Source organism: Bacillus sp. ISL-45 (assembly GCF_018613195.1).
In the GTDB taxonomy this organism is placed as follows: domain Bacteria; phylum Bacillota; class Bacilli; order Bacillales; family Cytobacillaceae; genus Mesobacillus.
Genome location: NZ_JAGGQQ010000026.1, coordinates 1 through 42,806 on the forward strand (window position 1 = coordinate 1; position 42,806 = coordinate 42,806).

Annotated in this window: 48 protein-coding genes, 1 tRNA gene, 1 pseudogene and 1 riboswitch; of the genes and pseudogenes, 34 read left to right on the plus strand and 16 right to left on the minus strand. The window is 34.0% G+C overall.

All coding sequences use genetic code 11. From position 1 onward, the window contains the following. Positions 1 to 267 precede the first annotated feature (267 nt). On the minus strand, positions 268 to 1,176 hold the full coding sequence (locus J7E35_RS22885; RefSeq protein ID WP_214784627.1) for a nuclease-related domain-containing protein: 909 nt from the start codon (positions 1,174 to 1,176) through the stop codon (positions 268 to 270). 138 nt (positions 1,177 to 1,314) lie between these two features. Between J7E35_RS22885 and J7E35_RS22890 the strand changes: the two genes are divergently transcribed. Next, positions 1,315 to 1,536: a hypothetical protein gene (locus tag J7E35_RS22890; RefSeq protein ID WP_214784629.1), complete on the plus strand. Its 222-nt coding sequence runs from the start codon at positions 1,315 to 1,317 to the stop codon at positions 1,534 to 1,536. 27 nt (positions 1,537 to 1,563) lie between these two features. Here the strand turns inward: J7E35_RS22890 and J7E35_RS22895 are convergent, their stop codons facing one another. Then, a complete protein-coding gene (locus J7E35_RS22895) occupies positions 1,564 to 1,854 on the minus strand; it encodes a hypothetical protein (RefSeq protein ID WP_214784631.1) in 291 nt (96 codons plus the stop codon). A gap of 86 nt (positions 1,855 to 1,940) precedes the next feature. Between J7E35_RS22895 and J7E35_RS22900 the strand changes: the two genes are divergently transcribed. Next, complete coding sequence (locus tag J7E35_RS22900; protein ID WP_214784634.1) at positions 1,941 to 2,117, plus strand: hypothetical protein; 177 nt, start codon at positions 1,941 to 1,943, stop codon at positions 2,115 to 2,117. 19 nt (positions 2,118 to 2,136) lie between these two features. Next, on the plus strand, positions 2,137 to 2,658 hold the full coding sequence (locus J7E35_RS22905; RefSeq protein ID WP_214784637.1) for a P-loop NTPase family protein: 522 nt from the start codon (positions 2,137 to 2,139) through the stop codon (positions 2,656 to 2,658). Positions 2,659 to 2,690: 32 nt separating this feature from the next. Here J7E35_RS22905 and J7E35_RS22910 read toward each other — a convergent pair whose 3' ends face one another. Next, positions 2,691 to 3,122, minus strand: coding sequence for a DUF2621 domain-containing protein (locus J7E35_RS22910; RefSeq protein ID WP_214784640.1), 432 nt, complete (start codon positions 3,120 to 3,122; stop codon positions 2,691 to 2,693). 138 nt (positions 3,123 to 3,260) lie between these two features. On the opposite strand from J7E35_RS22910, the gene J7E35_RS22915 reads away from it, so the two are divergent. Continuing rightward, positions 3,261 to 3,357, plus strand: a tRNA-Sec gene (locus J7E35_RS22915). Between the two features lie 108 nt (positions 3,358 to 3,465). Here J7E35_RS22915 and J7E35_RS22920 read toward each other — a convergent pair. From J7E35_RS22920 to J7E35_RS22940, 5 genes are all read right to left on the minus strand, one after another. Then, entirely contained in the window at positions 3,466 to 4,584 is a 1,119-nt protein-coding gene (locus tag J7E35_RS22920; RefSeq protein WP_214784643.1) for a site-specific integrase, read from the minus strand. Between the two features lie 131 nt (positions 4,585 to 4,715). After that, positions 4,716 to 4,895, minus strand: a complete 180-nt coding sequence (locus J7E35_RS22925; protein ID WP_214784645.1) for a helix-turn-helix domain-containing protein — start codon at positions 4,893 to 4,895, stop codon at positions 4,716 to 4,718. 140 nt (positions 4,896 to 5,035) lie between these two features. Then, on the minus strand, positions 5,036 to 6,538 hold the full coding sequence (locus J7E35_RS22930; protein ID WP_214784648.1) for a hypothetical protein: 1,503 nt from the start codon (positions 6,536 to 6,538) through the stop codon (positions 5,036 to 5,038). Further along, positions 6,531 to 7,385, minus strand: a complete 855-nt coding sequence (locus tag J7E35_RS22935) for a bifunctional DNA primase/polymerase (protein ID WP_214784651.1) — start codon at positions 7,383 to 7,385, stop codon at positions 6,531 to 6,533. Before J7E35_RS22935 ends, J7E35_RS22930 begins: the two co-directional genes overlap by 8 nt. 29 nt (positions 7,386 to 7,414) lie before the next feature. Continuing rightward, positions 7,415 to 7,597, minus strand: coding sequence for a hypothetical protein (locus tag J7E35_RS22940; protein WP_214784654.1), 183 nt, complete (start codon positions 7,595 to 7,597; stop codon positions 7,415 to 7,417). A 565-nt stretch (positions 7,598 to 8,162) separates the two neighbouring features. Here J7E35_RS22940 and J7E35_RS22945 point away from each other — a divergent pair. Further along, a complete protein-coding gene (locus J7E35_RS22945) occupies positions 8,163 to 8,738 on the plus strand; it encodes a sce7726 family protein (protein WP_214784657.1) in 576 nt (191 codons plus the stop codon). Here the strand turns inward: J7E35_RS22945 and J7E35_RS22950 are convergent. After that, on the minus strand, positions 8,689 to 9,774 hold the full coding sequence (locus tag J7E35_RS22950; protein WP_214784761.1) for a beta family protein: 1,086 nt from the start codon (positions 9,772 to 9,774) through the stop codon (positions 8,689 to 8,691). The two genes, J7E35_RS22945 and J7E35_RS22950, sit on opposite strands and share 50 nt — an antisense overlap. A 668-nt stretch (positions 9,775 to 10,442) precedes the next feature. On the opposite strand from J7E35_RS22950, the gene J7E35_RS22955 reads away from it, so the two are divergent. From J7E35_RS22955 to J7E35_RS22970, 4 genes are all read left to right on the plus strand, one after another. Continuing rightward, a complete protein-coding gene (locus tag J7E35_RS22955; RefSeq protein WP_214784660.1) occupies positions 10,443 to 11,555 on the plus strand; it encodes a replication-relaxation family protein in 1,113 nt (370 codons plus the stop codon). Positions 11,556 to 11,657: 102 nt separating this feature from the next. Further along, positions 11,658 to 12,749 (plus strand): FtsZ/tubulin family protein, encoded by a 1,092-nt coding sequence (locus tag J7E35_RS22960; protein ID WP_214784663.1) that lies wholly within the window; start codon positions 11,658 to 11,660, stop codon positions 12,747 to 12,749. A 164-nt stretch (positions 12,750 to 12,913) separates the two neighbouring features. Next, positions 12,914 to 13,156, plus strand: a complete 243-nt coding sequence (locus tag J7E35_RS22965; RefSeq protein WP_214784666.1) for a hypothetical protein — start codon at positions 12,914 to 12,916, stop codon at positions 13,154 to 13,156. A 21-nt stretch (positions 13,157 to 13,177) separates the two neighbouring features. Further along, positions 13,178 to 13,366: a hypothetical protein gene (locus J7E35_RS22970; RefSeq protein ID WP_214784669.1), complete on the plus strand. Its 189-nt coding sequence runs from the start codon at positions 13,178 to 13,180 to the stop codon at positions 13,364 to 13,366. Between the two features lie 356 nt (positions 13,367 to 13,722). On the opposite strand, the gene J7E35_RS23815 is transcribed toward J7E35_RS22970, so the two are convergent. Further along, on the minus strand, positions 13,723 to 13,911 hold the full coding sequence (locus J7E35_RS23815) for a Spo0E family sporulation regulatory protein-aspartic acid phosphatase (RefSeq protein ID WP_353050394.1): 189 nt from the start codon (positions 13,909 to 13,911) through the stop codon (positions 13,723 to 13,725). Between the two features lie 483 nt (positions 13,912 to 14,394). Between J7E35_RS23815 and J7E35_RS22980 the strand changes: the two genes are divergently transcribed. The 11 genes from J7E35_RS22980 to J7E35_RS23030 all read left to right on the plus strand — a co-directional run bounded on the left by J7E35_RS22980 (position 14,395) and on the right by J7E35_RS23030 (position 26,508). Beyond that, positions 14,395 to 14,649: a hypothetical protein gene (locus tag J7E35_RS22980; protein ID WP_214784675.1), complete on the plus strand. Its 255-nt coding sequence runs from the start codon at positions 14,395 to 14,397 to the stop codon at positions 14,647 to 14,649. 1,436 nt (positions 14,650 to 16,085) lie between these two features. Next, positions 16,086 to 16,679: an EAL domain-containing protein gene (locus J7E35_RS22985; protein ID WP_214784678.1), complete on the plus strand. Its 594-nt coding sequence runs from the start codon at positions 16,086 to 16,088 to the stop codon at positions 16,677 to 16,679. A gap of 793 nt (positions 16,680 to 17,472) precedes the next feature. Further along, a complete protein-coding gene (locus J7E35_RS22990) occupies positions 17,473 to 17,790 on the plus strand; it encodes an STAS domain-containing protein (RefSeq protein WP_214784682.1) in 318 nt (105 codons plus the stop codon). Further along, a complete protein-coding gene (locus J7E35_RS22995; RefSeq protein WP_214784686.1) occupies positions 17,790 to 18,641 on the plus strand; it encodes a PP2C family protein-serine/threonine phosphatase in 852 nt (283 codons plus the stop codon). Before J7E35_RS22990 ends, J7E35_RS22995 begins: the two co-directional genes overlap by 1 nt. 5 nt (positions 18,642 to 18,646) lie before the next feature. Further along, positions 18,647 to 20,686 (plus strand): FapA family protein, encoded by a 2,040-nt coding sequence (locus tag J7E35_RS23000; protein WP_214784689.1) that lies wholly within the window; start codon positions 18,647 to 18,649, stop codon positions 20,684 to 20,686. Positions 20,687 to 20,706: 20 nt separating this feature from the next. Further along, positions 20,707 to 21,018: an STAS domain-containing protein gene (locus J7E35_RS23005; protein ID WP_214784694.1), complete on the plus strand. Its 312-nt coding sequence runs from the start codon at positions 20,707 to 20,709 to the stop codon at positions 21,016 to 21,018. Positions 21,019 to 21,159: 141 nt separating this feature from the next. Continuing rightward, positions 21,160 to 21,244: riboswitch (cyclic di-GMP riboswitch) on the plus strand. A gap of 297 nt (positions 21,245 to 21,541) precedes the next feature. Continuing rightward, a complete protein-coding gene (locus tag J7E35_RS23010; RefSeq protein ID WP_214784697.1) occupies positions 21,542 to 22,078 on the plus strand; it encodes a DUF5317 family protein in 537 nt (178 codons plus the stop codon). Continuing rightward, positions 22,065 to 24,092: an HD domain-containing phosphohydrolase gene (locus J7E35_RS23015; protein ID WP_214784700.1), complete on the plus strand. Its 2,028-nt coding sequence runs from the start codon at positions 22,065 to 22,067 to the stop codon at positions 24,090 to 24,092. Before J7E35_RS23010 ends, J7E35_RS23015 begins: the two co-directional genes overlap by 14 nt. Before the next feature lie 119 nt (positions 24,093 to 24,211). Continuing rightward, complete coding sequence (locus J7E35_RS23020) at positions 24,212 to 24,685, plus strand: DUF600 domain-containing protein (protein ID WP_214784703.1); 474 nt, start codon at positions 24,212 to 24,214, stop codon at positions 24,683 to 24,685. Between the two features lie 699 nt (positions 24,686 to 25,384). Continuing rightward, complete coding sequence (locus J7E35_RS23410; protein WP_483297675.1) at positions 25,385 to 25,696, plus strand: CbrC family protein; 312 nt, start codon at positions 25,385 to 25,387, stop codon at positions 25,694 to 25,696. 563 nt (positions 25,697 to 26,259) lie between these two features. After that, entirely contained in the window at positions 26,260 to 26,508 is a 249-nt protein-coding gene (locus J7E35_RS23030) for a hypothetical protein (RefSeq protein WP_214784706.1), read from the plus strand. Positions 26,509 to 26,847: 339 nt separating this feature from the next. Here J7E35_RS23030 and J7E35_RS23035 read toward each other — a convergent pair whose 3' ends face one another. Together J7E35_RS23035 and J7E35_RS23040 are read right to left on the minus strand one after the other, a co-directional pair. Beyond that, entirely contained in the window at positions 26,848 to 27,144 is a 297-nt protein-coding gene (locus J7E35_RS23035) for an AbrB/MazE/SpoVT family DNA-binding domain-containing protein (RefSeq protein ID WP_214784709.1), read from the minus strand. A 201-nt stretch (positions 27,145 to 27,345) separates the two neighbouring features. Continuing rightward, positions 27,346 to 27,603, minus strand: a complete 258-nt coding sequence (locus J7E35_RS23040; protein WP_214784712.1) for a hypothetical protein — start codon at positions 27,601 to 27,603, stop codon at positions 27,346 to 27,348. Between the two features lie 1,104 nt (positions 27,604 to 28,707). Between J7E35_RS23040 and J7E35_RS23045 the strand changes: the two genes are divergently transcribed. Continuing rightward, positions 28,708 to 29,256 (plus strand): recombinase family protein, encoded by a 549-nt coding sequence (locus J7E35_RS23045; protein WP_214784715.1) that lies wholly within the window; start codon positions 28,708 to 28,710, stop codon positions 29,254 to 29,256. A gap of 81 nt (positions 29,257 to 29,337) precedes the next feature. Here the strand turns inward: J7E35_RS23045 and J7E35_RS23050 are convergent, their stop codons facing one another. Both J7E35_RS23050 and J7E35_RS23055 read right to left on the minus strand, forming a co-directional pair. Beyond that, entirely contained in the window at positions 29,338 to 30,198 is an 861-nt protein-coding gene (locus J7E35_RS23050) for a hypothetical protein (protein ID WP_214784718.1), read from the minus strand. A 214-nt stretch (positions 30,199 to 30,412) separates the two neighbouring features. Beyond that, positions 30,413 to 31,045 carry a restriction endonuclease gene (locus tag J7E35_RS23055; RefSeq protein WP_251041197.1) on the minus strand — a complete coding sequence of 211 codons (633 nt, stop codon included), beginning with the start codon at positions 31,043 to 31,045 and terminating at the stop codon, positions 30,413 to 30,415. Between the two features lie 329 nt (positions 31,046 to 31,374). Between J7E35_RS23055 and J7E35_RS23060 the strand changes: the two genes are divergently transcribed. From J7E35_RS23060 to J7E35_RS23820, 5 genes are all read left to right on the plus strand, one after another. Continuing rightward, the gene (locus J7E35_RS23060; protein ID WP_214784721.1) at positions 31,375 to 31,668 is read left to right on the plus strand and encodes a hypothetical protein; all 294 of its coding nucleotides are present in this window, start codon (positions 31,375 to 31,377) and stop codon (positions 31,666 to 31,668) included. A gap of 8 nt (positions 31,669 to 31,676) precedes the next feature. Continuing rightward, positions 31,677 to 32,216, plus strand: a complete 540-nt coding sequence (locus J7E35_RS23065) for a hypothetical protein (RefSeq protein WP_214784724.1) — start codon at positions 31,677 to 31,679, stop codon at positions 32,214 to 32,216. Positions 32,217 to 32,245: 29 nt separating this feature from the next. Continuing rightward, positions 32,246 to 32,698, plus strand: a complete 453-nt coding sequence (locus J7E35_RS23070; protein ID WP_214784727.1) for a hypothetical protein — start codon at positions 32,246 to 32,248, stop codon at positions 32,696 to 32,698. Positions 32,699 to 32,994: 296 nt separating this feature from the next. Continuing rightward, complete coding sequence (locus J7E35_RS23075) at positions 32,995 to 33,201, plus strand: hypothetical protein (protein ID WP_214784730.1); 207 nt, start codon at positions 32,995 to 32,997, stop codon at positions 33,199 to 33,201. A gap of 390 nt (positions 33,202 to 33,591) precedes the next feature. Further along, complete coding sequence (locus tag J7E35_RS23820; protein ID WP_353050395.1) at positions 33,592 to 33,741, plus strand: recombinase family protein; 150 nt, start codon at positions 33,592 to 33,594, stop codon at positions 33,739 to 33,741. Positions 33,742 to 33,969: 228 nt separating this feature from the next. On the opposite strand, the gene J7E35_RS23085 is transcribed toward J7E35_RS23820, so the two are convergent. Continuing rightward, entirely contained in the window at positions 33,970 to 34,458 is a 489-nt protein-coding gene (locus tag J7E35_RS23085; RefSeq protein WP_214784734.1) for a JAB domain-containing protein, read from the minus strand. A 548-nt stretch (positions 34,459 to 35,006) separates the two neighbouring features. On the opposite strand from J7E35_RS23085, the gene J7E35_RS23090 reads away from it, so the two are divergent. The 8 genes from J7E35_RS23090 to J7E35_RS23125 all read left to right on the plus strand — a co-directional run bounded on the left by J7E35_RS23090 (position 35,007) and on the right by J7E35_RS23125 (position 41,820). Beyond that, positions 35,007 to 35,693: a hypothetical protein gene (locus J7E35_RS23090; RefSeq protein WP_214784737.1), complete on the plus strand. Its 687-nt coding sequence runs from the start codon at positions 35,007 to 35,009 to the stop codon at positions 35,691 to 35,693. Between the two features lie 13 nt (positions 35,694 to 35,706). Continuing rightward, positions 35,707 to 36,114, plus strand: a complete 408-nt coding sequence (locus J7E35_RS23095) for a hypothetical protein (RefSeq protein WP_214784740.1) — start codon at positions 35,707 to 35,709, stop codon at positions 36,112 to 36,114. Further along, a complete protein-coding gene (locus J7E35_RS23100; RefSeq protein WP_214784743.1) occupies positions 36,107 to 37,465 on the plus strand; it encodes a hypothetical protein in 1,359 nt (452 codons plus the stop codon). The genes J7E35_RS23095 and J7E35_RS23100 overlap by 8 nt, the downstream gene beginning before the upstream one ends. Before the next feature lie 700 nt (positions 37,466 to 38,165). After that, positions 38,166 to 38,756, plus strand: coding sequence for a hypothetical protein (locus J7E35_RS23105; RefSeq protein ID WP_214784746.1), 591 nt, complete (start codon positions 38,166 to 38,168; stop codon positions 38,754 to 38,756). A gap of 21 nt (positions 38,757 to 38,777) precedes the next feature. Next, on the plus strand, positions 38,778 to 39,086 hold the full coding sequence (locus tag J7E35_RS23110; protein ID WP_214784749.1) for a hypothetical protein: 309 nt from the start codon (positions 38,778 to 38,780) through the stop codon (positions 39,084 to 39,086). Positions 39,087 to 39,127: 41 nt separating this feature from the next. Further along, entirely contained in the window at positions 39,128 to 40,462 is a 1,335-nt protein-coding gene (locus J7E35_RS23115) for a cold-shock protein (RefSeq protein WP_214784752.1), read from the plus strand. A gap of 327 nt (positions 40,463 to 40,789) precedes the next feature. Next, the gene (locus J7E35_RS23120) at positions 40,790 to 41,389 is read left to right on the plus strand and encodes a recombinase family protein (RefSeq protein ID WP_214784755.1); all 600 of its coding nucleotides are present in this window, start codon (positions 40,790 to 40,792) and stop codon (positions 41,387 to 41,389) included. A 173-nt stretch (positions 41,390 to 41,562) separates the two neighbouring features. Next, a complete protein-coding gene (locus J7E35_RS23125; RefSeq protein ID WP_214784758.1) occupies positions 41,563 to 41,820 on the plus strand; it encodes a hypothetical protein in 258 nt (85 codons plus the stop codon). Between the two features lie 803 nt (positions 41,821 to 42,623). On the opposite strand, the pseudogene J7E35_RS23130 reads toward J7E35_RS23125, so the two are convergent. Further along, a pseudogene (locus J7E35_RS23130) lies at positions 42,624 to 42,806 on the minus strand (IS110 family transposase); the annotation flags it as partial.

Genomic DNA, 42,806 nt, shown 5'->3' on the forward strand with positions numbered 1-42,806 from the left:
ATCGGCCAAACGGAAGGGATGAAGCGAGAAAAGTGTCCGATAGAAGGGCTCTATCGGCCAAACGTGAGGGATGAAGCGAGAAAAGTGTCCGATAAAAGGGCTCTATCGGCCAAACGGAAGGGATGAAGCGAGAAAAGTGTCCGATAGAAGTGCTCTACCGGACTAACGGAAGGCGCGAAGAAAGAAAAGTGTCCGATAGAAGTGCTCTATCGGACAACCAGGACTGAAATATGAGATTTCACTATGCTCAGCCTAATGCAGTGTACTCTATCTATATTTTGTCCATTTCCTGGATCCGTCAATTGTAAGATGTTTTGTAAGTAATCTTCTAATCCTTTTACCATCCTTAATCACCACACAAAATTCCTGGATCGCTGAAGTAGTAATTGCTGTTTCTGGGGAAATTAATCTAAACTCCTTCACTGTTCGCATTACAGCTGATTCCAATGATTCTTTACTTCCACAAACATCACACACAAGAAACTTATGTGTGGCCCTCACCTCAAAAGACTCACACTCCGAACAGGTAATACCCTTCTTCAATTCATCGTAATGAAAGGCAGGTAGATTGTTATGGGATGAGTCAATCTTGTGGAGGGAGACTAGTTTGGCTGCGAGTTTGTAATGGTTGGTGGAAACGTTTCCCGGCTGGTTGTTGAGGTTGTCGTGGAGTCGATTAATCTGCGTAGGGAAAATGAATGGGAGGTCTGGATGTGCGTGATACAGGGTAAACTCGGGGTTTACAAAAACGACTGAAGCTTCGATTTTATGATTGTAGCCTAATTGATTTAATAGTTTCTTGAAAAGCAGCTTGGTTCGGTTGAGTTGGTCGAGGGGATTCTTGATTGTTACTCCAGTTGTTTTTGAGGTTAGACCTTCTTGTTTGTAGAGGTAATCACCCTGGTTTGTCTTTATCTCAAATAAATAAAATGTGCCGGAAAATATGATTAGAGTATCGATTTGAAAAGTTGTTCTTTCTACTTCGAGCAGCAACTCGTTCAGGATCAAACAGCTGCTTGTCAGTTTTTCCGTCATGGCATCGAATTGTAATTCGCCTTTATATCCCTTATCAAGATATGAAAAATACCTTTTTTCCTCGTCTGATAACTCAAGTCTTTTATTCAAGATTCTCAGTTTAGATAAAATAATAGGTTCAGTCCGTTCTTTAAAAGCCATGTGCATCATCCTCTTCAATAATTAGTCATGATAATCATACTATTTTACCGAATTAAAAATATTGAATTTTTTGTGAATTGTGGCAAGACTGCTTGAATACAATGATAAAACCACTCGATTCAGTCAGGAGGAGTAGGGATGTCATTGAAGGTTTATGCCATTATACTGAAAACCGCAGGTCTTGCCGTTTTCCTTGTACCGATGTTTATGAAGGGGATGGGATATATTGCGACCATTTCTCCAACGGTCATGTTTAGTTTAATCGCAATTGGAGTCGTTTTGTTGATCGTCGGGAATGTTTTTGAGGCAAAGGCCATGCGGAACGGCGCTTATGGTAGGCGAAGAGGATTTAGGAAATGAGGAACGAGTTTCAGCATCTGAAACTCGTTATTTTTTTAACGAAAGTATGAACCAAACAAGCAGGTAGAGATAACCCGCAATGGTGAAAATGGCCCATAATGCTCCTTGCTTGAACTCCCTCGCCAGAAATTCGAATTCATTCATCTCCAAAGGCCTTCCGATACTATTCATGAGGCTGACCATTGGCACCGAAATAATGACGAGGATTGCAATCATAGCAAGAGGAATTTGTTTTTTCTTTATCACACTATAAATAGCCCTGACAAAAATAGTCATTAACAACAAATAATAAATGATCCAAAATAAAACTTCACTCATAGAAATAACCTCCCTAAGGAATTCTATCATTTTTTTATCCCGGATGCCTGTTAGATTGTGGTAAAATTGCTTGAGAGGTGAGTATTTTGATAGTAATCAATATTTGGTTAATTGTCATTCTGGCCGTTGCCTTTCTCGCGGCAATTGGAGCCTGGCTTAATACTAGAATCATTTTAAAAGACTTGGCTACAATCAAAAACCATTTCGGTATCAAGGATGAGCGGTCGCCTTCTGTTTTTGATAATGACCTCGATAAAGATTAATTAACAGGGTGGAAGTACAGTGACGAAAATACATATAATTGGCGGTCCCGGAAGCGGGAAATCATACATAGCAGCGAAACTTTCAAAAATGCTCGGGCTTCCTAAGCATGAATTGGACAACTTCTTTTGGGATCACGAGTCCGAGTATTTCGGTTCGCAAACTCCTCCCGTAAAAAGGGCGGAAAAACTGGCGAGAGTGGTGTCGCAGGAAAAATGGATCATCGAGGGAGTCTATCATAGCTGGCTTGAAGAAAGCTTTCGCCAGGCAGATTATATATTCGTGCTCAAGACGAATGTCTATGTGCGTGACTGGAGAATACTGAAAAGGTTTGTACTAAGAAAGGTGAAACTGGCTTCTTCTCCGCAAAGAGAGAATGTGAAGTCACTGATTGACTTAATAAAATGGAACCATCAATATGACGGGAACAATCTGGTACAGGCGATCAAACTGATGAAGCCATACAAAGACAAAGTCATCATCCTCACGAAAAATGACGATGTCTTCAAGCTCTTCAAAAAGCGGAAAAAGAAGGTAGGCTAATATAGAAAAAACTGCCTTATCACAAGGCAGTTTTAGAACAAACTCTCATATGGTGCGGTGCTGATCTGTTTTTCAGCAAGCCGCTTTCGTAAAAATTTATGGTCACGCTTTGGTGTTGCCAGAATATAGCCCCGGATAACAAGCTCCTGAGTGATCCTGTCGGCTTTTTCCTTCAACGCAAGCTCGCCAATTTTGCCGGCAATCTTATGCCTGGCCACATCCCTGAACAATTCAGGTACCGGACTCACCAAATCCTCGAGCAATGCCTTCTGGTCATCCGGCCATAAATGCCTCGTTTGATTCACATAGTACTCTTCCCAGTCCATATCCGATTTGCCATCGTTCTTCGGAAGCTTTTTCAAAAACTTGCGGAACATGAAGAATCCGCCAATCGCGAATAAACCTACTAAAACAACGACCCAAAACAATATAAATAACAAAAACCAACCTTCAAGCTGATACATAACCCTTCACCCACGCATTTCTAATATCTTTTCTTATTATAGTATCAGCGGTCAAGGGAAGACAAGTCTTGTGACAATTTGAGTAACACACTTGTAAAATCGGCAGCTTGTAAGTATAATAGACCTTGTTCTCAAAACGGGGCTGAATGGGGTACTGGTGTCCCCCACGGTCTTCAAAACCGCTTGTGACCTGCGTGCCAGGTTAGCTGGGTTCGATTCCCAGGCGGTCCCGCCAACTCAATGATACCAAGGCTTTTAACTATCATTCATAGAGCAGGAGACCGAGTGAAGTCAGTCTCTTTTTATTAGGTGGTGCCCAATTTGGTGCCATTTGTCATATGGCTTATTCAAGCAATCCATTTAAGTGGTCGACAGCTATTCCTTCAATCGAATCAGTCAGGTGAGAATAGGTGTCCATCGTTACTTGAATTTTGGAGTGACCTAAACGGGCACTGACAATTTTGGGGTGGACATTCTCCTTCAGCAGGATTGTTGCGTGAGAATGCCTGAGGTCGTGAAACCGGATGTCTGGAAGGTTCGCTGCCTTTAAACACCTTTTGAGAGCTCTAGTTATTTCAGATGGTGCCATGATACTTCCCTTTGTGTTGCAAAAGACCAAATTATGAGGGTTATAAGAATCTCCCAGGATTTCTTCACGATGATCATTTTCATCCTTAATTCTTTTGAGAAGCTTGAGCAGTTCTAAAGTTAATCTTACTCCTCGGGGTTTTTCATTCTTGGGAATTGTATTGAAAAAATATTTCCCATTCGCTTCTGTAATGGTTTGTCGGATATAAACCTTACCTGTTGAGAAGTCGACATTTTCCCAAGAAAGTCCTATCAACTCGCTTTTTCGCATTCCGGTATGGGCAGCCGCATAGATCACTGGAAAGTATACCGGAGTTTTTTCCTTTGCCATTTTCAACAATACATTGATCTGTACAACATTTAAGGTCTTCATTTCCGACTTTACCGGTTTTGGTGGCTTCGCTCCCTTGGTAACGTTTTTGTTGATGAATTCCCAATCGATCGCATCATTCAGCGCCTTTGACAGAACGCGATGATGGTGTGTGACTGTTTGAGCGGACAAGGACGTTAATTTTTTCATATAATAGTTTTGTAGCTCTACAGGTTTTAATTCTTTCAATGGAATGTGACCTATAGAAGGGCAAAGATGAGTTTTGATGATTTTCTTGTATTCGGCAAACGTTTTAGGTTTAAGATTTGTCTTAGCGTAGTTTTCCAGCCAGTAGTCCAGATACTCTTCTACAGACAACTTCTTTTCAAATACCAAGTTGCCTTTTTGTATTTCGAGAATTAATTCGGCCATAGCGGCTTTTGCCTCGCTGATTTTTTTAAAGCCACGTCTTTTTATTCTTTTACGCTTGCCATACGAGTCTGTTCCAGCCTCCAAAACAAAATAATACGTACCGTTCTTATCTTTCTTAGGATAACCAGCCATTATTTTTCCTCCAAATATAGCTGGACACCAAGCAAATGCACCTATTAGTAATAATAATGGAAGTAGTGTTGGTTGCAAAGGGCATAGTGTCCTCAAATATATAAATCCATTTTCTGTGTTTAAGGATGTTGCTAGCTACCTTCAAACCAATCTAAAAACGACTTTTTTGAAATAAGGATTCTTTTACCTACATTTACAGCGTGAAATAGATTGGATTTTACTAATCTATAGGCTTGGCTTCGGCCAATTCCGAGATATTCTTGAATATCTTTTACCTCAAGTACTTCTGGTAATTCTCCTGTTTTTTTCATGAGACATTCCTTTCTTTTAAAATCTAAATTCAAGATGCAAAAATGGTGCATTCCAATTAAAAATCCGCATTGTAAAAAAAGCCTTGCAGTTTGCCGACATTATCGTCATATCGTCATATTTAATTAAAATTAATTAAGCCTTATAACTTTTCTAAAGAATGAATTCTACCTAAGTTATTTCGAATATAGACATAACTTATATTATTTGCTGTTAGAATAGGCTGAATACGAGTCAATTGGTCTTTCAGTTGATTTGGTGATTTAATCCATTGTTTAGAAGTCTGTGCATCTACAGAGATATACTTTCTAAGCCTTTCAAGTATAAATGTTGCAGTTCCTGAAATTTTTCTTTCTCTATCTAAGCAATCTATTATCGTTGACACTAACAAATCATGTTCCGCTGCTTCTTCAGCTGCTTCTTTACGATTGCGGATATATTCATTCATGAATGTACCTCTTTTGAAACCAAATCCAGTTTCAGCAGCAGTTGCTAATTTTGCAAAATCAGCCATTCGTGGTGTTGAGTCAAGCTTAACATTATGCAAATTTCCTAAAGCGATACTTAGTGCATCAAGTAGACCACCGAGTATTTTAGGCTTTAAATCCTCAAACTCCTTTAAAATCTCATCCTCTGATAAACGTTCATTACTATTGAAAGGTGAAAGATTGATAATAATCGCTCTATCAGCGAGATCAGGTCGTCTGGCAATATAATCAATCCCATTTAAAATAATTGGGCGGAGTGTAGATAAAACTACCTCTTCTGTATTTTCATAGAATTTTCTAGTGGAAAATCCGCCACCTGTTGAGAGTTTACATAACGAATCTGACATATTATTGCTGATACCAGATAAGTTATCAAATGCTAGTAAACGACTCTTCTGTGCGGAAATCATTAAATCTTCTTCATTTCTAGGTAATGAACGTATTGGAGCGAAAGTTGGATCAATAATACTTTTCATCAATCTACTAAAGAAGCTTTTTCCGGAACCTTGTGGACCTTGAACAATTAATATAGGATATGGTCCGGTAGGTGAAAGGCAACTTAGAAGAAATGAATAAACTAATATTCTATCCTGATCATTAATATTAATAAACTTGTCTAAATATTTTATTGATCCACCTTTAACAGGGATAGGGAGCGACCTATAAGTATTGGGTCTTACAAATTTAAGCGTAGTATTTTGAATAACTCGCCAGCTCTGGTTATCCACTTCAACAATTTCTCGGTCTGGAGTACCCAAGTCAAGATATATAGTAGACTTGTGTTTACCTACACGAATAAAGGTTTCTTGGAAATCTCGGAAATTAAACTCTTGAATAGCTACAATGGTTTCAATAGCTTCTGACAAGGGAGTTTTCCCGATTGGTTTATTAAAGAGCTGGTAATAATGCATCCTTATAAGTTTTTTGAATTTATCACTATTGACAGCAAAATGTTCATAATTTCCATCAATTTTGACAGAAGCAAAAACTTCCTCATTTTCTGTGATGAAAAAAGTAGCGTGTTGCTGGGCAATTTCAATAATAGCTTGAGAAACCGTCATATCTCCTTGTTCCACAAGTGTTTTCACTCGTTGTGTTGGAGATAGATCATTTGTGTTAACCAATTCCCCCATTTTTACTTTATTGCTATTAGACAATTAAATCTTCTCCTTTGATAACTTTAAGGGCTTGCTGAAAATTTATTTTATATAACGTTTGGACTGCGCTAAATCCATTTCCAGAACCGCAACCAGCAAAACATTTCCAAGCCCCATTTTTTATATTAAAACTAAATGAATTATGTTTATCTTGATGAAATGGACACTTAGAACTAAGCCACTCACTATTTCCTTTAATGTTGTTAGTAAACCGGCTATAAAAGTCTATCCAATCTACATTCTCTAACAGCATGTTAGCTGCATTGCTTTTTAAGTTGGTTCTTAATTTGTTTTCCATGGTGGAGGACTTCTCGAAAATACCAATCCTTCTGTTTTCAAAAATGTACTCAACTATCCAAAGGGGTAAATCTGCCTTTTCAACTTGTTTTGGCGACAATTCCCATCGATAAACTGTGCCCTTAGGATGAATGGAAGGAGGAGCTACTACTTGCTTTTTATCGGAAAGAATGTCAATGCTATCCCATAATTTCATGGAAGGAATATCCTGGTTGTACTTAAAATAAAGATGAATTCCTCTGTTGGAACGAACCCTCCAAGTCAAAGGTAAATCCCCCATCTTTTTTAATTTTGTTAAAGTCGACAGATCATCTATATCTAATACAATACAATCAGATACCGAGCCAGTTATTATCCCGATGTTTTTATTTTTGTAAGTTATTATTTTGTCATCTTGATCTACTATCCCGTTTATTATTTCAGTTGCTTGAATACGTTGATCCAAAAACCGACTGGGCCAGTTTTTTAGGATTGGTCTTTTACCAAGAAGAGGGATAGGTGTCAATCCATAATTCAACAATTGCAAAGCAGCTCCGATTGATTTATCCAAATAGTCATCTCTTTTCATAGGATAAGTGTTTACATTTCTTTTAGATTTTCAATTGCCTTTAAGATTCTGTCTTTTTGGGCATCTGATAGGTTATGTCTTAAGAGCCGGTATAATGTGTTCTCATGTATTTGCATTTCTTCTGCAACTTGCCAAAGATACAAATTAGCCTTCTTTATTTGAAGTTTTAAATCGAAATTTCTTTGTTGCACCATCAAATTCACCTCCTTTAGAGAAACAAAAAAACCCCTAGATTAAGAGAAGGTTAATTGTCTTTAACCTTTTCTAATCTAGGGGCTGTCCCTTTTGATATTAAATTAGATGACTGGCAACTACTACCACCATCATAAATGTAATCAAAGATTATAATACATTTTATCTATTGTCAAGGGACTATATGAAAAATTGAAAGTAATCCTTTTTTGATAATATAGTAAGGAAAGTCATGACGGTCATGTCGACATGATGAAAAGAATTAATTTGAAGGAAAAGGGTGAGGTATTTTAAAAAATCAAGAATTTATTAAATCAGTAGATATAAAAATGAATCACGTACCACACCACGTTTTAAGCTACATGTCTTCGAACCATCTGCCAAATATATTTGGTAACGATACACCAATATGGCTAAGAATGTGACTACCATATAATAGCAACAGTATAGAAAGCATTAATAGTTTTACTTTTTAGAAAAAGGATTAGGAATTTTTTTGTTGAACCTTATAAATATATATTTAGATATGTTAAATTATACAAGAGATAGCAGTAAGGGTGAAAAAACATGAGAAAGTTACGGGATAGTGACATACGGGAAGTCTTATTAGAAGAATTGTCTCTTAAGTATTCTAATGATTTGAATACAAAAATAGTAAATGAATTAGGAATATTACATGGTCAATCCAGAATAGACGTTGCAGTGGTAAATGGTATATTGCATAGGTATGAAATAAAGAGTGAGAGCGATAATTTATTACGGCTTCCTTCACAAGTAGAGGACTACAATAAAGTTTTTGATCGGATGACAATTGTTGTTCAAAGGAACTATTTAAATCAAGTTAGAGAAATTATTCCTAAATGGTGGGGAATTGCCTTAGTAACCCGTCAAAGCGGCCGATTAATTATTAAAGAAGTAAGAAAAGGGCGTCAAAATTCAAAGTTAGATCCCTTTTCACTGAGTCATTTTTTATGGAGAAATGAAGCGATTGATGTTTTAAAAGAAAAAGGCCTGCAAAAGGGATATTTAAGCAAGCCAAGACATGAATTATACGAGAAAATCTGCACTTCACTTTCCTTAGAAGAAATTAAGCTTACGGTGAACCAATGCTTAAAGATGCGTGAAAATTGGAGAGTTCATTAATTGCTAGAGTGAGGTGATGGTTGGTTCCGATTTTTCTCCACGTTTCGGCATTTCCAGTACTTTCTGTATCGTTTGCACAACCAAAAATATATTTATCTCCATATGAATAAAACACCCCCGAGTATTTCGGGTGTAAAACTATCCTTTGACAGAGCTCCTGTGTCTGCTTACATTTTCCATATTTTGGTGTTGTCACGGAATACCCTCTGAAAATTAAATACTCATTATCAGCTGTATAACGAATGTTTGCCGACATTCTCATTTTCCTGGGATCAAGTCGTGAGTATTCTGGATTGGAGATAATGTAATCCCCAAAGGATGGATATCTCGGTAATTTTTTATGAAGTAACTGTTGGTAAATCATCCACTCGCTTCTTGGTATGCTACCATCAGTCCCTGTTTTAATTTCTGAAAGGTTTTCAGGGAATGCAGTAGCTACAAATGTAAAAGTTCGCCAGCTATTAATATGGGGTATAGCCAAGATTGAGCCAACAATAAGATTAGTCATCCTATTTACTGGGTTTTTAGGATCAATATATCTATAGTCGATAATTAGGTCTATATCGGTTGGATCCACATTAAATGCTTCTAAAAAGCCTTGGATAATCCTATCTATATCGTCAAAATCTTCATCTAGAAGTCTAATAGCACAACCAGTTTGATAGTTGTTAACTATTGAATACACTGCTTTTTGATAGTTAACTGCTCTTGATGGACTTGTTACAGGGATTGCATTGAGGTTTTCACTTTTCAACATTGTAAATAAACTAATAAGTGGATGACTCCCATCTTCCATTAGTTCGTCGTCATCTGGGCAAATCTGATGGGCATCAATAAACACAGGATTATCATTGTTCCAACTTGTTTTAAGCTGTTCTTTGAAATTTTTCAAGTGGTCATCAAGTGATTTTTTGGGGCAATCGTTTTCAAAATCCCAATCAATAGGTGGTATTTCAATGACTGGTGTCATTAAGTCTTTTAAACTATGGTCCAAGACTTGTAATGCGCTTTGCTCACCTCTCTTCCATCTAATAATGGGTACGTAATGATCTGTTTAAACATAAAAGCCCTCCTCTGTAGTAAACGTATAGCTGCAGATCGTGTTTGTTATGATATATACAAAATTAAAATAGGAATGTTTCAAATTAATGGGTACTATTTCCTTTTATTTGGGTTTTATTTGGGTATTCAGAAAAATAAAATTAAAAAATATTGATAACTGTAGACTATTTTACTTATAATTAAGACAAAGATTTAACTCAGCCGTTTTGGTATGAGTATAAAATCAGTCTTAACGACTGGCGGATGACAGGGGAAACCCGAAAAAAATTCTTTACCTTTGGGTAATGGTGGCGCAAAGAAGCACAAAAAGGGATTGGGAGAAGTGTGTCCTTTTTAAAATAAATACTAGATATCCAACAAGCTGCTATAGTGGCTTGTTTTTTTGCGCTTAAATTTCGTTATGTATACATCCTATGTATAGCCTATAAGCTATTTACTTTTTATAAATATTTAGAGATGTAAATTTACTAAGTTGTCCCCTAGTACTATACATAAGTGATTCTTGCATAAAAATCTTCTCATCCATTGATACATCAGTGTTTTATGTGGTTTTTCTTTTTTTAAATTGACCGTGAGTAAATACCTTCTACGGCACCCCCATAATTCAGCTTATTTAATCTGAAAAAAGAAAGGATGTAAGTAATGATTTATTGGAGAAACACTGATATAACAGAAAAACAAGATCAAATTATCAAGCTACTTTACCAATATCGTGCATTAACCAATGAACATATTAGGCGTTTAATTTACGACCATCTTTCGTCACCAGCAAGTGGACAAAAAGCAAACATTTCTAGATTCACCGCAGATTTAAAGAAAAAGAAGCTTATTCAGTCATTTAGCTGCCACCCTTATAGTAAAGAATTGATTCATTGTTTAACACCAAAGGGGATTGATTACTATAAAGATCATGCACTAATAGATAAGGATGAACCATTAGCTGGATTTAAAGGGTACCCTCATGGAGATTTTGATTCAGGAATGTTAAAGCCTGGATTAAGGAATATTGAACATACAATGATGTACCTGGATTTTGCTATATGGTATAGCGATGTACTAGACATACGACATAATCTATACGCTGTAAAAAAGTATGTGTTTTATGATTTTGAAAATGCTTGGGGAAATTCAGTAAGTGGTCAAATGAAAAAGGTAAGACCTGACGGTGAAGTATTACGTCCGGAGGGGATTTATACCATAGAAATCGATTTGGCGACTGAACGCAAGAAAGTATTGACTGAAAAGTTTTTAAATTATTTCAGGTATTTAAATTCATGTGTAGAGAACGGGGAGGAACCACAGTGGGTTGGTATGTTAGTAGTTTGTAAAGACTCTCAAATTGAATTTAAAAATGACCAAAGATTACATACTATCCTAAAATCTGCATGCGAAGGTTTGAAGTATTATAGCTGGACTTTTCCAGTTCGTATTATTAATCGTAAGCAAAATGTTGATTTAAGGAATCTTTTAATAAATGATCCAGAAACGCTTGAATCCATCGGTATTTCTATTCCTACTACCGATAATCCTGTTCTAGAGGAAAGGATTTTAAAGGAAGAAAGAGAGCAGCAAGAGCTAGCGGAACGTGAACGTAGACAAGAGGAATATCGAAGGAGAGAAGCTGCAAGGAAAGAACAAGAAAGGTTGTTACAAGAGCGAAAGCAAAGAGAATTAATTGAGGAGAAAAAACGAGAAGCGATGGAAAGAGAAAAAAATAAAAGTGGTAACCGTCTGTTTGGTAAATTGTTTTCTTAGATATAAGGGTTTGGTTGTCTCCTCGGGATTAAATTGCGGAGTTTCTCCTATTCCTCTCTAATATTGAATAATATTCACTTTCTTGAAGAAAGGATGTTCTTTGTGAGAAGTTTAAATACGGTTAATGTTGATTTTGGTTTTGTAGGTTTGGGTTTGGCTGGAGGTAATGTTGCTGGGGCTTGTGTTAGTAAACATTCCTCGTATGGTGCATTGTTTATAAACACAAACAGCATGGATCAAAAAAGCTTAGCTAAAACGTATCCTTCCTATGGTCACTTCCTTATTGGAGGTGGATTAGGAACAGGAAGAAATATAAAAACCGCAGAAGAATTATATAAAGAAAATGTAGATGAAATCAAAGACGCTCTAGGATTATTCGCAAGGACTGAGTTTATATGGGTATGTGCAAGTTTAGGAGGTGCAACAGGTACCGGTTTCTTGCCTGGTGTCATAAATATACTGACTGAACAGGGTTTTGCTGGTCACATTGGCCTTATCTTAATTATTCCCCATAAAAATGAGGAATGGAATCTCGCAGGACATGCTGTTCCAATTTTCGGTTCTGATAACCAACTAATTAAACAACTTCCAATTATCTTAATAGATAATACTAAACAAGAGAATGATATTTCTGCAGAATATCGCTCAATCGGGTATAGAGATTATTTAAATAAATCAAATGAAATGGTAGCAAGTGTGATTCATAACAACAATCTATTATCTTCCAGTATTCCATACTATGGCGGAAGTAATTTTGATAGTTTGAATTACTTAGAATTTATCAAAACACCTGGTATTTTGGCGTTCAGTTCGTTTAAAATTGATTTAAATATGGATTCAGAACACTCAGAGATAAAGCGACTAAGCCACAAGATAGAGAAAAATATTATTCTATCAGATGGTTATGAATTAAATGATGCTAATATGATTCAAATTAGTTTCTTAACTGGTGATTCTAATGCTACACATGTATTTACAGTCGATTTTAAAAATATTGTTTTTAAAGAAATGGAATCAATTTTGTTTCCGAAAAAATCAATTTCATATTTGACTACTGAAACAGCAATGTCTGAAGTGCAAATTAGTATAATGTGTGCAGGTATTCCAGTCGAGAGAAATGAATTAGTAAAGGAATTAATTAAACGTGCAAAACAAGAAGAACTTATGATGATGTTAGAAGATCTGGAGATATAAAATTTACTTTAAACATCTATGTTGAGTTAAAAACACAATGTTAATGACTATCCTTTGATTAAGTTGACATTGTGTTTTTTATTTTAAGAAAACGAACACTTGTTTGATTTATTACAAAATTTGGTATATAATATACTTAACATAAAGGAAAAGGGGGGAGTTTTTTGAAAGAGGAGGGAATTATTGAATTTAAGACGTATAAAGAAATAATGAGTGATCAAAAAAGAAGAAAGGGAGAAATAGAAGAGAAACATAAGTCTTTAAAAAAACGTTCAAGGGTATTAATTAGGGAAATGGAGAGTTTTGATCTTAGAATAAAAGAATTACTAGGAGAAATTAAAGAAGGAGAACGAAAATTTGATGATTTATTAACTACTATTAAAAAAAATGTTCCCTTCGATAAATAACATTTAACAGGAGGTTAGAGTATGGCCAGCCTACGTGATGGTTTCCAGAAAACAAGATATGCAGATATCAATAAACTCCTTCTAGAAACGCACCTTTTGTTAAAGGAAACCGAAGAATTACGAAAAGAGATTAAAAAGGAATTGGAGTTTAATCCGGAAGAAGACTTAGTTTATTTTGAAGGGTACCTTTGGAAGAAGATTAGAATTTGAATTGAAGAAGAGAAGAGAGGGGGAAGGGAAATTGTTTCTGCTTTTGGGAGATAAAACTATAAATAAACTAAATACAGCTGTAGTAATTGTAGCTTTTCTTAATTTGATTGCAGCAATTGTGATGACCGTCATTAACCGTTTATAAGTTGATTAAGAAAGTTTCTATAATGACAATATTAGAAGTGTATTTTTATAGTTATGGTTTTTTAAAAAATGATATAGATGTATGGCTTGGAAGTTGGGCCAAATGAAGACCCTTCATAAGGGTTATTTATGGAGAATAGTCTAGCGTGTTAATCATTAATAATATTCGTTATATTCGTTCATTGATCTTATTAATGTATATAAGTTTCTAATCACTTATTAAGCTTTTGATATTTAAGTATTACCTTATCTAATTTTTGACTTAACAGAATTGTCTTAGTATTGTTATATCCTTCTGACGTTCCAACTTCGATTAGCTTCTTACGAAAATGTTCAATTATTAATAATAAACATTCTTTACGACATTTCATAATCAACCCCCCTTTTACAAAAATATACATATCTAAGTATAACAATCAAAAGGAGAGCCTGTCTATGACCCATTTAGTTACCGAAGAGTGGATCTGTTTTGAATGCAATAAAGTTATTTATGATGAAGCTGAATATATTGATAATGATGGAATTTGTGATGAATGTTATAGTCTTCCCATAAAAAAGCAACTAGGTATATTAAAAAGTTATTGATTAGGTTATGCAGCAAAATTCCCGTGAGTTTTACTACTTTCTAACATCGTTACAGTCCTGGCAGTTTAGGGTACTACTCCAAGTGAATTATTAATGAATCGTGAAGAAGAAATAGAAAAAGAATAACGAATTAAATGAGGCTTAATTGAAGAGAGGGAGGGTGGTAAATCTATGTCAGAAATAAAAGGTATTCTAAGTCCAAGAGAAAAGGATTTGTTTAACGATTATAATTCTGCAATATTAAATACTAATATAGAAGATTTAGATAGTGTTTTAAATATCAAGATTTAATCCTGAGTATGATCAGGAAAGCAAAAGAGCGATATTATGATGAAAACCCTATTATAGTTCCAATTAATAAAGAAGGATATACGAAAGTAAAAGAGAGTAAACATGTATTGAAAGTCAGTGACTTCTTCACAAAAGAAGAAGCCGAAGAAGTTGACTTTTTAAGATGGAGAATGACTAAGACAATTTTGCCGGGTTCTAGAAAGCGAAAGCAAAAGAAAATAGAAAAAATAATAGCTGAAGCAAAAAAACGGAATGGATATTAAGGTTTATTATAATTTTGTTCTTTTCAATTTGGTTAGTAATGAAGGTTATTTTGTTATATAGCGATCAATGTACCAGTCCCTGTCCCCACCATATAAATCCGGCTACATTGAAACTGGATATAGGTAATATATAGGGATCGGATCGGGAAAAGCCCTGCGGAGCCTATTTCGTTTATATGTAGTTGCAAGTGCTACCAGTTGTTGAGATTAGTAATGCGATGACTGGAACAAGGAAAGAGACTCGTAATCCCCCCTGCATCGGCTAAATGTGAGTGGAATTACTTCGTTTTACTGGTCTTCATGGAGCAGCTGTCCATTGAGAAGCCAGTGTTCTCTTAAACCATTTTTAAAAATTACTTTTATACCTAAATTATAAACATAATGTGAATTTAATAAAAGACTAGGAGAGAAATAATCAATAAGAATGATCCGGACATGCTTGAAAGAGATCAAATCAAATATATCAGTGCAATCCAAATTGTTATTAGAAATTTTAGAGATGCAAAATGAAATGACAAATGGCAATAAGCTTGCGATTCACTGCCATTTATTAATCGTTTGTACTTAAAAACGGGATGATTTTTTATGGGCCGCAACAAGTGGTAAGTTTGTAACCGGATTGTCAGATACTATGAATGGTTTTTTATAGTTAGGATATTTATAAACAATTTCTTCGTATGTGCCGCTATCTTTTATAAATTCTGGTTAAACATAAAACAATTAATATGTTGTATTTGTGTACCAAAAGTATCAGTATGTACTAAGTCTATCGAATTTCATAAATATTTTGGTAAAAAACACTAAATACATATTTGGAGAGCTAGAGGGAGTCCTTGGTTGTCCAATAAACAAAGTAGTTGCATATTATTAATGTTAAGAGCCTTTATTAAACAAACGCAGAAGTTATGTTGAACAAGGAAATTTTATTTTAGCTTAATGTTAACTACACTATGTACTACAAAGTGATTTTTATAAATAAAACAACTGTTATAAAAACAATTTTAATGTTTTTTAAGGAAAATCATTGATATTTATGTAAACCTTGCTATAATTTAGAAGTTATTAAAAAAAAGTAATATTTTTAGGTCTTTTAGTGGATATAGAATAGGAACCCTGTTACTAATTCACTTTTTGAGCTTATAAAAGACGGGACTTTTAGAACTTGGTAGCGCTCCTGCCATAATCCTAGAACACTTCCTTTTCTTGAATTTTATTCTTGATAAGTAAGTGTTTTTTTGTGTTTTAAACGAGGAAAGATAAGTTGAAAGGGAGTCAACAAAAGGGATTAGCTGAATTGAATATTTCAAGTATTATGAGACAGAGGTTATTCTTTCACGAGTATCAACCTTTATGGAGCACTGAAATGGAAGAAATTTTTGCTTATGAGGCTTTGATTAGAACTAAACCTCAAATAAGTCCAGTTTTAATCTTTCGATATGGGAGAGAACAAGGAGTTCTTTATGAATTTGATAAAATATCCATTACTAATGCACTTAAAGGATATTCTCAATCTTATTATGAGAAATACAACCCTTTTTACTAACATATTTCCTTCTACGCTCGTGCACCCTAATTTTCCTGAATTTATTAGAAGATTAGTTCAAGACTATCCAATTATAAAAGGGAGGGTTGTTTTTGAAATTAACGAAGAACCAATAGAGTTAGGGATTTGGGATGCAGATGCCTTTTTAGGAAGAATCAATCTATTAAAAGAAATGGACTTTCAAGTCGCTCTGGATGATTTAAAGCTTTCTTTAATTTCTGTGAAAAAAATTCTTAAATATAGTCCTGATTTCGTTAAATTGGACCGTTCCTGCTCAAAAAATCTTGCTCATTCAATAAACAAGCAAAATGCAATTCAATCTTTATTGTCAAAGTCTCAGAACAATGTTGTTATTGTGCTCGAGGGGATTGAAAAGGAAGAGAATTTATTAACAGCTTCTTATAGGAATCCCTGCAGTACAAGGATATTACATCTCGAGACCACATCTTTTATAAGCAAAAAGATCCAAAATATCATTAAGGATTAGTAACTCTAAATAAACTTTGATATGTACAGTTCTATAAATGAAAATGTTAAAAGGGCATTTATAATATTCAAAGCACATAAGGAAGAATATGGGATTGATATTAATAAGGTTAATTCCATAGAGTGAAACAGTGAAGTAACTATTCTACCTCAAGTCCCCGATTATAAGGTGGATATTGCAAAAATAAGAGAGAAAATTTCCCCTGGATATATGTTTTTGCCCACACAAAAATACCTCCGATAAATATAAATGTAGGAAGTGTTTTATACTGTCTCAAATGCATTAGTACACCTAATAGGAAGTGTTTCCTATTAGTTTTATAGATAAATAGGATTAAAAATAGGAGCTGTAGGTGATAGTCGGATAAAAACTGGTATTAGGAAATATAAATACAAGGAGCGCTAAATTTCAGATAAGACTGCCCCAGCTAATAGCTATGTGTCAAGAGTGAGCGCTGAGCAAAAGGTGCAATTTTAAGTGTGGAAGGTCAAAGTTAAAAATTCACTTCAGATTTTTAACTTAATTTTCCAGTAATAAAATACCAGGAATAGACGATATTTAATGTAAATAATATTCGAAAAAAGCACTTTTTAAAAGATAAAACCTCAAACAATCTAAAGCTTATTATAGCTATGATTGCCGGGTAACTGAAAAGATAACAGGGTTTCTGAATAGTTAAGCCCTTTTATTGCAAGCTCATAATTCTTTTTGGCGAATATTTCCCCTGTATGTTAAATCACAGTGAAATTAATTTATTTGTTTAATATTTCTTAATAGAATGGAGGTAACAAAAATGGGGTTAACTATTAATAGAGAAATTCATGAGACTACTATTATCTTAAAATTTAAAGGAATATTAGATATATCCACTGCAAATGTAATGGACCCATATTTAGATGAGATTCAAAAAATAAATACATTAGTTTTGGACTTTAGTGAATTGGAATTTATAGATTCTACTGGTATAGGTTCTATAATAAATTCAATTTACTTATCGCAGGAGAAAAATTTTTATCTTGAACTTAAGGGAATTAATGAACTAACACATCAAGTATTTGAAACAATTGGTGTATATCACATATTGAATTCAATTCAAAAGGAGGTTGTTTAATGTATCATGATAGCCTCACTTACAATTTTGAAAATAAAACACAAGAAAATCAAAGTGTTTTGGATAGTTCATTGCAAAGGGAAATTAATTTAGCCAGAAACATTCAGTCTCAATTATTGAACGGAAAGACTCCAATTTTCGAAGGGGGAGAAGTATCAGGATCCTCACTCCCTGCTAGGTTAATTGGTGGAGATTATTATGATTTTTATCCTTTAGTAGATGGAAAAATTAGAATAGTAATTGGTGATGTAATGGGTAAAGGTATTCCAGCTGCGATGTTAATGATTTTGACAAGAGGGGCGTTTCGCAGTGCAGCAGAAAGCACTCAAAGCCCTGCCGAAACTTTAACAGCGATGAATCAGGCAATTTATGAAGATCTTAGGATATTAAAATCATTTGTTACCCTTTTTTGTGCTGATTGGAATCCGAAAACTGGAATACTTACATATGCGAATGCAGGTCATAACCTTCCTATTTTTATAAAAGGTAATAGTGACAGTATTGAAGAACTTGCTAAGGTAAAAGGCATTATGGTAGGCGGGCTCCCAAACCAGGTCTATAAGGAAAATTTCGTTCAGCTTGAAAATAATGATACTATATTTTTTTATACAGATGGAATAGTCGAGGCTCAGAATAAAGAAGGTGAACGATATAAATTAGACCGATTAATTGCTGCGTTATTAGACTGTAAACATTTAGGTGTTGGGGAAATCGAGAAAAGCATCATGAATTCAATCAATAAATTTACCGAGGGAGTTTCACAAAAAGATGATATTACAATGGTTCTTTTAAAAATTACTCAAGAAAAGGCTGATATTACAAGTCTGAATTCTCCAGTACTAGGAGGTTAATGCAAATGCAAAGTATTTTATCTAAAGGGAATAGCATTAATGATGCCATAAGTATTGGACTGGAAATCCTGGGTACAACTAAAGAGAATGTAAACATTGAGATCATCGAGCATGGAACAAAAGGGATTTTAGGTATTGGATCAAAAAAGGCAATGGTGCGACTTACAAAGTTTGGAAAAACATCCTCCGGCCTGGATTTTGATATTTTATCAGATGAACTTGAGAAGGCTGTAATTGATTTGGAAATGAACAAGGGTTTAGAAGATAATAACCTTGATAATTTGGAATCAGAAAGGCATGAAGGAAAGGTCTGGATTAAGAATGGTAATATTTACTGCCTGTCCTCAGCCAGTCATTTTCCAACTGTAACGATCCAAAAGGGTGTACGTCTTTATAAAAATGGAATACCGGTAGAAGAAAAAACGACAATAATTACAGAGTTTGATGTGTATGAAATTAAAGCTGAAGACGAAGAGGCGGCATCTAACTGGAAAGTCTTTTTGGATGAGTACAAATTAAAAGCTTATTTACACATTGTGCCTGGTTATAAAATGGTTCGAACCATTCCTGATATGGAACCTGATAATCATATCAATCTTTCTGCTCTCGAGAGAAAAGAGCAAAGTAATTCACTAACCTATCTGGAAGTTATACAAAAACTTGATGAATTAAGGGTTAAACATGGTTTTAACCAGTCTGAAATCAATAAGGCAATGGAAGCTACGGAGACAGCAACTTTTGAAATTGCTACTGGAATACCAGCTAAACAAGGGAAAGATGGCTGGGTAGAGCTTAAAGTTGATGTAGATGTTCAGGAAGGACCGAAGGAAAGAAAAGATGGAAGTGTAGATTTCCGTGAAATTAAATCAATCCCCAAAGTAGAAAGAGGGCAGGTAATCGGTGTCATACACCCTCCTATTGTTGGGGAGCCAGGATATACGGTTACATATGAACCGCTTCCTGCAAAACAAGTCTTCCCTATCATTCTAAATGCAGGCCGGGGAGTACTCGAAGTAGACGGCAAAATAGTTGCGACCGAATCTGGGCGGCCTTCTATTGAACGGAGAGGACAGCTTTTAAAAGTCAGCATTGTTCAAAAGTTAACACATAAAGGCACTGTTGACTTAACTACAGGCAATATTCACTTTTTAGGTGATGTAGAAATATTAGGTGAAGTCGCAAACAATATGGTTGTTGAAGCTGAGGGAGATATTAATGTCCATAAAACAGTTAACAATGCATTACTTGCTTCTACAGGTGCGATTATTTCTTACGGAAGCATTATAGGTTCTGAATTATCAGCGGGTAAAAATAATATGCTTGTTACTGAATTGGGCCATCTTTTAAGGCTGATTAATAACCAGGTTGAAAAAATTATTTCTTTCATCAGCCAGTTGACTCAATCTCCGGGATTTAAATCCAGTGATTTTTCAAGAGGAGGCTTACAGCCTCTGATCCGGATATTGCTGGAAAAGAAATTTAAGAACTTCCCGCCACTTGTAAAAAAATATACAGAGGCTGTAAGAAGAGGAGAAAGATATCTAGAAGATGAGAAATGGGAAACGATAGGGACCTCTTTGTCTAATCTCTTTTTATCAATTCACAATGAAGCTGTATCACTTCAAAAAATTTATGATGTAACTGAAAAAATGAAGCATTTAATTGAATTTGCTGAAACTCCTGTAGAACCTGACTCATTTATAACCATTCCATATGCACTCAATAGTCAGCTTTATTGTAGTGGCAATATTTTAATTTTAGGACAAGGCAGCGTAAATACAAAAATACATGCTGGCGGAGTCCTTAAAATAACAGGTGTTTTACGTGGTGGTGAGGTCTATGGAAGAATGGGCGTTGAAGTTAATGAATCAGGTGCCGAAAGTGCCCCAGCTACAATGATCGCGGTTCCAGAGGATCAAAAAATACGGATAAAAAAAGCGATGGAAGGAACAATTATTAAGATAGGCACTTCTAAATTTACTTTTAAGGAAACTAGTTATAATATAAATGCTTATCTGGATAAGGATGGTAAAATCGTTTTGTAGAGATTGAAAGGGGCATGGAAATGATAGAAGTAAAGTTGAATCCTAATGGAGAATACCTTGAAGTAAGTATAATAGGCGATTTAGATATAGATAGCACTGAATTGGTTGAAGATGAACTGCTTCCGGAATTAGGGAAATATAAAATTATAAATCTTATTTTCAGCGATGTTCCTTTTGTCGATTCATCAGGTATGGGACTCCTAATAAACTTAGTGCAATCCCTAAGTGAAAAAGGAATAAAAGTAACGATATCAAATGTAAGAGATGATGTTATGGAAGTATTCGAACTGCTGCAATTGCCTGATATTTTAGGTGATCAGGTATTTGTGTAAATTCTATCTAAATTTCATAAACTGTTCTGAAAATAAAAAAAATTAATGATACGTATTTTTAAAATATTTACCCCCGTGTTCCTTTTACCTATTGATGAACTATTAAACTAGAATTTAAATTAAATTAAATAGAATTTATCTTAACGATAAAGGCAAACTTACCTAAAGGTGAGGACGCAAAGCCACGGGCCTAAAGCATTTTTGTCATGGTAGCCGGGTTACCGAAGAAGACGGAATATATACTTTTATCCGCCTTACTTCAAGGCGGATCTTTTTGTCTTCACTTAGGTATTTAAACACGTTTTCGGTCCTTGGAATTTTGTTATCGCATTCACTTTAACTTGAAAGGAGGTGAATAATATATGAAAGCACGCTTAAAAAGCTTTTTAGCAGTTGCAGCTGTAATCGCAGCAACATTTGGAGCAGTAATCGGCAAGCCTTGGTGGTAAGAAAATGGAGGACTCGGAGGATCATTGGAAAATCCGGGTCTTTTTAAATCAATTTTTTTAGGGGGATTCCTCGAGTGAAATATATTCTCTTATTTGCAATATTGCTTACACTATTAAAAGGGAGAAATGCCCTTTCTTTTATAAATAATGTGAAATTCAAGTGGTCCCTGGTCATATTAATTAGTTTTAGTGTCCAAATTGCACTTGTATTCATTACGATTGAATCAAAAGAAAAATTTGGGCTTATTCTTATTGTTACTTTTGTAGGGATTATTGCAGGTCTGTCAAGAAATAATAAAATTCCAGGTGTAAACTGGATCATCATTGGTGCTGTTTTGAATTTATTAGCTCTCCTTTTAAATGATGGACTGATGCCTGTTTCTGAAGAGGCATTAAATACGACAGGGCAACATTTGGAGTCTTTTGAAACAGACTCCCGCCATCAAGTGATGTCCCATTCTACAGATTTTTGGTTTTTAGGGGACTGGATACCCGTTGTAAAATACGTTATAAGTCCTGGTGACATCTTTGTAGCTATAGGCATAGTTTTGCTTATTTATATGAATTCTTCGAGTATGAAGCCAAAGGTGAGATTAAATGAAGGTGATTAACTGGTATACTATTTCCCTGATTTTAATCGGCTGTATATCATTTATTTTTTCTCTCAGCCATCTTGATTTTTCAATGGCAAAAATTTTAATTTTAATGACTTGCATAGTGATTGTTTTAGAAATATTCCCTGTTAAATTACCGAGTGGAGACACATATGCAGCGGGTAGCATCGGATATTTGTTTCTATTAATCAATGGCGGATTTTCTTATGCAGTGCTGGCTATTTTTATCGCAACCGGAACCTATTACTTAATAAGTTTGAGAAAGATTAGAATTCCTGTCATTCGTCTTTTGGTTACTATTGGGATGTATGTAACTTCCATGTTGGCAGCGTCGATTTCCTGGGAATTCGCTCAAAACGCAAATGTTTTTTTGGGAGTTGGGATGGTTGCGATTGTCTTTGAATTAGTGAACTTTTTTCTTTTGGAAGGAATAGAAGCAACTGTATTCAGAAAAAAGATGTTCAACAACATTTTACAAAAATTAACAGAATTGATTATACCAATCTTAATCAGTATACTTGTCATCTCCAGACTTGCCCTTGTTGAGTCAGAACCAGAATTAATGATATCAATATTATATACATTTTTCTTTTTACTGTTTCTCATTTACTTTTCCCATGAATTTACTTATCAATTTTTTCTTCGAAAATCAACTTCAAATGCTTTTATGAAAATATTGGAGGACAGTATAAATCCTCATTTTGCAGGCCATGGAAATCGGGTTGGAATGATTTGTGACCTCATTCTGGAGGATATAGGATATCCAAAAAGAAAAAGAAATAACTTGGTCCAGATAGCCTCCATTCATGATATTGGAAAAAGTTTACTTCCTTCATATATATTTAGAAAGCGTGGAGATTTAACATTATCAGAGGAACGTGAATACAAAAGTCATTCGGAAAAAGCTGTAGAGATTGTCAAAGCAATGTTTTCAAACGAGTCATTTCCAAAATGGGTTCTTCATCACCATGAACGGTGGGATGGAAAAGGTTTCCCAAGTGGTTTAAAGGGTGCGGAAATACCATTAGAATCAAGAATCATTGCATTGGCTAATGAGTTAGATCACATTTTAACTCGACATAAAGACCCTGAAACGATTTTAAAGTTATTAGAAGAAAGGTCCGGAACTTTGCTGGATCCAATTTTAGTTGGGAAGATAAAATCATTCCATATTGAAGCAATAATAGGAAATATGAATTTTCCTTTAGCTAATGATGAATTGCAACATGCAGCTGAATTGACTGAAGCCCAGTATAGTCAAAATGAGACCTATTCAAATATTGGGGAATCATTCTTTATCCAAGTAAAGGGTGGTAAAGTTTATTCACCAAAAAGCATTTTTTCAAATAGCCTTTTCCAATCACTTGCAGATTCAGCAATTGAGCGCCAGGAACTTGTGCATGATACTTTTATGCATGAAAATATTACTTTGGACCTCCATGCCCAGCAGCTACAAAATGGGGATGTGACAATTTTCGCCCATGACCTGACCCCATATTTGCATTTTAGGAAACAATTAGAATCTAGTATTTTAGAGTCTTATGCAGACATAATTAATAAACTGTCAGAAGAAAAAATAAGGTTGCATACTTCAAGGGAGACTTTGTTGAATCACCTAGGCGATAAATTGGCAGAAGTTGAAATAACTAAAAATTCTGATGTACCAAAAAGCAGGGGAATCATTAAAAGCATTCTTGAACAATATGCGCCCCACTTAGATTCTATGAAGGTTCAGGTGGCAGTAACAGAGGCAGTAACCAATGTATTAAAACATGCCATTGGAGGGAAGCTGTCCATTACTATAAAAGATAACCGTATGCAGTTCTTTATTTCGGATAAAGGATCCGGAATACCACTCCATGAAATTCCGAAAACGATTTTAGTTTCGGGATACTCCAGCAAAAAGTCCTTGGGGCAGGGCTTTAAAATGATCGCTAAATTCTGTGATGAGGTACAAATCCAAACGTCTTCTAATGGAACATTCGTCTTGATTGAATATAATTTACGATAGTCAGGTTGAAATTGTTATGTATATATTTAGAAAACTATGCAATATGGATATCTTCAATAAAAAGCATTTGGAAAAATAAACTAACGATTAGGAAAAAAACTTTGCTAGGAGACCCAAGAATGAAAAGTGAATTTGAGAATATTTTTTCAAAGTTGCAAAAAGATATGGTTGCCATTTGTTTAGAGTATGTTGACTTTAATGCAGAGGATGTTTTTATCTATTGTTCCTATGAATCTGGATTATATCAATTTGACGTTTTCTTTAAGATCAATGGGAAAATTGTCCATAAACATAAGCTGAATGATGCAATAAAAGAACTTAACAATCAAAACAACAAACGCGGTATAGACGTTTCAATAGAAAGACAGCGATTTTTATTAGAAGATGGAATAGCACACTTAAAACTCATTCATGAAAAATTCAAAGTCTCCAATCATAATATGCCAAGTGAGATAAAGTTACATTATAATGTTAAACAAAATAGGTTAAAAGAAAAATATAAATATGATTCCGTATATTCAAGTGATACCTATCTATTAAACCAAGCAAAATTTGATTTGTGGTTTAAAGAAGTCGAAAAAACAGTAATTTAGTGAAAGTAAAATGCAATAAAGCCCCAAAGAGATGTAAGGTTAAAATGACTTAAGAAACAACTTCAGGGGAAACACTTTTGTCTTAGTTTTCAAACATTAAGCTGGTAAAGAGGGAGATTATCATCGTGGTAGACCATTAGTAGATAGGAGCAGGTTTATAGTTCTTTGCTAGGTCTAAGTGTATGAAAGGATACGGGTTTAAAAAAAAGAAACTAGATTATGTTATATCCTATGCTTAGTAAGGCTATTAAGCCTGATATGACTGTTTTAACAGATTTTTCTAAGGAATTAGTTCAGAAAAATAAAACTATGGTTTGTTTGTATTGAAATTAGTATGTAGAAATTTCTAAGAAGGAATATATAATAGTGCAGATTTAGAACGTAACTTATCTTGGATTTATGTTCCGAAGGAAATAACCGAAATTGTTAAAAAAGTAGAGAATGTTTTAGAGATGAATAGGTTTGGACATCTGATTATAATCAAAGTGAAGAAGCGATAGATGTTGTTAATAATTTGTTGAAACGGTTCAATATATTTATAAGAAACTCAAGTTTAGTTATTGAAGTAAAGGCGCTTCTTTAACAGAAAAAATCAAGCGATTGCCCTAACCCATAGTAGAATTTATGTTTGATAAAACGAGGAGGACCTAAATTTTAAACTACCATATTTCAAATATAATCCCAACCCTATCCTATTAAATGTCATTAAAGAGTATAAAACATTATGCCGTGTATGCAATAAGAATAGGCCCTTTTTATTCAATTGAAGAAGTGGAAGGTATTTGTCCTTGGTGTATCTCTGATGGATCAGTAGCTAAAATCTTTGATGGGGAATTCCAAGATGTTGAGAGCTGTGATCGTGTAGGAAAAGATGAATATATTGATGAGCTTATATATAGAACTCCTGGATACTCAGGTTGGCAACAAGAATATTGGATAAGCCATAATGGAGATTTTTGTGCGATAAAAAGCTACATTGGTTGGGAAGATATTATAAATTTTAGCAGATGAGCTTTCTGGTGATATCCAAAGAATTTGTAATAGCTTTAAAATCACTGAAGAAATATTTGAAAATAGTCTGATTAATGGCGGGGACCATCAAGGTTATCTCTTTCAATGTGTTAAGTGTGGGAAACAGTCGTTTACATAGTGATTTATCATAGTTATAAAATAAAACCACCTCATTAAATCTCTTATCTTCTTCAACTAACGAGTGCAAGAGTTTTTAAATCGCGCTGCTTATATAGGAAGCACTTTGTTATTTGTTTAGCTTAGCAAGAAAAACATAAAGGAGATTTGAGACAAATAATTTAAATCACTTTCCTGAAATATACAAAGAAATTAAGCGAAGTGTAAATGTTAAGATCAATTAAACTTCAATAAAACAATATTAACCCACAATTTATATATATGTGTTACGAAATGTTGGCAAATGATTTTTGTATCATTGGGATAGATGAAATATGTTTAAACCCGGATAACAAAGAGGCTAAGAAATATTTCTTATTAAGCTGGAAAAAACTCAAGAATCGCTTTTACAAAAGTATGACTCACATGAAGTGGATTTTGTGACTATGAACAAATATAATAGATTACTTTTGGCAATTTTGAGTGACTCCGAGGAAATATCATGTTCATTAGCAAATCTACTGGGAGGTAGGCCGAGAGAAGAAAAGGAACACGTGCAACCTTTCATTAATAATGTAGGCTATGCAGTGAAATATCTTATTATAAAGGAAAATGAAAAGGCTGCTGAAACTATTGAAAATCTACATAATATAAATTTAACAAATGACGTGAAACAGTATAAAGATTATGTCTAGTTTTGAAAGCGATTCTTAAAAGAGATGAAAATGCTATCAACGAAGGTTTACGTAATTTAATCGAAAATCAAAAAAATAATGAACTCTTTAAAGATACTTCAGATGAGTTAATCAGTATTTTTGGGTTAGGGTTTGGCAAATTAGCTTAATTAAAAGGAGTCAAAATTCATATAGACGATGGAGTACCTCCTTCCATCTTTTTGAATAAGGACATAATCGACTATCCAAGTCTAGACTTAGGATTTACGTACTATCTTCATGAATAAAAGAAGTAGCATTCCAGTAATAAGCTAACTTTGTGAATAATTGTACTTAAATAAAACGTAGAGCTTCTTTAGTTTACATTGGTTTTATTATAAACCATTTATTATCCTTATCAACAAAAATACAGATTTCATCATGAGGTGTTATCCTCATTAGCTTTTTAAGTTCAGCTGGTATTGTTATAGTACCTTCACCTGAAACGACACGGGAGTTGTCAGTGCTTTTCGGGTTATGCTTTTTAACTATGATGGAATCCTGTTTATAAACAAGATCTACTAATTTGCCAGGTGTAAAATCGAATTGCCTTCTCCATTTACAAGGGAGCCTGACAATACCATATTTATTAAATTCCTTGCATTTATAAGGCTTCACAACTTCACACCTGCCTTAATGGTATTTTATGTACTTTTATCCTAAAAACGAACAATTTAACCAACATAAGTGAAAAGGGATTGCATTAAGATACATGAACAATGCAAGAAAGTTTTTTACAAGATGAAAAGAATGTAGTTTATTCAATTAACGAGTGCTTATGTTGAAGAAGGATTGTAAAAAGGACTTCCTGAATCCTTTTTATTTTGGTGTTTTTGTAATGGGAACATATCTGCCATTAGGGAGCTTTTCAACCAGTCCAAACTCGATGAGTTTTTTTAGAGAAAGGGTGCAATAAGAAGCTGCATCATATTTGTCTCGGCCTACCTTTACTCCAATCTGGGAAGGACCAAAACCTTGCTGTTGATAGTTGTTCTGCGGTGAGTTGTTAAGATCAAATAATGCTTCATATATCTTTCTATCTTTTTCTGTAATTTGTTTCTTAGTATGTTTTTTCAATGAATTCTCCTCCGATTATCTTTCTTAATAGGAATTTATAAAACTATAATGTAAAAGACAAGCCATTACTCTCCCGCTTTTCAAAAAGGGGTAGGATGGATTAGGGTCTTTAATTTAACTACTAAAAAAGTCCTCTAAAAAGAAGGGCATTGGGAATACTTTCAATAAAGTTATGAACAAACCTATAATGAACATTGTCTCTTAACCTATTTTTTTAAAACGTCTTATCCTATCCAAGCATGTACAGGACTAAACTTTTTAGCTATATTTCTCTTTATATAAGGTCAGTGACGTTTTCATTCCGCACAAGACCAAAAGTTATTTTTGTACCATATACCAGCCTGAGCATAGCGATCGACCATCTCTCTTGTTTTATGGCCCGTTTATTTCATAATAGCTATATCCGTTATCCCCATTACAGTTGCACTTGTCGATAAACCGCTTAGAATGCTACGACAGGATAATCTCCCTCGTCTAAACCTAATTGACTAATTTATTTCTTCACTATTAAGGCAATGGCCTTTGCACTTGGGGGCCCATTAACGTTACTGTGGAGATCGATAGATCTGTAAAGCTCCAGAGTCAATCTTTGCGATTTTAATCCGGGTTCAGCCGCTTTTACTGGACAGTATTCTTTATAAATATTAACAACATCTTTAACTAAACATCGTTACGGATTTTAGTTTCTTTGATTAGAACATCCATACCAAAATCATTCAGTTCAAAATCTTCGATATGCTTGTTACTACATTCCAATGTAAATAAAGTGGATAAAAAAGCAATTAGACTAACAGCCGGGGGAATTGGTGGATTTACAAGAGGAAGATGCCCCATTATATATACAAATTAGACCCACTAAATAGAGATTTGTTGATAATGGTATATAGCAGGGTTTAAGGAAAATAGGAAATACGGTATCTAATGTATACTTGGGTTCTTGTATATACTCCAAGTAGAAAGTCTAATAAACCCTCGTTTTATAGACAGTTAAAAGTTGAATGTAAAATAATATATATTTACTTGTTATCTGTCTATAAACTCGTCTATAATTTAAAGTATAGAAATATATGTTGAATCAGGTTTTATAGACTGGAGGAGTGTATTGTGACGAAAGTTGGTTATGCCAGAGTATCTACCCGGGAACAGAATCTCGATTTGCAAATCGATGCCTTGACGAATGCTGGCTGTGTAAAAATCTTTACTGAAAAGAGCAGTGGTAAAAAGACTGATAGAGAGCAATTACACAAATGTCTTGAATATTTAAGGGAAGGCGATACACTTACAGTTTATAAACTCGATAGATTAGGGAGAACCACCAAGCAGCTTATTGATTTAATTGAAGAATTACGGATAAAGGGTATACACTTCCAGGCAATCACAAATGGAATTGATACGACAACACCACAAGGTAAGTTCTTTTTTACTGTAATGGCAGGATTTGCAGAAATGGAAGCTGACTTAATAAAGGAAAGAACTAGAGCTGGGTTGGAAGCCGCTAGGGCAAGAGGTAGAAAAGGGGGAAGGCCCCCTATAGACCCTAAAGTGTTAGACAAAGCAATTAAACTATATAATAGCAAAACATACAGTATAAAGGAGATTACAGAAATTACTGGAGTCTCTAAAGCAAAAATATACCAGGAGTTAAAGAAATAAAAAGGCTTCCTATTGAAGCCTTTTTTGGTAGAACCCATCTCGTTGTGATGATACTGATTATCTAGAAAAAGCCACATGCTTTTAAAAGTCAAAAGACAATTGATTATCATTCTTTTTATCGAGTCTACCTTTTTTTAGTAACTCTTCTCCTCTAACACCTCTTTGATATCTTTTTTTAATGGTAGAGAATTGTAATCCTGCTTCTTTAGCCCATTGATTCATTGTTTTCTTTTCTCCATTTATTTCAAGAAGATCATGCTGGTAACCTATAGGTGCTAATAGGTTTTCTTCCTCACAACCAGTATAAATACGTCTCTGCAGAGTTTTATATGGTAATCCACTTAATTCTGCCCATTCAGCAACAGTTTTTGTAACGTTATTAATAGTTAAGTAATGATTGTTTCTTTTATTCCTCTGCTGCTCAACACCAGTGCTCCATTTGCAGTTACTAGGTTCGTAATTTCCATTTACATCTAATCGGTCTATTGACAAATTTTTTTGATATCCGTTTTCCTTTGCCCATTCTGCAAATACTTCAAAATCCATCCATTCCGTACATACCTTGATACCTCTGCCACCATATCTATCGTAATGATCTAGATTTTTATTGATACATCTTTGAATCATTTGAGTCCATATATTATATAATCGTGAATATCTCATTCCGTGTGTTTTATTTGTTTTATTCTTTTCAAGGAAAACACAATTTTTAGGGTAATACCCATCATCTTTATTTTTTCTAACTAACTCTAAACCTTCTTTATAACCATTTTGTTTGGCCCAACCCACAAAAGCTACAGGGTCATCTTTCCATTCTTCACAGATCCATAAATTCTTCCCTTTGTAGCGATTATCTATATTACTTCCATAACATTTTAATCTCATTGTTTTCCATACCTTATATATTTTTGTTTTGCTTAACCCGTGTTTTTGAACAAACATAATTAACACTTCCTATTATATTTATTACACTTACAACACATTAACTATCCTTTTACTAGATTCGTTGCTAAGTTCTGAAACCAAAACAGATAAAAAAAACATCCTATACATTCTAAGATGGTTTTCTTTTAAATAAATCTATGATACCAGGGTCACACTTGGTTGCCTATATATATTATTCGGTAAACAACTCTGATGGGAATAATTGACTTAATTAACTCCCAGAGGCCTTTTTGTTATTTACAATCATTTCTATTAACATTCCTCGATCAATAAGAAAAATATTGTTTTTTTCAGCAAGCTCATAGGCTGGCTTTGAAAATATATTATTAGTAACAATCCAAGCCTCAGTCGCACCATAGTAAGGTATAGATGAGTAAACTTCTTGAACAGCCCTAACTCCAACTGTTTTGTTATATCGTTTAACTTGCACAGCAATTTTCCTATAATCTTTTGTTAAAATTAAATCAGCTCCGAAATCGCCCGATGCAGAAGTCGTTTGTACGTTGTATCCCATAGCCTGAAATAGTGCCTCCAGGTAATATTCAAATTCAACTCCATCCATTACATCAATTTCCCCAATTCCTGACTGGAGTATTTTTTTTGCATTTTCCCTTTCTTCCTTACGCCTTTTAAAACGTAGGGGGATATATATAATTATGACAAAAAACATTCCTACCAATAACTCTGGAATAATAATAAAGGAACTTTCTAAAGGAAATGAAAAAAAGAAGAGTGCAGAAAATATAAATAAAAACCATACCACCATAAAATCTACCATTTGTACTGGACTTAACTTTGCCTTGTTTCCTCTTGTCCTATAAGTTTTTACTCTATAATGTGTCATTTTCTAATTATCCCTTCACCAAAAATTCCACTTAAAAAGGAATTCCTGAAAGTATACTATTCCCATATTATCTCAAAAAATACCCAATAACAATCCTTTCAATCCTCAATGGGATAGAGATGATTATAAATCTAAGCTTATTTTTTGGGGGTTTTAATGGCATAACTCATATGAGTATTAAAATAAAAAAAGGTTCTGATTATAAATTCCAAATTTAAATAGATGATAACAATCAATCAATATTAATTGAATTATAAATGGTAAAATTTGACAATTAATTATAAATAGATTATGATATTTATAAGTAGTATGACGAAAGGGTGATATTAATGGGGAAAAGAATTATTGGACCAGATATTAAAAAGGAACTTTTGAAGGATTTAAAGGTCGTAAAGAGTATTCTTACTAAATATGAATCTATACTAAATTCTAAGGAACATGAGAGTGAAAAATTACCCACACTTAGGGATATAATGAACACTGAAGAAAAGATAAAGGTCGACAGTTTGAAAGTTGAGTTACTCCATGCTTGGTCAGATTATGAGAGGAATCAAATTTTACTTGAAATTGAAAATATATTTGAAGAAGCAAAACACAGATATTATCTGAGTTTAAGAGAGTAGTGATTTCTATGTTAAAACTTATTATAGATAACACATATTTAGGACAGACCTGTCGCTTTAAATGTGATTTATTTGATGATATTACTGAACAATGTTCTATAAGAAAAACAAATCGTATAGATGATCCCGAAACTCTTTGTTCTTGTAAATACTTCATTCCAAAGGGATGGAGCGAAACTGAAAAGAATTATCTCCAAAATAATAAATTAGAGCAGTTACAGGATGGTTGTAATTTAGATTATAAACTCTATCCAGAAGAACCATTAGAGGAATCAAAAAGAGATGATGCTATATGGTATAAATCTTTATGCGGTAAATATGGATGTTGGATTATAAACCACTCTAGTAAAAAGTTTTTTGCTGTTTCCAATCTAAGCAATGGATTCGTATCGGGGAAAGGGAGGAGAGTCTACAAATCTCCCTTTCCACTGCATGATCATAAAGCACCATTAGTAATAGCTTCAAAAGTAGCTTGGTATGTAAACGAAGAGGGATATGGAAAGTATGTATTGCTAAACAACGGAGAAATAGTAAATTTTTCTAATTAAAAATAAAATATTTAGGGTGGAGAGATAAAATGCTCAATTTTTTATTTGGATATTTCTTAGGGAGCTCTTATAGTGAAAATGAGGGTAACGGGGTAGGGGGAGGAATTCTAGGGGTAATACTAATGATTGTATTAGGTATAATCGCATATAATATAATTTTATTTTATTATGGACATAGTGATATTAACACAGATTCAAAGTGGGTTGCGGTTGTAAAATACTATTTCTATCCTTCTATGTGGGATGTATATTATAACGTGGGGGTTGGTCATTCTGGAATAAAAGCCTGGTTAATGATTGTAAACTTTGTAGCCTCCGGTTTTGCTATTCTTCCAATAGTATTACCTATTACTTTTTTATTTTATAAACATGAAGAGTTGGGATTTAATATTGGATTGTTACTCGGGTCTGTATTAGCAATTCCAAACATGATTTGGGTTTTCTTGCGTTTTATTTACTATATAATTAAAGTGTTATTCTAAACAGAGGAGATAAATAACATTTGTCCATGGTTAGCATTTAGCACATTCATTATTTATGGGGATATGAGTTGCGTATAAGAAGTCCATTGATGGATTCAAAAAGATAATTTCGCAGCTGCTTCCTAACCTTGAGAACCTTTCTAAACCTCTACTTAAGAATCAAAGAATTTCTTGAGTGATTGTTTAAATTCAACAGTAAATACCTTATGAAAAACCTTACCTAAAAACAACCCAATTATCTGTTAGAAGTGAAAACCGTTATTAAAAGTAGGTAAAATATTGATAGGAGGAAAACGATGAGCAATGAAATTACAAATTATAAAGCTACAGATTCGGTTGTTTTAGTAAAATCAAGAGCGATATATAACGGAAAATTTGTTCCTGCGTCAAAAGACTTAGGGTTAGATTTCCTTTCTTCACTTAAGCAAACTATTGATTCAATTGATAAGGTTCTAAGGGAGTCCGAAAAGATCCTTCCAATGAAAAAAGTAAAAAATATATAAATGAAATAGTAGTTTTTTTATCAAACAGATTAACTACATATTAATTATAAATTCGATTATATTTAAACAACTTAGTCAGCACCCCTAAATATTTTATTTAATAAAAACCGATTTCCATATGGAATCGGCTTTTTGGATATTATTAAAATAGGTGGGTCATAACTCAAAAGTTTTGACACCAGTTTTTCAATCCGGAATATTCAAGGGATAAGTTCAGTGTCGTAACTTATAACCATATGTTAACTTCTGAAAAGGGACTGTTATTGATGAAGTACGGAAGTGCTCGGGTATTAATGATGGGTCAGGACTTCAAATGGATGCACTTGAAAGGGAAGCTTGAGAAAAGATTTATTCGGAAAAGTTAACAGGTACAAAAGCTGATAGGTCGTAATTCCAGGCGCTGTTAAAAACGTTGCAAGCGGTGACACGCTCGTCGTAACGAAGCCAAGTCGGTTTGCTAGACCGACCTTTGAAGAGCTGATGATTGTAAGACAGCTCTTTGAACAAGGAGTAAAGGTTATTAAATATGGGATTTATTAAAAACACGCTATCTTTAAGTATCGAAAAAATCGGGTATGATCGCAATGACAACGTAATAGACATTCGAATAGCTACTCTAGAACAGGACGCATAACAGGCGTTATTTTTTATACATATAAAGAAAATTGTACAATAGAATCTATAGTGTCTACAGGAAAGAGTATAATTGGTTAATGCTTTGGGATACATTAATGTATTAGAAAAACATATGGTAGTCTTCTAAAACAATTAATTCTTTCTTTCAACTCTTCTACGAACAACCCGATTTTCAAACATGTACCCTTCTTGTTTGAAACTAAAAAATTCTCCTCTTGAATTAACAATCAAGTGATCCATTAAAGGAATTTCATGGATTAATCCTGCTTTCAATAAAATTTCGGTTGTTTTAAAATCTTCTTTTGATAGTTTAATGTTTGTAGAAGGGTGGTTATGTGCCACAACGAAACTCCTAGCGTTATTTAAGATGCAAGCTTTGAAGATTTCTCGTGGTGAAACGGTTGTGTTTGAAAGCGTACCGATGTGGCTTCTGTGAACTGCAATAACTTGGTTCTTCGTGTTAAGGCAAATTACAAGAAAAACGTCCCGGTCATCTTCTCCAATGAAGTGATGTGCAATTTTGTTCGCATCTGAGGGATTGAAGATACCCTTTTTAAACTTTTTATTCTGGACTTCTAAGACGACTTGCTTAATTCTTGATACCTCATAAATGGTTTCCATATGAGCACCTTTTCCCGTATTGATAGTTACTTTGATATTACAACTATTACCTGTAGGTGTATATAGAAATAATTAAATGACCCGAATTGGTCAAAAAATAACTATATTAGATGGGCATTTAGGATTATTTTACCTAGGCGGTACGACTGTTAAAATGCAGCAAAGGGTGTAGAGTACCTTTATACTAGCTTATAATAAAGCTAAAACGAATGAAAATTCTGACATAACTCCGTGTTTACGGCGTTAAAGCAGTTCTTAAAGATAAATTTTACCCTCATAAAATACGCCATATTTTAGCGTTATTATTAGTAATGGCAGGAAGACCCGAAAATATTTTAGTGTATTGCGATAAAAGCTGACTCGCGGTTATATAAAGATGGCTAATCTGGATGTAATGACAAGCACGAATAGTTTGACTTGAATAATAGCATTTTTAAGAAATACGTAATAATAGCTTTCCTTTAAGGGTAGGCTTTTTTTATTTTCTAATCTATCAATTGGAAATATTTGATATACTATTAGTGATAATTACTTATGGAGGAGTTGCTATGAGTAAACCAGGAATCATGCAACATGGAGCTGTTAAAACGTTTTTAACTAGAGGTGCATTTAGTAGTGTATTTAAGCCGTTAATTTATAAAAAGGAAGACCACGTCCATCATGATTTTTTAAACGCCTTTTTACCGTTAATTGAAAACATAAACATGCAGGATAATAGTTTGCGATTTGTAACTTATTGGCTTTACCTTATACCGAAGGAACTATTCGAAGAAATATTTATTACCGATGAAAATGGCGAACGTTATTTAAATGCCGTTAAACATTCTGATTTAAAGAACGGTGCATTATGTTCTTATTATACGCAAGCTATGGCAGTATGGCATTTAGAGCAGTTGTTAAATAACAATGAAGAGTTGAGTAAGAATATTGGGATTACTATTAGCGATATTGAATATGTACTAATAAAGTTTTACGGTACAAAGAACCTTACATTACAGTATTTAAACGAAATTAGAGGAGAATTTGATTTATCAAAAATGAACGTAGACCCGAGGGATTGGGGCGTACATTACGTATACAGTATTTATGATCTGCTTATTAACGATGAACAGGTAAAATACCGAGCTTTAAAAGACTGGGATAATAACTTAGAAGAAGAGATCAATTTTATAACTTTCTTCATTCAGTTTTTTAGCGCTCAGAAGGAACAATCATTAGCGGTATTTTTCAATTAACGGGGGTAGAGTTATGACCAGGAAACAAAAAGCAACGTATTGGATGCTAGCTATTAACACCGTATTAGTTAACGTAATATTCTTCGCCTATTTCTATAAAGAGCCGTTACTATCATTGGATACATTATGGGCGATATTACTCGCAACGGGCTTTACCGCATTTGGGCATTTCTGTTTATTACAAGAACACGTATTTTTACAACACTTTATTCCGAGTAAAGAGCCGATGTTACATAGAATTGAAACGCCTGCATTTATGGACAGCGAACTATTTTATTATGACACCGATGGAACTATACGCTTAGGTGAAGATGCACCGCCAGAGCTAGTGAAAGAAGTTAACGATTATATAAAGAGTTATAACGTTTGGCTAGCAGAATGGCATCGGAATAATTATAAAGGAGGGAAGTTTGTTGGGTAAAAAGAATCCCCAAAATAAGAAAAAGAAGAAACAAACTAAAAAGAAAATTAAAGATAATTATAGTTTTAAAGAAATGGATACAACGGTTGAAGGGTTTACGGATATGCAATCATTGTATACGGTATCTAAACAATTAGGGTATAGGAATCAACAACTTGATGAGGCTTTTAAACAATTCGATGAGGCAAAAAGAAAGTATAAAACATATAAAATCGTACCCGATAGGTTCAATGATTTCTTCGCCAAAAAGGGTTGGATAGCTTATGAATCGTTAAGTTTTGACTTAATGGAGAACTGCGTAAAACTTGCCGAAGCAGGTAAGCCTAAAGAAGCCGAAGAAGCCCTTATTGAACATTTTACTGATAGAGAACGAATCTCATTTTTAATTATACGGCTTAAAAATGTAAAAGAGTTTAGGTCGCGTACACCTTTATTATTAAACGCCTTAGAGGACCATTTTAACGGTAGGTATCACGCAAGCGTACCGTTATTTTTAATGTTAATAGATGGCTTTGTTAACGACGTAGAACAAATTGGTTTCTTTGCGGATAAAGTGAAGCTAGACGTTTGGGATACGATTGCAGCTCATAGTAGCGGTTTAGTTGCAATACAAAAAATCTTTAATAAAAGCCGAAGGAAAACTACGAATGAGGAGATAAGTTTACCGTATAGAAACGGCATACTCCATGGCAGGGATTTAGGCTATGCTAACGTACAAGTATCTGTAAAGACGTTATCTACCTTACTAGCGCTAGGGGATTGGGCTATCGAAATAAATAAGGGCAAAAAGGACGTTGATAAAGAATATGTACCACCAACACCCGAAAAAACGATAGAACAGATCGCAAGTAGCCTAGAAGGATTAACACAAAATCAACGGCAAAAGGAATATTTACAAATATGGAAACCTAGGGATATAACCGTTGGTGAAGATATACCAGAAAAAGGGGATTTAAGTGACTACGAAGATGGTATGCCAGAAAGAGCAGTAATGCAATTATTTGATTATATAACGGTAAGAAACTACGGTAAATTAGCGATGATGCTTGAACTTAATAGGAAATACAATTCTGTTAAGAAAATGGCAGGCAACCTACGTGAAGTATTTGAAGGTAAAAAGTTAGTTGATTACAAGCTAGTTAATGTTTATGATAATGCCTCTGCCGTTAGCGAAATAGAAACAGAGTTAATATTTGAACGCGAAGAAGATGGCAAACAAGTAACGGATCACCGGACGTTTAGACTTGTGTATCAAGACGAAGATAACAATCCGATTCCCCGTGGATTTAAACAAGCGGAATGGAAGGTTGCGTTTGATTTCCATAATATTGAATACATTAACTTTCTGTAATTTCGGGGGTAGAGATATTAAGCGGGTAAAGCACCTTTTTTGCCGTATAATAGCGTTTTTATTTGAGTGTAATTTACGAGTTCAAATTACGTTGTTAAAAGCTGAGAACTTTGTATTATCAACGGATGTCACAGCATATGTAACGTTATAATTAACGGCTTATGTAACTGTTAATGTTAGCGCTATAGTAAGTATATAGGAGTTAAAAATATACTATAGTATTGCGAATGGCTTACGTAGTTGGTTGTGTAATGATTAACGTTTAATAGCAAAACGCTTTCGATGTGCATTAGGCGCGCCAAGTACATGGGGGATGCCATAGAGATATGTATGAAGGTGGGCTATCTCATCTCAGTGCCTAGCTAGTCAAATTAGCTTGAGGATCTTACTTGAAAAAATACAATCCAGCTTTTTAAATTATTGTGAGGGAAAAGTTGTGAAAAAAATCTTAGTTATTTGTACATTTGTAATTATTTCTCTATTGGGATGTAGTACGGAAAAACAATCAACTTTAGATAAGTTTTCAAACTATAATTTACTAAATTATTTACCTTCTAATCCGGGGACTATACGAGAGTATATAACATATGGCACTGAAATGGAAGGTGGAATGATTTCTAGGGATTAACTAAAAGAGATTATTCAAAATGGGAGCGCAACAGATGGAACACCTATTTTTATTTATGATTTTTATCATTCATTGTTTTTTACAAAAGATCCTTCACAAGTAATTGAACAAAAAAGAGTTGTAGAAGCCAGTGAAAATGCGATATTTGAATCTATTCCAGCAGAGAGTGCGATATTAAAGAAACAATTGAAGTGGAATCGTGATGATGAATCAGAAATTCAATTGGTAAATGTGAATGTTGATTTGTCTACGAAAATTGGTGAATTCTCCAATTGTATTGAGGTTATACAAATTTTTACATATGAATCTATGAAAGGCTTCCTACAAAAGAAATATTACTGTCCCAAAGTAGGCGAAGTATTATCTTATTATAAAACACCTAAATCTAAGGATTTTAAGATATATTCAGAGTTACTTTATATTGCGAGTCCGGGAGATCCAGAGTTAGGAAAGAAATATTTTTCTGAAAAATCCGAAACCTCTAACGATGAAGATCAGAAAGATGAAGTTGGTGGCGAAAACCGAAAAGATACTCATCCAGAAGAGTATGGAGAAAATTATTCAACAAGTCACATAGGGGATGCAGTGTCAGGTCCACTTCCAGATTCAACTGGAAAGGTTTCAACATTGAGTATTGATGAGTATAAGAAGGCTGTTAATTAAACAGTTGAAATAAAAGACCCCGTGTTAGTAGAACCTGAGGATAGATATTTTGGATCGGATCATTACATTATGTTTTTGAACGGGCCAACAATTTTAGTCGATGAAAACAACAATATTAAAGAAATTATATATAGTAGAATTGCTGATGAAGAAGCATTTATTATAACTCAAAAACTTATTTTGGGATTAGATCCAACTATATCTATAGATTATGTGAACGATAAAATTTTATTTTCAGGAAAAGAAGATACAACTCATTCTGTAGGTGAATTTGAAATAGGAATACAATTTGATGAACGTGGATTCAATTTATTTGCGGTAGTTAAATAGTCGATGTCAAGTCACAAGCCATATATAGAGGAGGAAAACTATTGGGAAGAGGGAATATAAAGTATATAAATTCTAAAAGAGGGTTTGGTTTTATTGGAAATGAAAATAATGATGTGTATTTTCGTTTAACAGATATTTTGTCCTTAAATGAAGGGAAATTCGAAGTTGGAGATTTAGTTGAATATGAAGTAAAAAAGAGTTCAAAAGGGTTAATGACGAAAAATATAAGATTAATTGAAAAAGCCATTACTTATGAATTTAGAACAAATATAAGCGATCTGAAAGAATTATGGAATCAATCACTAAAGAGTACCATTAAAGACTTACAGAATTCTGATCACAGCATCATAGTGTCAACCTATTCATCTCAATGGCTTATCCACTATGAATTAAATCCATATCAATATAGTGTATACCATCGCCATTGGGGCAATAAAAAATTTCACAAACAACATACTCCATTGTATTCAGAAAGCAAGTTTTTAACATTAACAACTGAGGGAGATTTATATTTAAATTTTCAATATATTACTAGCCACGACGCTGTAAGAATTCTTGAAAGTTTTGAAATCCTAATTGTGTCTGTAGATTATATAAATGCTGAACGAGTGGCTTTACTTAGATCAGAATTATATGGTTCCAAATTGCCTTATGATAAACATGATATCTTCCCGAAAAAAAGTGATCTCCTAGAAAGGATTAAAAATAACGGTCAGAAGGAATGGGAGGAAGCACCAAAGTGGGTCGTTAACAAACAGACTATTAAACCAATATGGACACAAAAACTTAAACCGTATTTGGATGCAACTATTTTTGACGAATTTGTTTTGGTGATGAATACCAAAAACAGACAATGGATATTAGAAGTAAGGAATGAGCAAGATTTTAAAAATTATAAGTTATCGGAAAAATTTTGGGGACCGACCAAATTCTCAAAGGAAGAAATTCTAAAACAATCAATTTGTGAAGAAAAAACCTATAACTTTGTTTTAGATGTGGTTCGATACATTCAACGTAAGGAAGCTGACTATGAAGGACTATGCGAAATTCGATTAATGCCCGACGCCCATTTCATCCCTTTCGGAAAATATCTTTATAATAATATTCAGGCCATAGATGATGTTCCTCCACCGGATTCGGAAAAGGTTGTTATTCTTTCAACGTTTGTTACAAGTCAAAGTTTACTTGTAAGTTTTTTTCGTGAGATAAGTATATATAAGGAAATATCGAATAAGGAAATAAGACGTATGCTTATGGACGATAAAAGAAAAAATAGCCTAGCGTTAAGAAGTTTGGTAAAAACCTATATTAGTAAAAACCTAAATACAGATGTAGTAGGAGAAACTATTCGTTATTATGCAAATTTATTAAAATAATAACTTACATAAAGTTAGAACTGTTTTTAAATCATCCTTAAAGGTAAACAAGGCCGACTACTGTCATCAAGTACTTCAATTCTTTTTGTTAATATTTAACTTCCTGAAGTTCAAAGCCCTTCTCTACCTGGAGAGGGTAGATGTTTACCGACAGAAGATTTAAGGTTACCTTTTCGGGTAGCACTTTTTTTGTCTAAAAGTTGTAAGTTTTGTACAGGAATAAAAATCACTGATTTTTAATGGATACTACCTTTGAAAATAGTCTAAAAGATAGTATATAATTGATATGCAGAAAGATATATATCTTTTGGATGGAGAGTGTTGAAGATGGGTGAACTTATTGGATATGCAAGGGTAAGTACATCGGAGCAGGATTATGCTTTACAAGTAGAACATCTAGAGATTAATGGTTGTACTAAAATCTTCTACGAAAAGAAAAGTGGAAAGGACACTGGAAGACCAGAACTGAAAAAGGCGCTGGAATATTTGCGAGAAGGAGATAAGCTAGTCGTTTATAAGATTGATCGATTAGCGAGATCCACAAGAGATTTACAGAACATTGTACATGACTTGCAAGAAAAAGGCATTGGTGTTGCTTTCATAAAAGAACAAATTGACTTTTCAACCGCTGCTGGCAAGCTAATGTTTACCATGTTAGGTGCTATTGCAGAATTTGAACGGGATTTAATTAATGAACGGACCAGAGAGGGTAGGGAAAGAGCTAAGAAGCTAGGAAAGCATCTAGGAAGAAAAGGGCAGGACACTAAAGAGATTCGAAGAGCGTTGAAGCTGTTTGCGAACCGTGAAATAAATGGGCTAAGCGTGAATGATATTGTTAAGCAGACAGGTGTACCACGTTCAACAATTTATGCCAAAGCAAAAGAGATTAATGATAAGGAAATGAGACCGTATGCTTGGGGCCATTGAACGGGGGGGGTGACGCTGGATCCAACGGTAAATATGGCTGATATTATTGCTTTATTTGATTAATGAGATGATAAGTATATAAGGTACTTTGTATGACAGAAAAGCAGAATTAAATTCAACTATTTTTTGTCACTTCTATTAAAAAGAATTTTTGACAAAGAGGGGTAATAATTATGGATATGTGTACATTCTGTGATAAAGATAAGGAGGACTATCAATATACAGTAAGTAATGAAATTATATGTGAAGAATGTGTAGAAGAAAATGCTTTTAAACACTGCTTACGATGTCACCAAGTATTAGATGAAGATATTTATGGTGAGGGTTTTTGTGAAGGATGTTGGGATTTTGTCGATACACCTGAATGGATGGAAGATCATGGCGGTGAAGAAGAATATATGGATTCCTACGACCCTGACATAGAAGAGTAAAAAATTTTAAGTATAAAATAGGTGGGAAATGACATGACGATAGGTAATGCACTCCCGGATTTTAAGGATACTGCAGGATCATTCACAGCCAAAGGGTTAATAAAAACTTATTAAGATTTATGAATGGAAACTAGTATGAAAGGGTAGACTAAGTCTTTTTAATGGTACTACACATGTAAAGACCTACTATTCTCAAAATATAGAGAGTCTTTGGGTTCGAGCAAAGAATAGCCGTTCAACCTGAAAGTAAGAGAACGTTAAGGAAAAGCAAAACATACAAACATTTATATAAAATAAAAACTTTGATTAATACATTTTCAGATAGAACTAAATTAACAGTAACAAGCAAACCAAACTCGCATTATGTTTAGAAAATGACAGCAATCCTTTTTTAAAAGTTTACCCAGATAGTTAGACACACTCTAACGATTCTAGGTGTAATTTTATATTGACATATACCCCGCAAAAAATTAGGAATAAAAAAATAGTTAGATGCCGATCCATCTGGAATCGGCTTTTTGATTTTCGTGTAAAATGAAGTGGACATAACTCAAAGTTTGAAACTTCTTTACCTTACAAGGCAAAAACGACATGTGTAGAGATGTATTTTATTCGGCAGTTAATCAAGAAATGATTAATGACTTTTTTGTTGAATTCCTTATTAAACAAAACCAGCTAATAGTTTGTCAATATTTTTCATTAAATTTTAAAATTCAACCGTGATATACTAAAAAAGGGTATACCAAATAATTTTCTTATTCTCTGAACTGGAAGGTTTTTCGTTATTTAGTTAGATGTTGTTTCTAAGTTATATCTTGGAAAGTGGTTCTGTTTTTTAATAGGGCAAAAATCCAATGTAAAAGCTTATTTACACAAGCAATAACTGCTACCTTAAATGGCTTTCCTTCTTCACGCTTCTTGTCGTAAAACTCACGCATACGTTTGTTGCGAGGAATGATTTCATCCGTGGTTTTCTGTTTGCGACA

Bases quoted from the DNA above. Each gene is read 5' to 3' on its own strand.
- J7E35_RS22940 (WP_214784654.1), bottom strand. From the start codon at position 7,597: ATGGTGCAACAAAGAAATTTCGATTTAAAACTTCAAATAAAGAAGGCT.
- J7E35_RS22970 (WP_214784669.1), top strand. From the start codon at position 13,178: ATGGCCAGCCTACGTGATGGTTTCCAGAAAACAAGATATGCAGATATC.
- J7E35_RS23815 (WP_353050394.1), bottom strand. From the start codon at position 13,911: ATGTATATTTTTGTAAAAGGGGGGTTGATTATGAAATGTCGTAAAGAA.
- J7E35_RS23125 (WP_214784758.1), top strand. From the start codon at position 41,563: ATGGATATGTGTACATTCTGTGATAAAGATAAGGAGGACTATCAATAT.
- J7E35_RS23060 (WP_214784721.1), top strand. From the start codon at position 31,375: ATGGGGAAAAGAATTATTGGACCAGATATTAAAAAGGAACTTTTGAAG.
- J7E35_RS22895 (WP_214784631.1), bottom strand. From the start codon at position 1,854: ATGAGTGAAGTTTTATTTTGGATCATTTATTATTTGTTGTTAATGACT.
- J7E35_RS23030 (WP_214784706.1), top strand. From the start codon at position 26,260: ATGAACAAATATAATAGATTACTTTTGGCAATTTTGAGTGACTCCGAG.
- J7E35_RS22980 (WP_214784675.1), top strand. From the start codon at position 14,395: ATGATCAGGAAAGCAAAAGAGCGATATTATGATGAAAACCCTATTATA.
- J7E35_RS23050 (WP_214784718.1), bottom strand. From the start codon at position 30,198: ATGTTTGTTCAAAAACACGGGTTAAGCAAAACAAAAATATATAAGGTA.
- J7E35_RS22920 (WP_214784643.1), bottom strand. From the start codon at position 4,584: ATGGCTGGTTATCCTAAGAAAGATAAGAACGGTACGTATTATTTTGTT.
- J7E35_RS22990 (WP_214784682.1), top strand. From the start codon at position 17,473: ATGGGGTTAACTATTAATAGAGAAATTCATGAGACTACTATTATCTTA.
- J7E35_RS23005 (WP_214784694.1), top strand. From the start codon at position 20,707: ATGATAGAAGTAAAGTTGAATCCTAATGGAGAATACCTTGAAGTAAGT.
- J7E35_RS23015 (WP_214784700.1), top strand. From the start codon at position 22,065: ATGAAGGTGATTAACTGGTATACTATTTCCCTGATTTTAATCGGCTGT.
- J7E35_RS22890 (WP_214784629.1), top strand. From the start codon at position 1,315: ATGTCATTGAAGGTTTATGCCATTATACTGAAAACCGCAGGTCTTGCC.
- J7E35_RS22985 (WP_214784678.1), top strand. From the start codon at position 16,086: ATGGGAGAGAACAAGGAGTTCTTTATGAATTTGATAAAATATCCATTA.
- J7E35_RS23065 (WP_214784724.1), top strand. From the start codon at position 31,677: ATGTTAAAACTTATTATAGATAACACATATTTAGGACAGACCTGTCGC.
- J7E35_RS23410 (WP_483297675.1), top strand. From the start codon at position 25,385: ATGTCATTAAAGAGTATAAAACATTATGCCGTGTATGCAATAAGAATA.
- J7E35_RS23095 (WP_214784740.1), top strand. From the start codon at position 35,707: ATGACCAGGAAACAAAAAGCAACGTATTGGATGCTAGCTATTAACACC.
- J7E35_RS23090 (WP_214784737.1), top strand. From the start codon at position 35,007: ATGAGTAAACCAGGAATCATGCAACATGGAGCTGTTAAAACGTTTTTA.
- J7E35_RS22995 (WP_214784686.1), top strand. From the start codon at position 17,790: ATGTATCATGATAGCCTCACTTACAATTTTGAAAATAAAACACAAGAA.
- J7E35_RS22885 (WP_214784627.1), bottom strand. From the start codon at position 1,176: ATGGCTTTTAAAGAACGGACTGAACCTATTATTTTATCTAAACTGAGA.
- J7E35_RS23020 (WP_214784703.1), top strand. From the start codon at position 24,212: ATGAAAAGTGAATTTGAGAATATTTTTTCAAAGTTGCAAAAAGATATG.
- J7E35_RS23055 (WP_251041197.1), bottom strand. From the start codon at position 31,045: ATGACACATTATAGAGTAAAAACTTATAGGACAAGAGGAAACAAGGCA.
- J7E35_RS22955 (WP_214784660.1), top strand. From the start codon at position 10,443: ATGATTTATTGGAGAAACACTGATATAACAGAAAAACAAGATCAAATT.
- J7E35_RS22910 (WP_214784640.1), bottom strand. From the start codon at position 3,122: ATGTATCAGCTTGAAGGTTGGTTTTTGTTATTTATATTGTTTTGGGTC.
- J7E35_RS23000 (WP_214784689.1), top strand. From the start codon at position 18,647: ATGCAAAGTATTTTATCTAAAGGGAATAGCATTAATGATGCCATAAGT.
- J7E35_RS23120 (WP_214784755.1), top strand. From the start codon at position 40,790: ATGGGTGAACTTATTGGATATGCAAGGGTAAGTACATCGGAGCAGGAT.
- J7E35_RS22925 (WP_214784645.1), bottom strand. From the start codon at position 4,895: ATGAAAAAAACAGGAGAATTACCAGAAGTACTTGAGGTAAAAGATATT.
- J7E35_RS22945 (WP_214784657.1), top strand. From the start codon at position 8,163: ATGAGAAAGTTACGGGATAGTGACATACGGGAAGTCTTATTAGAAGAA.
- J7E35_RS23070 (WP_214784727.1), top strand. From the start codon at position 32,246: ATGCTCAATTTTTTATTTGGATATTTCTTAGGGAGCTCTTATAGTGAA.
- J7E35_RS23075 (WP_214784730.1), top strand. From the start codon at position 32,995: ATGAGCAATGAAATTACAAATTATAAAGCTACAGATTCGGTTGTTTTA.
- J7E35_RS23085 (WP_214784734.1), bottom strand. From the start codon at position 34,458: ATGGAAACCATTTATGAGGTATCAAGAATTAAGCAAGTCGTCTTAGAA.